Origin of the sequence: Paraburkholderia unamae, assembly GCF_003268775.1 — a bacterium.
Lineage (GTDB): Bacteria > Pseudomonadota > Gammaproteobacteria > Burkholderiales > Burkholderiaceae > Paraburkholderia > Paraburkholderia unamae.
In genome coordinates, this window is sequence record NZ_QLSU01000001.1 from 518,118 (window position 1) to 575,788 (window position 57,671).

Consider the following 57,671-nt stretch of genomic DNA (forward strand, 5'->3'; position numbering starts at 1 on the left):
CGTCAATGGTTTTCAGCAAGTCGTACATCGTCGTTCCATTGTAGGAAAACTGGCGCACCCGCACTTGTTCTGCACATTACTCACGTTTCATGCGCGTGGGCGGGTTGCGCGGTCAGCTCACCCGGTTCACCACCAGGTCAGCGAGTTCGGCAAGGCGCTGCGCGCGTGCGCCGAACGGTTCGAGCGCCGCGTGGGCGTCGGCGCGCAGCTGCTGCGCCAAAGCACGCGAGGCGTCAAGACCGATGATCGACACGTAGGTCGGCTTGCCGTCCTTCGCGTCCTTGCCCGCGGTCTTGCCGAGCGTCGCCGAGTCGGCGGTGACGTCGAGAATGTCGTCCACCACCTGGAAGGCGAGGCCCACGGCCGCCGCGTACTTGTCCAGCGCGGCGAGCGTGTCTGCGGAGGGCGTTTCGCCCGCCAGCGCACCCATGCGGACCGAGGCGCGCAGGAGCGCGCCGGTCTTCAGGCGGTGCATCGTTTCGAGTTGCTCGCGCGTGAGCGAATGGCCCACGCTTGCCAGGTCGATGGCCTGGCCGCCGGCCATGCCGACCGAGCCGCTCGCCAGCGCGAGTTCGCGCACGAGCGGCGCCTGGCGCACGGCTTCGAGAGCATCGGACGTCAGCGTGACGAAAGCCTGCGATTGGAGCGCATCGCCGACCAGCAGCGCCGTCGGTTCGTCATATTTGACGTGTACGGTGGGCTTGCCGCGACGCATGTCGTCGTCGTCCATGCAAGGCATGTCGTCGTGCACGAGCGAGTACACGTGGATCATCTCCAGTGCACAGGCCGCCGCGTCGAGCGCTTCGGGGGTGGCGTTCGTGAGTTCGCCCGCCGCGTGGCACAGGAGCGGCCGCACGCGCTTGCCGCCGCCGAGCACGGCATAACGCATGGCGTCATGCAGCGGCGCCGGCAGCACGTTGGCAGCCGGCAAATAGTGATCGAGCGCGCTTTCGACCCGGTCGAGCACCTGCCGGGTCCATTGGTCAAATGTCATAGATCGTCGTCTCCGCCCGCTGCGGAGTCTGTCGTATTGAGGGGCACGGGCCGCAGCGTCTCGCCGTCGAGCACGCGCACCTGTTGTTCAACCTTTTCGAGCTGCTGCTGGCAAAAGCGCACCAGCGCCGCGCCGCGGCGATAAGCCGCGAGCGACTCTTCGAGACTCAGGCTGCCGCCTTCCATGCGCGCGACCAGCCCGTCGAGTTCCGCGAGCGCCGCCTCGTAGCTCTCAGGCAGGGCTTCGCCCCCTGCCGGGTTGCCCGCGTTTTCGTCCGCGCCAGCGCGGTCTTTCGTTGCGGATTTCGCCATGAGTCGTCGCCAGAATGAAACAAGGCGGACATTCTACGGCAAAAGCACCCTTTTCGACCCGCTCGCCGGCTCGTGTGCCCTCTCGACCACACAGCAGAGGCCAACGAGAATCGGTTCCAGAACGCTTGCGCGGGGCTCGCACAGGGCCCGCACCTCTCCCGTGCTTATCCCGATTACCCGGCCATTTGTCTCATATTTCTGCGCTTCCCGCCGTCTAGCCGGTGTAATTTTGGCAAAAATCAGTCACTTAGCTACCCCACGACGGGGTAACCGGGTATAATCGCCGGCTCCCTAAATCGAATCTTCGATGGTTGGGTTGTTCACTGCTTTCACGTCTTCATCGGGAGTGGGAATGTCCAATCTGAGCAATGCATTGCAGCTGAAGTCCGTCCATAGCCAGCTGCCAGTCACCGCTTATTTTGACGAAGCGCTACTCAAGCGCGAAATCGACACGCTTTTCCAGAAAGGTCCTCGCTACGTCGGCCACGAGCTCATGGTGCCCGAGGCGGGGAATTATTTTGCGCTGCCTGGCGAGAAAGAGGGCCGCGTGCTCGTTCGCAACAAGAGCGACGAGATCGAACTGCTCTCGAACGTCTGCCGCCACCGCCAGGCCATCATGCTAAACGGTCGCGGCACGGCAGACAACATTGTATGTCCGCTGCATCGCTGGACCTACGACCTCAAGGGCGAACTGCTCGGCGCGCCGCATTTCGCGGACAAGCCCTGCCTGAACCTCAACAACTCGCCGCTGCAAAAGTGGAACGGCCTGCTGTTCGAGTCGGCGGGCCGCGACGTCGCGCGCGATCTCGCACGCCTTGGGCCGGCCAAACACCTCGACTTTACGGACTATATGTTCGATCACGTCGAGGTTCACGAGTGCAACTACAACTGGAAGACCTTCATCGAGGTCTATCTGGAAGACTATCACGTCGTGCCGTTCCACCCTGGCCTCGGCAACTTCGTGTCGTGCGACGACCTCCAGTGGGAGTTCGGCGAGTGGTACAGCGTGCAGACGGTCGGCGTGCACAATCACCTCGGCAAGCCGGGTAGCCCGACCTACCGCAAGTGGCACGACGAGGTCTTGCGCTTCCGTAACGGCGTGCCGCCCGAGTTCGGCGCGATCTGGATGGTGTACTACCCGAATCTCATGATCGAGTGGTATCCGCACGTGCTCGTGGTGTCCTGGCTCATTCCGCAGGGCACGCAGAAGACGACGAACATCGTCGAGTTCTATTACCCCGAGGAAATCACGCTGTTCGAGCGCGAGTTCGTCGAGGCCGAACGCGCCGCCTATATGGAAACGGCCGTCGAAGACGACGAGATCGCCGAGCGCATGGACGCCGGCCGTCGCGCCCTCTTCGAGCGCGGCGTTTCGGAAGTCGGCCCGTACCAGAGCCCGATGGAAGACGGCATGCAGCACTTCCACGAGTTCCTGCGCCGCGAGCTGGGACCGATCTGACGCCCGGCTGGCGCGAGCCAGGGGCCATGCGAACGCATCACGGAAAGACGGGCTTAGGCCCGTCTTTTTGTTTAGACTGACGGCATCGGGCCGCAGCGCATGCACATGCCGGCCTCGCACGATCCAAGGAGCCGTCATGCCTCACACGCACTACACCACGCTGATCTCCGCCGCCAATCTGCACGAACGCCTGAGCGCCGCTCCCGGCAGCGTGCTCGTGTTCGACTGCCGCTTCGATCTCGGCAACCCCGCCGCAGGCGAAAACGCCTACGCGGCCGGACATTTGCCCGGCGCCCAATACCTGCATCTGGATCGCGACCTCTCCGGGCCGAAGACGGGCAAGAACGGCCGCCATCCTCTGCCCGACCGCGCCGCGCTCGTCGCCACGCTCTCGTTGCGCGGGCTCAACGAAGGCCAGCAGGTCGTGACCTACGACGCGCAAGGCGGCGCGTACGCCGCGCGCCTGTGGTGGCTGCTGCGCTGGCTCGGCCACGACTCGGTGGCGGTGCTCGACGGCGGCCTGCAAGCCTGGGAGGCGGCCGGCTTCCCGCTCGTGCGCGACGTGCCCGCGCCCGCGCGCGGCACCTTCAAGGCCGGTGCGCCGTTGCAGGTGACCGTGGATGCGCAGGCGCTCGTGCGCAATCTCACCACGCACGATCTCACGGTCGTCGACGCACGCGCCGCCGACCGCTATCGCGGCGAAAACGAAACGATCGATCCGGTGGGCGGCCACATTCCGGGCGCGCGCAACCGCTTCTATCAGGACAACCTCACGCCGGACGGCCGCTTCAAGTCGGCGCACACGCTGCGCGAAGACTTCACGGCCGTGCTGCCGGGCACAACGCCCGAGCACGTGGTTCTGCAATGCGGCTCGGGCGTGACCGCCTGCCACAACGCACTCGCGATGGAGATTGCCGGCCTGCACGGCGCGGCGCTGTATCCCGGCTCGTGGAGCGAATGGTGCGCCGACCCGTCGCGGCCGGTCGCCACGGGCCCGAATCCTTAAGGCGCAGGCCGGAGCACGGCGTCACGCGACGCCGTGCTCCTTGAACCACGCAATCGCGCGCTTCCAGCCGTCTTGCGCGTCGGCCTTGCGGTAGCTCCGCCGGTAGTCCGCAAAGAATGCGTGCCCCGCATCGTCGTACACGACGATCTGCGAGCCGCGCCCGCCTTGCGGAGCTTGCGCGATGGCGGCTTTCATCTGCGCGAGCGTGTCCTGCGGGATGCTCTGGTCCTGCAAGCCGTACATCGCGAGCACGGGCACCTGCAAGGTGTTCGCTAGATCGAGCGGATTGCTCGGCGCGTTCGCCGTGTGCTCGCCCGCCACGCGCCCATACCACACCACGGCCGCCTTGATATGCGGGTTGTGCTCCGCGTAGAGCCACGCATAGCGCCCGCCCCAGCAAAACCCGTTGACGCCCACGCGCTTCGTGTCGCCGCCGTGCTCGCCCGCCCACGCGATGGCCGCGTCGAGGTCGCCCATCACCTGGGCGTCGGGCACCTTGCTCGCGATGTTCTCGTTGATCTGCTGGATCGTCGGGTACACCGAGGCGTCGCCCTGGCGCACGAAGAAGTCCGGCGCGATGGCCAGATAGCCGAGCTTCGCAAAGCGGCGGCACACGTCGGCGATATGCTCGTGCACGCCGAAAATCTCGTGAATCACGATGATGACCGGCAAGTGCGTCTTGCCGCGCGGCTGCGCGCGATACGCCGGGATGAGCGTGCCGCCCGACTGGAAGCCGATCTCGCCGGCTTCGAGACCTTCGCTATCGGTGTGGATGGTTTGCGCGGAGACCGGCAGCACGGCAGCGGCGAATCCGCTGCCGAGCGCGGCCTTGATGAACGTGCGCCGGTTGAACGGCACGTGCGGGACGAGGCTATCGACTTCGGGTTTCAGCATGCAGCGCTCCTCAAACGTCAAACAGCGGAAACAGGCAGCATAGCGCCGCGCCCCTGGGCGCAAGCGCCGCTCAATGCGGCCGCTAGTGCAGCTTCACACGTGGCAGCGTCGTGCGGCGCAGCCAGTGCGCGAAGGTGTCGAGCACCATGCGCGCGTAGCCATGCAGCGCCGCGATGTGCAGCCGGTACAGCGACATGTACATGAAACGGGCAAACAGTCCTTCGATCAGCATATTCCCGCCGATCAGCCCGCCCATCAGATTGCCGACCGCGCTGAAGTGGCCGAGCGACACCAGCGAGCCGAAGTCGCGATAGGTGAACTCCTCCAGCGGCTTGCCCGCAAGCAGATTGCCGAGCGACTTGAACAGGAAAGTGGCCTGCTGATGCGCGGCCTGCGCGCGCGGCGGCACACCGCGCTCGTGGCCCGGCCATTCGCAGGCCGCGCAATCGCCGAGCGCGAAGATGTTGTCGTCGACTTCCGTTTGCAGCGTGCGGCGCACGATCAACTGGCCGAGCTTGTTGACGGTGAGGCCGTCGAGCCGCGCCAGCACGGCGGGCGCGGTGATGCCCGCGGCCCACACGGTGAGGTCCGCGCGCAGGTTCTTGCCGCTCGCGGTACGCACGACGCCAGGCGCCACTTCGGTCACGCGTTCGCTCGTCAGCAGCTTCACGCCGAGCTTCTGAAGCAGCTCGCCCGTTGCCGAAGAAACACGCTCGGGCAACGCAGGCAGAATGCGCGGGCCCGCCTCGATCAGCACGATGCCCACGTCATGCCGCGGATCGAGCTTGTGCAGTCCATAGGCCGACAGCACCTGCGCGGTGTTGCGCAGTTCAGCGGAAAGCTCGACGCCCGTCGCGCCTGCGCCGATGATCGCCACCTGCACGCGCGGCTCAGCGCCGGCGTTCATGGCCGGCGCGAGGTCGTCTGCCGTCACCTCCGCCGCGACTCTTTCGGGTGCCTGATGTTCGGCACGTATGCACGCGGCAATCAGGCGCTTGCGAAAGCGCTCGGCCTGCTCGACGGTATCGAGCGCGATGGAATTCTCAGCCGCGCCCGGCACGCCGAAAAAGTGCGTCGTGCTGCCGATCGCGAGCACGAGCGTGTCGTATTCGAGCACGCGCTCGGGCAACATTTCCGCACCGTCGTCGTCGAGCACGCGCCCGAGCGTGATGCGCTTCGCCGTGCGATCGAGACCGGTCAGTTCGCCCTGCTGAAACTCGAAGCCGTGCCAGCGCGCCTGCGCCGGATACTCGAGCTGATGCGTGAACGGGTCCATGCTGCCCGCCGCGACTTCGTGCAGGAGCGGTTTCCAGATATGCGTCGGGTAGCGGTCGACCAGCGTGACCGATGCCGCTTGCGGCTTACCCCGCTTCGCGCGCGCTTCGCCGTAACGGTCGCCGAGCCGTGTCGCCAGCTCCAGCCCGCCTGCGCCTCCTCCCACAACGATAAAGCGATGCATAGACTCTCCGTGCATGTCGAAAGGCGATGGAAAGGCCGATGCATCGACAACATCCCGTGCGATGCACCGGCCCTCGATTCATTGTCGGCTGACGGAGCGCGCGGCGGCAACCCTCGCGGCGCGCATTCGCGACATCTCGCACGCGAGGCTTGCCTAATGTCGCGCGCGCAGTTACGGCTTTGCTACGGCAAGGCGCATTCAGTATGTGCTTAGTAGAGCTTCGTTGCGCGAAACCGGAACGTCAGTGGGCTTCTTCCCAGTTCTCGCCCACGCCCACTTCGGCCACGAGCGGCACCTTGAGCTGCGCCACCGAACACATCAGTTCGGGCAGGCGCTTGCGCACTTCGGCAAGCTCGGCGTCGGGCACTTCGAGCACCAGTTCATCGTGCACCTGCATGATCATCTTCGTGCCGATCTTGCGTTCGTCGAGCCACGTCTGCACCGCGATCATCGAAAGCTTGATGAGATCCGCGGCCGTGCCCTGCATCGGCGCGTTGATGGCGGCACGCTCGGCCGCCTGGCGGCGCGGGCCGTTGCCGCCGTTGATCTCGGGCAGCCACAGGCGGCGGCCAAACACGGTCTCGACATAGCCGCGCGACTTCGCGTCCATGCGCGTTTCGTCCATGTAGCGCGCCACGCCCGGATAACGCGCGAAATAACGGTCGATATAAAGCTTCGCCGCGTCGCGCGTGATGCCGAGATTCGACGCGAGCCCAAACGCGCTCATGCCGTAAATCAGGCCGAAGTTGATGACCTTCGCGATGCGGCGCTGGTCGTTGCTCACTTCGAGCGCCGTCACGCCGAACACCTCGGCGGCCGTGGCACGGTGGATGTCGTCGCCGCGCGCGAACGCCGCGAGCAGCGATTCGTCGCCCGAGATATGCGCCATGATGCGCAGTTCGATCTGCGAATAATCGGCCGAGACGAGCTTGTGACCCGCCGGCGCGATAAAGGCCTCGCGAATGCGCCGGCCTTCGCCCGTGCGCACGGGAATGTTCTGGAGATTCGGATCGTTCGACGCAAGACGCCCCGTGACCGCCACGGCCTGCGCGTAGTTCGTGTGCACGCGGCCCGTTTGCGCGTTGACCATGCGCGGCAGCTTGTCCGTGTACGTGGACTTGAGCTTGGCAAGGCCGCGATGTTCGAGCAGGAGCTTCGGCAACGGATAGTCTTCGGCGAGCTTTTGCAGCACCTCTTCGTCGGTGGAAGGCGCGCCGCTCGGCGTTTTCTTCACCACCGGCAGTTGCAGCTTCTCGAAGAAGATCTGGCCAATCTGCTTGGGCGAGCCGAGATTGAACTCGCCGCCCGCGAGCGCATACGCGCCCTGTTCGAGTTCGACCAGGCGCACCGCGATCTCGGCGCTTTGCTTCTCGAGCCGCTCCGTGTCGATCAGCACGCCGTTGCGCTCCATCTTGCGCAGCACACGCGAGGTCGGCAGCTCGATGCTGCGATATACGTAGTCGAGGCCCTTCTCCGGCGCGATCTGCGGATAGAGCGCGCGATGCAGTTGCAGCGTGACGTCGGCGTCTTCGGCTGCGTATTCGGCGGCCTTGTCGAGCGCGACCTGGTCGAAGCCGATCTGCTGCGCGCCCTTGCCCGCCACCTCTTCGTACTTGATCGTCTTGATGCCGAGATGGCGCAGCGCGAGACTGTCCATGTCGTGACTGCGATGCGATTCGAGCACATACGATTCGAGCATCGTGTCGTGCTCCACGCCGTTCAGCTCGATGCCGTAGTTCGCGAGCACCTGCTCGTCGTACTTCATGTGCTGGCCGACCTTCTTGTGCTGCTCGCTTTCGAGCCACGGCTTCAGGCGCGCGAGCACGTCGTCGAGCGGCAACTGGTCGGGCGCGTCAGGCCCGCGATGCGCGAGCGGCAAATACGCGGCCACGCCCGGCTCCGTCGAAAACGACATGCCGACGAGCCTTGCGACCATCGGGTCGAGCGCCGTGGTCTCGGTGTCGAACGCGGTGAGTTCGGCGGCTTCGATCTTCTTGAGCCACGCGTCGAACTGCTCCCACGTCTGGATGGTTTCGTAGTGGCGCGGCGCGTCGACGAACAGCGCGGGCTGCACGTTCGCGTCTTGCTCGGGCGCATTGCCGGCAGTCGTTGCGGGCACGGTCTCGCTCTGCTGCGCCGCCTCGTTGACTTCACGCAGCCAGGTCTTGAAGCCGTGGCGCGCGAAGATATCGCGCAGTTCTTCGCGCGCTTCCGGGCGCGTCGCGAGCGACGCCCCGATCGATTCGATATGCGGCGCGAGATCGCACGCGGTCTCGACCGTCACGAGCTTTCTGGCCATCGGCAGGAAGTCGAGCGCGTCGCGCAGGTAACCGCCCACGGCGCCCTTGATCTCGTCCGCATGCGCGATCACGCCGTCGAGCGAATCGTATTGCGTGAGCCACTTCACCGCCGTCTTCGGGCCGCACTTGTTCACGCCCGGCACGTTGTCGACGGTGTCGCCGATGAGCGAGAGATAATCGATGATGCGCTCCGGCGGCACGCCGAACTTCGCGATCACGCCTTCGCGATCGAGCGTTTCATTCGTCATCGTGTTGATGAGCGTGACGTGGTCGGTCACGAGCTGCGCGAGGTCCTTGTCGCCCGTGGAAACGATGACCTTCATGCCGCGCTTCCCGGCCTCGCGCGCGAGCGTGCCGATCACGTCGTCGGCCTCCACGCCTTCGATCATCAGGAGCGGCCAGCCGAGCGCGCGCACGGCCACGTGGATGGGCTCGATTTGCGCCGCCAGCGGCTCGGGCATGGAAGGCCGGTTCGCCTTGTACTCGGGATACCAGTCGTCACGAAACGTCTTGCCCTTTGCATCGAACACGCACGCGCTATACTCTGCCGTAACGTCCTTGCGCATGCGACGCAGCATGTTGATGATGCCGTATAGCGCGCCAGTCGGTTCGCCGTCGGGACCGCGCAAATCCGGCATCGCATGGAAGGCACGATAGAGATAGCTAGAACCGTCGACCAGCAACAGGGTCTTACCTTCCAGCTCATTTTGTTGCTGTAGCTTTGTATCCACGCGTAGGTCTTCAGGCATTATGGACAAGAGAAAAGTGATTCCGAGTCTGCGTTCACTCGCAGATCAAGAGCGCGCAACGGCCAAGAAGGCGCGCGCATCGTGGCAGATGTTCACGATTATGGCAGAGTTTATCGAGGCGACCGAGTACCTGTCCGAGATCCGGCCGGCGGTCAGCATCTATGGCTCCGCACGCCTGAAACCGGAGTCGGAGTATTACCAGCTCGCCACCACGATCGCTCGAAAAGTGTCGGACGCGGGCTTCGCCGTGATCTCCGGCGGCGGTCCCGGCATCATGGAGGCCGCGAACCAGGGCGCGCATGCGGGCAAGTCGCCTTCGGTGGGCCTGAACATCGAGTTGCCGCACGAGCAGTCGGGCAACCAGTGGCAGGACATCTCTCTGCGCTTCCGCCATTTCTTCACGCGCAAGGTCACGTTCGTGAAGAACTCGGACGCCGTGATCGTCATGCCCGGCGGCTTCGGCACGCTCGACGAGCTGGCAGAAGTGCTCACGCTCATCCAGACCAAGAAGTCGCGTCACGTGCCCATTATTCTCGTGGGCTCCGTATTCTGGAAGGGCCTGCTCGACTGGTTCCGCTCGGCGCTCGTGCCCATGGGTCTCATCAATCCCGAAGACATGGACTTGATGCAGGTGATCGACGACCCGGACCAGGTGCTCGAAGCCGTCCTCAAGTTCTACGAAGATGCGGACGCAGGCGAGGAATCCACCAAGGAGCATCCGGCGCGACGCGACCGCGACGCGGACTCCGACGACGACCGGATGTTCTACCTCTGACGTTCGGCTCGGGGCACGTTAGCCCAGGGCGCGGCGTCTGCGCAGGCCTTTTGCACCGGCCTACGTAGCACCTGCGCCCGCCCCCGTCTTCCTCACGCTTTCTCCAGGCTTGCAGGCACGCCAGGTGCGCCGGGCGCACCGTGCCGCGGCCGCCCTTTCGCCTGCTCCTCAAGCCAGCGGCAAAACTGCGCGACGAGCGGCGCCTGCGCCACTTCGCGGCGCGCCACCCACCAGTAGCCACGCGCATCGAGATGCGGCCCCGCGAGCGGCGCGACGAGGCGCCCCGACGCAAGTTCGTCGTCGAGCAGCGGCAGCGGGCCGAGCGCTACGCCAAGACCATCCACGGCGGCCTGCAAGGCCAGATAGAAGTGGTCGAACGACTGCTTCTTCCGGCATTTGGCCTTCACGCCCGCGGCCGCGAGCCAGGTGCGCCACGCATCGGGCCGCGTATCGGAATGCAGCAGCACGTGGCGCGCAAGATCGCTTGCCTGCTGGATCGGCGCGCGCTTGAGGAGCGCCGGGCTGCACACCGGCAATTCCGTCTCGTCGAGAAAGTGCCCCGCCTCGCAATCGGGCCAGTGCGCCGGACCGCGCCGCACGGCCACGTCGAAGCCTTCCAGCCGCTCGACGGGCGCATTCGAGGTGGCCAGCCGCAGCTCCACGTTCGGCGCCAGCCGCTGAAACTGCGAGAGCCGCGGCAGCAGCCACTTCATCGCAAACGTGGGAAGCGCGTTCACGCGCAGCACATGAACCACGCCCGTGTCGCGCAGTTGTTCCGTTGCGCGCGCGATGTCGTCGAACGCCGACTGCACGGCGGCAAGGTAGCGCCGCCCGTCCTCGGTCAGCGCAACCCGCTTGCCATGCCGGTGAAACACCTGCACGCCGACCCACGCTTCGAGTGCCGCCACCTGGCGGCTGATGGCACCGTGAGTCACATTGAGCTCGCCCGCCGCAGCGGAGAAGCTGTTGTACCGCGCGGCGGCTTCGAACGCGCGCAGCGCGGGAAAGGGAGGAAGAGTACGTGCCATGCTTGTGAGTGTAGATCACAAGAGGCCGCCTTAAAAATCGTTTTGCCGCACGCGCGTTTGCGCTTACCCTCGGAGCTTGCCTCAGAGGTCCCCATTCCAATGAAACACGTCACTTCCCCGCCCGTTGCCGCCGAATCCGGCGCGCACGCCGACCTCATCACGCCCAGCGTACGCGATCTCTTCTTCGGTTTTCTCGGTCTCGGCTTCACCTCGTTCGGCGGCGCGCTCCCATTGGCGCGGCGCACCATCGTCGAACAGCGGCGCTGGCTTTCCGCCGGCGAATTCACCGATCTGCTCGGTTTGTGCCAGTTTTTGCCCGGCGGCAACGTCATCAATCTTTCGGTTGCGCTCGGCATGCGCTTTCAGGGCTGGCGCGGTGCGCTCGCGGGCATCCTCGGCCTGATCGCGGGTCCGTCGCTCGTCGTGATCGGGCTTGGCGTGCTGTACGAGCGCACGCAGAACGATCCACACGTCCAGCATCTGTTCGTCGGGCTTGCCGCGGCGGCCGCCGGCCTGCTCGTTTCGATGGCCGTGAAGATCGTGCTGCCGCTGCGGCGCGACCCGGCGGCGCTGGTTGTCGCCGCACTGGGCTTCGTGGCGATCGCCGTGTTGCGCACGCCGCTTCTGACGACCATGCTCGTGCTCACGCCCATTGGCATCGCGCTTGCGGCTCACGCCGCGCGCAAGGAAGGAGCCGCCCGATGAACGACACGCTCATTGCGCTCGCTTCGATCTTCAGCCAGCTCTCGCTGCTCGCGTTCGGCGGCGGCAATACGATCCTGCCCGAGATGCAGCGCCAGGTGGTCGAAGTGCACCACTGGATGCCCGCGAGCGAGTTCAGCGCCCTCTTCGCGCTCGCCCAGGCCGCGCCTGGCCCGAACATGATGATCGTGACGCTGGTGGGCTGGCACGTGGCCGGCTGGGCGGGCATGCTCGTCACGTCGATCGCGAAGTTCGGGCCTTCGTCGCTCGTGACGATCGCCGCGCTGCATGCGTGGGATCGCTTCAAGGACCGCCCGTGGCGGCGCATCGCGCAGAAGGGGCTCGTCCCGGTGACCGCGGGCCTCGTGGCCGCGAGCGCCGTGCTGATCGCGAAGGCTTCCGATCCTTCGTGGATCGCGTGGGCGATTACTGGCGTATGCGCCGTGCTCGCGTTTCGCACGAAGATTCACCCGCTATGGCTGCTTGGCGCGGGAAGTCTGATTGGATTGACGGGGTTCGGGCAATAGGTCGACGAGAGGCGTGGCTACGCCTCTTCGATGCTCGCCATCCACGCCGCGCGCCGGCCGCGAAACGCAATCAGCGCGACGCCGATCACGGCCATACCCAGAGTGAGTATGAGAATGACGTGGGCCGCCCCAAGGCGAGTCGCGAACAGCCCGACAACGAGACCGGCAAGCGGCTGAGTCAAATTGTTCAGTAGTGCGATCAGACCGACCGTCTTGCCGAAATCCTCGGCGGGAATGAGCCGCTGCCGCGCACCGCGCATGAATACGCTGAACATCTTGTCGAAGCCGATGACGGCGACAAAGCCCGCGACATAAACAAAAGGCCACGAGACCCACCCCGTCAACAGCCCGCCGAGCACGATCAGCAAATAGGAAGCCGCGCCCGACACTCTTGCGGGCAGCTTCACATGGGCAACGAACATCAGCACGACGACCGTCGCGATCGAGCCCGCGACTTGCAGCAGCGCATAAGACGAAGCCGTCTGGGCATACACGCCCGTGAACATGGCCGCCGATGTCGCAAGCGTAACGCCAACGACCAGATTCACGCCCGCCGCAAGACAGACCAATTCCAGGAGGCCCGGTATCGCGACGATATGCGCGAAGGCAATGCGATAAGGTTCGAGCCCGAGCTTGCCGCCCGGCGCCTGTGTGGAAACGGAGTCGGGCAGCGTTTGCGCGCGCGTCCAGCGCGAAAACGCCACCTCGGACACGATGAAGATCGCGGCGGCGGCCAGCACCACGTACTCCCAGCGCGAGATATCGAGCAGGCCGGCGGCGGCGAGCGGTCCGAGCACGGTGCCCAGTTGATCGGCGATCTGCGTGTACGAGAGGCTCTTGCGGTAGCTATCGCCGTGGAAGATGTGCGGCAGCATGGCCTCGCGGGCCATGCTGCCTTGCGTCGTGAGCACGCCCGCCGCCGCCGAAATGACGATGAGCCAGGCGAGGCTGCCGTGCAGGGCATAACCGGCCACGCCGCCCACGCAAACAAACGAACGCCAATGCTGGCTCCAGCGAATCAGCTTGAGCGTGGAAACGCGATCGCAAAGCGCCCCGCAAACCGGAAACGCGGCGAAGCGCGGCAGCGCCTCACAAAAGAACGCGATGCCCGACCAGGCCGCGCTCCCGGAAAGCTTGAACACCACGAGCGGCACGGTGAACAGCAGGACCTGATCCGCGAAGCGCGTGAGCAGCAGCGAAAGGTAAAGGAGTCGATGGTGCCCGCGCACGCCGGCATTCCTTGAAGGTGGACGACGACGGCAAGGACAACGGGCGAGCCGCCCGCACCTGGCCGCCCGTTTTTCGAGCCGCGACTACTGGAACGCCACCTCCGCGAAGCTACGCAGTTTCCGGCTATGCAGCTTGTGCAGGCCGTTGGTGCGCAGAATCTCCATGGCCTTCACGCCGATCTGCAAATGCTGGTCGACCTGCGCGCGATAGAACGAATCGGCCATGCCCGGCAACTTGAGTTCGCCGTGCAGCGGCTTGTCGGACACGCACAGCAAGGTGCCGTACGGCACGCGAAAGCGGAATCCGTTCGCGGCGATGGTCGCGCTTTCCATGTCGAGCGCGATCGCGCGGCTTTGCGAAAGACGCAGCACCGGCTCGCGGTGATCGCGCAGCTCCCAGTTGCGGTTATCGACGCTCGCCACCGTCCCCGTGCGCATCACGCGCTTGAGCTCCACGCCGTCGAGCTTCGTGACGTCCGCCACCGCGCGCTCGAGCGCGAGCTGCACCTCGGCAAGCGCCGGAATCGGCACCCACAGCGGCAAGTCGGCGTCGAGCACGTGATCCTCGCGCACATAGCCGTGCGCGAGCACGTAGTCGCCCAGGCGCTGCGTGTTGCGCAGGCCCGCGCAGTGTCCCAGCATGATCCACGCATGCGGGCGCAACACGGCGATGTGGTCGGTGATCGTTTTGGCGTTCGACGGCCCCACGCCGATGTTGATCATCGTGATGCCGCTGCCGTCGGCGCGCTTGAGGTGATACGCCGGCATCTGCGGCAGGCGCGCGGGCGCCGTGCCTTCGTCGCCCTGCTCGCCGAGGTTCGCGTTGTACGTGACCACGTCGCCAGGCTCGACGAACGAGGTGTATTCGCTGCGGTAGTTGCGCAGGTCGGCGTCGTCGGTGTGCGCCATCATCGCGCGGCCGAGCTTCACGAACTCGTCGATATAGAACTGGTAGTTCGTGTAGAGCACGTAGTTCTGCACGTGCGTGGGCGAGGTGGCCGTGTAGTGCTTGAGCCGGTGCAGCGAGAAGTCCACGCGCGGGGCGGTAAAGAGCGCGAGCGGATGCGGCTCGCCGGGCTGCGGCTCGTAGGTGCCGTTGACGATGCGGTCGTCGAGCTGCGCGAGATCGGGTGTATCGAACACGTCGCGCATGGCGACGAGCCGCTCGCGGTCGAGATCGCCTTCGAGGTGAATGCCTTCGGCGAACGCGAAGTGCACCGGAATCGGCTGATCCGACACGCCCACTTCGATGCCTACGTGATGGTTCTTCGCCAGCAAACGCAACTGTTCGCGGTAGTAATCGCCGAACAGGTCGGGCCGCGTGACGGTGGTCTCGAACACGCCGGGGCCCGCCACGAAACCGTACGAGCGGCGCGAGTCGATATGCGTGTTGACGTTGGTGCGGATGCGCACGTACGGGTAGCAGGCGCGCACGCGCCGGTCGAAAGACTCGCCGCGGCGATAGCGCGCAAAGGCGTCGCGCAGGAAAGACGTGTTCGCTTCGTAAATGCTCGAGAGGCGCGCCACGGCGTCGGCGGCGTCGGCGAAAGATTCGTCCGGGAAATCGTGCGCCGGCATCATGAGGGGCCGCAGGTAGCTATCGTTGTTCATCTTCGTTCGCCTCTCCGTTTGATGGAACCACATTACCACGGAAGATGCGTCTTTCAGATGGCGGCCCCCGCCGCGCCCAGGGCTTTTGCGGGCCCCGGCGCGCAAGCGCCGCGAGCGCCGCGCACCGCCCGCCCGGCGCGGGCCTCAGCGCTTGCGCGACATGGGGCGCAGCGGCCGGATTTGTTAGAATCGAAGCATCCCAGCTTCGTATGTGACCCGAGTCAGGGCTGAACCCCCACTCCGGTCGACAGGAGAATCATCATGAAGTCGCACCTTCTTGCCGCCGTCGCGGCGACGCTCGCTTTCAGCGGGCTCGCCATGGCCGCCCCAGCCGACGACGCCAGGACCGCCGTCGAGGCGCAGTCCGCGCAGTCCGAGAACGAACGCGCCGGCCTGCCCGATCTGGCCGCGATCAACAACAAGCCGGCGGCGCACGTCACCTCGAAGGTCGACATCAACGACGTGCCGCGCAAGCCGAGCTTTCACGAAGTGAGCCCGAACGGCACCGAAATCACCGAATACCGTGACAAGGGCAAGCCGGTCGAGATCAACGTGCATTCGAACTTCGGCACCCGTTATTCGATGAGCGCGAACCCCGACACCTCGCCGCAAGTGCGTCAGAACGGCCAGGCCAGCACACGCCTGCCGTCGATCAACCTGCATTACTGATCCATCCGGGCGCGCGCCTGCCTTGACCGGGCAGGCGCGCGCTCACGCCATGCGCGCCGCCTCCGCAACGAGGGCCGACGCCATTGCGCCCGAACCGGCCGCGCTCGCGAGACCTGAGAGCAGCACAAGCAGCACGAAGCCGCGCTTGCCGCCCGACTATTACAAATCAACCGACCTTCTTGCATGGCCGTCTTCACCGCTGTCACCGACAACCAGCTTGCCCAATGGCTGCGCGACTACGATCTCGGCGATGTCGTCGAATTTCGCGGCATCCAGTCCGGCATTGAAAACAGCAATTTCTTCCTGACGACGACGCGCGGCGAATACGTCCTCACGATCTTCGAAAAGCTCACGGCCGAACAACTGCCGTTCTATCTGGACCTGATGCGCCACCTGGCCGCGCACCGCGTGCCGGTGCCCGACCCCATGCCGCGCAAGGACGGCGCGCTGTTCGGCCTGCTCCAGGGCAAGCCCGCGGCGGTCGTCACGAAGCTCGAAGGCGCACCCGAACTCGCGCCCGGCGTGGAGCACTGCGCGGAAGTGGGCCAGATGCTCGCGCGCATGCATCTTGCGGGGCGCGACTACCGCGGCGACCAGCCGAACCTGCGCAGCCTCTCCTGGTGGGAAGAAACGGTGCCGACGGTGCTGCCCTTTCTCGACGAGGCGCAACGCACGCTGCTCGCGGGCGAGCTCGATCACCAGCGCGCGTTCTTCGGCTCGGCCGACTACGCGGCGCTGCCGGGCGGCCCGTGCCATTGCGACCTGTTCCGCGACAACGCGATGTTCGCGCACTCGCATCCGGCCCCGGGCCACGAAGTGCGGCTGGGCGGCTTCTTCGACTTCTATTTCGCCGGCTGCGACAAGTGGCTGTTCGACGTGGCCGTGACGGTGAACGACTGGTGCGTCGACCTGCCCACGGGCAAGCTCGACACGGCGCGCGCCGACGCGCTCCTGCGCGCCTACCAGACCGTGCGCCCCTTCGCGCCCGAGGAAACGCGCCACTGGATCGACATGCTGCGTGCAGGCGCCTACCGCTTCTGGGTCTCGCGCCTGTATGATTTCCACCTGCCGCGCTCGGCCGAACTGCTCAAGCCCCACGATCCCGGCCATTTCGAGCGCATCCTGCGCGAGCGCATTGCCGACAGCGCCTCGGGCTCCCATCACGCCTTGCCCCATCGCCCATGCAACTAATTGAAGTCCCCGCGAAGGCGGGCTACGTCTGGTTCCGCCAGGGCATCTGGCTGTTCCGCCGCAATCCGCTCGCGTTTCTCACGCTGTTTTTCGCCTATTTGCTGGCGATGACACTGATTTCCGCCATTCCCGTGATCGGCGGCGTGCTGCCGCTCCTGTTCGTGCCCGGCGTGGCCGTCGGCTTCATGGCGGCATGCCGCGACACGATCGCGGGCAAGCCGGTGTTCCCGACCATCCTGATCGACGGTTTTCGCTCGTACGGCAGCGGCGTGGCCAAACACCTCCTCGCGCTTGGCGCGATCTACGTGGTGGCCATGCTGCTGGTGCTCGCCGCGTCGGCGTTCGTGGACGGCGGCGCGCTGCTGCGCCTGATGACCCTGGGCGGCACGCTCGACACCGATTCGCTCGAAAACACCAACGTGCCGCTCGCGGTGCTCGCCTCGCTGCTCTGCTACGTGCCCGTTTCGATGCTGTTCTGGTTCGCGCCCGTGCTCACGGCGTGGCACGACGTGCCGCCGGTGAAGGCCATGTTCTTCAGCGTCGTGAGCTGCTGGCGCAACAAGGGCGCGTTCGTGGTGTACGGCGCGCTGTGGTTCGCAGTGTCGACCGTCGTGTCGATCGGCTTTACGACGCTCCTGCACGCGCTCGGCGCCGGCGACTATACGGTGGCGATCCTGATGCCCGCGCTCATCATCGTGACGACGATGCTCTACTGCTCGTTCTACGCGACTTATCGCGGCTGCTACGGCGTGCAGGAGAAGCAGGCCGCCGAAATGCCGGGATCGGGCTCGGGTTCGGGCCGCTGAGCGGCGCGTTCAACGGCACGCAACGCGTGCGTAAACGCAAAAACGGCGCCTTTTGGGCGCCGTTTTCTTTTCGTACCCCGATCAGGGCACGGGCTTCCTGCTTAGCCGTAGTGATTCATCCACGACGGATGACGCGTGGCCTTCTCGCGATCGAGCTTGCGCATACGGAATTCGAGATCGTAGATATCGACCGATTCCGACAGATACGCTTCTTCGCGCTGCTGGCGGCGGGTCTCGGCGGTTTCGGAGAGGAACAGGAAAAGACGGCTGAGCAGGTACATGATTTGGCCCTTCTAGACGGGCACGCGCCCGCGAAACGAATGACCTCATTATAGGGTAAACCCTATTACGGGTAAACCCCATAATTTGCCTGCGGACGCGCTTAGCCTGCGTCCTGCGTCAATTCGTCGTCGTGCAGCTCGTCCACGGCTTCGCGATGATGCGGCTCAAAAAAGTCCCAGATCATCGCGCTGGCATCCGGCCCCGTCGAGGAGTGGAACGGCACGGTGTCGTCGCCGCCGCTCCAGGCGTGGTCGAGGTCCGCCACGCGGCACAACCGCACGACGCTCGCGCCGTCGAGTTCGTAATCCTGCTCGCGATAGCCCTCCTTGAAGATCTCGCGCGAGACGACGCCCTGGCGCACGCCACGCTCGTCCGCGAGCCCATTGAGGCGCAGCAGTTGCAGCGCGAGCTGTTCGGCGTTCACGGGCGCGACCACGGCGTCGGCATCGCCCTGCACGACAATCGCCGGCATGCCGGGGTGCAGGCGCGCACCCAACAGGCTATCCACCAGCGCCACGGGATCGTGGTGCACGCCGCGCCGCATCACGTCGAGCGCCGAGATGCCCGAGCGCGCCTCGCCGAAAGCGGGGCCGGAGTGCAACGCCACGGCAGCGAAGCGGCTGGGCGAACCCACGGCCAACATCATCGCGAGCCCCGCCCCGGCGGACAAGCCCGCCAGATAGACACGCGAGTGGTCGAAGCCATGCTCCTCAACGAGCGCGTCGACGAGCGAGACGACCGCGGCCGCCTCGCCGCCGCCGGCCGTGTCGCGCGCGTCGTACCAATGCCAGCACTGATGCGGGTGCGCGCGCTCCGACTGCTCGGGATAGACCACCGCGAAACCGTGGCGGTCGGCGAGCAGATTCATGCGCGTGCCCTCGGCGAACGAATCCATGGTTTGCTGGCAGCCGTGCAACATCACGACGAGCGGCATGCCCGCCGTGGGCCGCCCCTGCGGCAGGTAAAGGCCGTAGGGCAGCGTGCGCCCGGCATGCTGGGCACCGGCCGGCGCGACATGCTCCGCGCGGCGCCACTCGCCCTCGGCCCACGCGGCCGCGCGCGGCCCCACGCGGGACTCGCGCACCGGTGCGCCGTTGTTCGGGCGCGCGGCCGGCGCGGCTTGCTGCGCCGCCTGCTCGGCCGCGGCCTGGGCGGCGCGCCAGATAGCCTGGGGCTGCGGCGCGTCGATTCCCGCGCTCTTGAGGGCGTCGCGGGCTGCCCGATGCTGGATGGCGAGCAGACGTCGCATGCCACCTGCCCATAGCTTCGTCAGATTTTTCGTCATCTATGGCCTCGTAAAAGGGTCTGACACATCGTGGCGATTTGCCGCGATCTGTCGTTGTGCAACGCACAATAACACCAATTGGTCGAGGTTGCAGATCGGACGGGTCCGAGATTGGTCCGGCTGCGCCTTGCGTTCGAACGACGCATGGCGCTTGCTTCGATGCGGCACGGCTATACTGGAAACATGCTCGATGCGCTTGTCGGCCAGCCGGCCCGGTCGCGCGTTACTTATATGGGGTGGCTGGTTAGCGGCAACCCTTGCATCCTTATCAAACACGCCCGGCGGCGCGGACTCATGCCAGATTTACCCATTCATCTGTGGTACTCGATTACCAACCTCGGCGGCGCGGGCCTCACCTTGCCGCTCGCGCTGGCGATCGCGCTATGGCTCGTCGCGGGCTATTCGTGGCGCATGGCGGCAAGCTGGGTCTTTCTGCTCGGCGTGGCGATCGGCCTCGTGACGCTGACCAAGATTGCCTTTCTCGGCTGGGGCGTGGGCGTGCGCGAAGTCGACTTCACGGGCATCAGCGGGCACGCCATGCTCTCCACGGCCGTGTATCCCGTTGCGTTCTTTCTGATGCTGCAAGGCGTGCCGTCCGTGGTGCGGGCGGCGGGCGTCGTCATGGGCGTGGGCGTGGGGCTCGCCGTGGCGCTCTCGCGCGTGGTGCTCGACGCGCATTCGCCCTCCGAAGCGGTCACCGGCTGCATTGTCGGCGCGCTCACGGCGCTCGTGTTCGCGCGCTACTGGTGGCATGCAAAGGCACAACGCATTTCGGCGGCCGTCGTCGCGTTGAGCCTCGCGGCGCTGACTGTCGCACTGCACAACGTGCACGTGCCCACGCATCGCTGGGTCACGAACATCGCGCTGACCGTTTCGGGCCACGACCGGCCCTACGTGCGCGCCAAATGGAAGGCTGGCCGCACCAACCGCGCGCCCGACGCCCCGATCTCGCAGACCCGCAACGGCCTCACGCCGCCCCCGCAGCGCCACGCAGCCTGACGGCGCCCAGCGGGCCGCGCCCCGGCCCGCTACGCTCGAGCCGGCCGCACCTCAGCCAGCCACTCCCAGCAACACGCTTGAGGCCTTGAACACAGCGGTCGCCGCTTCTCCCGGAGCGAGGCCGAGCGCATCCACGCTCGCGTCGGTCACGATCGCCGCGATCACGACGCCGCCCGGCAAGGCCAGCGTCACCTCCGCGTTCACGGCGCCACGCCGCACGACCTCGACGACGCCGCTCAGCCGGTTGCGCGCCGACAGTCGCGCCGCGTCGTCCGCGCCCGAGACCAGCACAATCGACGTCGCCTTCACCAGTGCCACCACCTGCGCGCCAGTCTGAAGCCCGAGCGCCTGGGCGCTCTCGTGCGTGATCGTGGCGACGAGCATGTCTCCACCCGGCAGCGTGATCGAGACTTCGTCGTTCACGGCGCCTTGAGCGACGCGCGCCACCGTGCCGAAAAGCTGATTGCGCGCGCTCGTGCGCATCGCGAGGCGGCCAAGCACGGCCAGATCGCGTTCGAAACCGCCGCCCTCCTGAGCGCCTGCGCCCAGCGCCTGGACCGCGCGTTCGAGAAAACGCCGATGCTCGCGCTCGATGGCGCGAAACGTTTCGACAAGACGCAGCGCACGCGGCGTGAGCGTCGTGCCGCCGCCGCCCTTGCCGCCCGCCGCGCGCTGCACGAGCGGCTCGCCCGCGAGATTGTTCATGGCGTCGACGGCGTCCCACGCGCCCTTGTAGCTCATGCCCACCGCCTTCGCCGCGCCCGTGATCGAGCCGGTCGTGCGGATCGCTTCGAGCAGCGCGATGCGCGCCGCGCCGCCGAGCATCTGCTGCCCGGACTGAAACCAGACCGAACCGCCAAGGCGCAGTTCGGCGTTGGCATCGGCTTGAGGGTCGGCGTGGCCGGACCCGGCGGGCGGGGGATTCGAGGCGGAGGAATTCATCATGCGCATCATGCGCAAAGCGAAAAATGGACAAGACGACAGGAGCCGGAACACCGGCCCGGTCTCACAAACCCGCCAGTGATTATAGAGATGCGCCTCACGCCCCGCGCGCCACCTTCGGCTCGCCCAGCTCGCGCAGCAGGCGCTCGCCCTCCTTCGCGGTATAGCGCTTGACGGCCTCGCACCAGCCCCGCGCAAAACCAAGCTGATAAGGCTCGGCGTCCATGCGTTCGAGGTAGCGCAGGGCCACGGCGGCATCGTTGCCGTCGCCCAGCACACTCTGGAGCCGCGCAAGCGTGCGCGCCACCTCCATGCGCGTGCGGCGCGACGTGAGCGCGGCGAAAAATTCGATCGTGTAGCGCAGATACTTCGCGTTGATGCGCGCGCGATGACGGCTCGCCTCGTCGATGGCGGTGAGCTTTTGCGTGCCCGCCAGCTCCTCGTAATAGCGCCGCACGCGCCGCTTGGCGTGGCGGTGCAGCGAACGCCCGGCCGCGCCCGCGTCGCGTGCGCGGCGCGCCAGTTCGTCGAGCCATTGCAGCCACGCGAGCGCCACCCGCGCATAACGCGGCGAGGCCAGCGCCTCGCGCAGCCGTGCGCGGGCGGCAAGACGCTGGGCGTTCGCCTCGTCGCGAATCGCGTCCCAGCGGCCGGGTTCGATATCGGCGGCGGCGAGCGCCGGGAGCGTGGACTCCACGAATACGTCACGGTCGCGCGCATCGCCCAGCAAGCCGCCGAGCCATTTGAGATCCGGCTCGATGCGCGTGGTCCATGTGTCGTCGCGCCAGCGCGAGAAAATGCGCATTGCCGTACGCAAACGCCGCTGCGCCACCCGCATCTGATGGATGAATTCGCCGTCGGTGCTGTCGCGCACGCCGCCGTCATTGCCGAACCACTGCGCGCTGATGTTGCGGCCGATCGCGACGAGCGCGGCCTCGGCCGTGACGGCGCCCGCGAGATCCACGGCTTGCGCCTTGACGGCCTCGGCGTCGCCGGTCACGCAGCCGGATGCGGCGCGCTCGAGCGCGTCGGTCAGGCGCACGAACGCGGGCACCGCTCCGACCAGTTCACCGGCGCAGGCGAAAAGCGCTGCGACGATCGGCGCATCGTCCTCGCCTTCGGGCCAGGGTGCGCTCAAGCGCAGTTCGTGCAGGTCGGGGGGCGACGCAACGGCGGCGCCGGTGTCGCCTTCACCTTCGGTCTCCTGCGGCGGGACCGACGCCTCGCGCACATATTCGTCGAAGGTGAGCTGCACCTCCACGCCCTCGCGCGGCCACTGCCAGCGGCTGCGTGTGAACACGAGCGTGGCCGAGGGCTTGAGCTCGTCCGCGGCGCCCAGCGCCTCGCGAAACGGCTCAGGGGCGGCGTCGAACAGCGCATTGGCGATGCCGCTTGCGTCGAGCGGCGCCTCGAAGATCGGCGCGATGGCGCTCACACCCGGCGTGTGCGCGGACCGGCTCGACACGACGACGCATTGCGCCTCGCCGTGCGACTCCACCGCCACCCGCCAACCGGACCGCGCCAGGGTACCGGCGCGGTCGAAGGCCACCGTGGTCACGCGCTCGCGCACCTGCGCCAGCGCCACGAGCGAGGGCAAGGCGGCGCACAGGCCGGCGGCCAGCGCCGAAGGCGTCGAGTCGCCAGGCGCATCGGTCGCCGCGGCGGCTTCGGCGTACCTTTTATCCAGCGCTGCCGGGATCACGACATCCAGCACGACTTCGAGAACGCGATCCATGAACGCTCCAGGTTCTGTGATTGGGCGCGAAGGGCTAGAACGGTGCAAGCGGTGGGAGAGCCACGAACGGTGTCGCCGCGGGACCGATGGTACACGCGACCCGGCGCCAACGCCCCAGGGAACGTCCCTGACCGGCCGCCGTCATTGCCCGGATCTCATTGGCGGAACCCCTGGCGTCGCCCCCGACTCAGCCGGCATCTGATGATGGTCAAGACTGCCATGACGAGACAGTGGAAAAATGATTACGTTTCAATTTCCCTCATTTTGCACATCTGTCAGGAGTATTGAGTGTTCCCAGAGTACAGAGATTTGATTTCGCGCCTGAAGATTCACGACGACCACTTCGCCCGCATCTTCCATCGCCATAACGAACTGGACCAGCAGATCAAGAACATGGAAGCCGGTGTCGTGGCTTCGCACGGCATGGAAATCGAGCAGCTCAAAAAAGAAAAGCTCCAGCTCAAGGACTCGCTGTACGTGATCCTGAGGAAAGCGGCAAACGCCTGAGCAAGGCAGCGTCCCGCGCCCGACCGACCGTGCAGCGGCACGCGTCGGCGGTGGCCGGGTTTGCCTTCGTGCCGCACCGGCAGGTACACACGGCAACATTCCCTGCGTCGCATTGCCGCACTCACGCCGTGACTTCCGCGCCGTCGCCTCCCGCCGTCGCCTCCGTTTGCCGGACCCCGCCCTGCCGGCCCCGGCTTCACCCGCCGTTCTCTTCCTGCAAATACATCGAAACCATGCCTAAATACGCTCCCCAGCCCATCGAAAGCGACACCGGCTCTGCCACGCGGCCGCCGCTCGTCACGCCCCACAGCGCCGAGCTGCGCGCCGTCGACAGCGCCGTCGAATCGGCGAGCCAGGCGATCGCCGGCGCCGTTCACGATCTCCTCAGGCCTACGCACGTGCAGCAGAACCCGCCCGGCACACTGCTGGAGTCGATCGCAGCGTTGATGCAGGGTATGTCACCCGACGAAGCCGCCCAGTTGCGCAGCATGCTCCTCGAAGGCAACCCGGCCGACTGGCGCAATTCGCGCACGCGCCACCCCGACGAAGAACTCGCGTCCGGATGGCGCGAAGGCGCGTATCCGTATCGCAACCTGATGTCGCGCCGCAACTACGAGCGCGAGAAGTACCGCTTGCAGGTGGAACTGCTCAAGCTCCAGGCCTGGGTACGGGAAAGCGGGCAGCGCGTGGTGATTCTCTTCGAGGGGCGCGACGCGGCCGGCAAGGGCGGTGCGATCAAGCGCTTCATGGAGCACCTGAACCCGCGCGGCGCGCGCGTGGTGGCGCTCGAAAAGCCCACCGAGCTGGAGCGCAGCCAGTGGTATTTCCAGCGCTATGTGCAACATCTGCCGTCGGCGGGCGAGATCGTGCTGTTCGATCGCTCCTGGTATAACCGCGCGGGTGTCGAGCATGTCATGGGGTTCTGCTCGACGGAGCAATATACGGATTTCATGCAGCAGGCGCCTGAATTCGAGCGCCAGTTGATTCGCAGCGGCATTCACCTCATCAAGTTCTGGTTTTCGGTGAGCCGGGCGGAACAGCGCCGCCGCTTCAAGGAGCGAAAGGTGCATCCGCTCAAGCAATGGAAGCTGAGCCCGGTCGATCTCGCGTCGCTCGACAAGTGGGACGAGTACACGCACGCGAAGGAAACAATGTTTTCGCAAACGGATACGGCCGATGCACCCTGGACCGTTGTTCGCTCCGATTGCAAGAAGCGCGCACGGCTGAACGCCATGCGGTTCGTGCTGCACAAGCTGCCTTATGCGAGCCGGGAGACGGACGCTATTGGGGTGGTGGACCCGTTGCTGGTTAGCCGGGCCTTGTAAGCGGCGGTCGGCGAATGGCCGCCCTACCCGCTCGCCACGGTGGCGATAGCTAACGCAGCGTGAATCTCAAAGAACAGCGCGAGCATGAACGACATGACGAGGCGAAAAGGGCGTGGGTACATCCACGCCCGGGACGCGATAACCGCATACTTCCGGATTCTGTGGTACCTGCGCAGTATTCTGGCAGGCCTTCTCGTCGCCTTCTTCGCGCTGTCGATGGCAATGTATTACTTGGGCGGCGCCGTTCAAACCGGTACGCGCGCCCCTTCTTCGCCGGGCGAGGTGCTTTACTTTTGTGCCGTGACCGCGCTGACCATCGGGTACGGCGACATCGTCGCGACGACCGCAACCGGCCGGATTATCGCTGTATCTCTTGGGCTGCTCGGCGTGTTGATCACGGGCGTAACGACTGCCGTCGGCGTCTACGCCATACAGGAAGCCGCCCAACGGATCGGTCTGCCTTCGCACGAGAACCGCGCAACGGCCATCAATGAATAAGCGAGCCAGGATAACCATCGCCTCGCCGTCGCGCCTCGTTGAAACGCAACACCCCAAACAGGGTTTCCCTCATCGGGCGCTAGTCTCCGGTTGTGGCGGCGTGCCCAGGCGCCAATGACTCAAGCAGAAATTGCTGCAACGTCGCCGTCGCGGCAGTCTGGTCTTCCCTGCGCGTATACAACCCAAAACTCGCGTCCGGCGGCACCGGCAGGCCAAATTCACCCGCGTTGAGCGCACGCATCGTGTCGCGCCGAATGGTCCAGTCGAGCAGGACTCCAATGCCCAGTCCCGCCTGCACGGCCGACTGGATGGCCGACAGGCTCGCGCTCGTACAGACCACCTTCCACTCAATCCCCGCATCGCGCAGGGACGCAAACAGCGCGTCCTGCCAGGGGCATTGGCCCGCGAACGCGACGATGGGAACAGGCCCATCGTCGAACGACACGACACCGGTGTTCGTCGCGGCCCAACGCAACGGATGCCGCCACGTCACATCCGGGCTCAAGTGAATGAGCGAGGGATCTCCGATCACAATATCGAGCTGCCCTTTGACAAGCGCGGTCCCCAAGGTTGCGCTGCCGTCGATCACGATCTCTAGCGCAACGTTCTCAAAGGATGTCGCAAACTGCTTTAGCGCATGCGGCAGATGCCCTACCGCGATGTCTTCGAGCATCCCCAATCTGACCGTGCCGGCAATCTCGCCGGTATTGAGCGCGGCCCGCGCGGCCAGGCCCGCGTTGAGCAGCGTGCAGGCATACGGCAGCAGCACATTGCCCGCCGCCGTGGGTTTCACGCCACGCGGCGAGCGTTGCAGCAGGCGCTGGCCGACATCCTCTTCCAGCCGACGCAACGCCATGCTGATGGCGGCCTGGGTTCGATGCAGCACGACAGCGGCATCGCTGATATTGCCAGTCTCAACCACGGTGACGAACGTGCGCAAGAGCGTACTGTCGAGATCGCGGGGCATAAATTTTCCTGATGCGGAGATAAAAAGTTCGAGCTTATGGGCTAGCAATCGGTCCCGTTACCATCGGGTGCAGATAAACCGACGAGTCTCTGCAATGCCCGACAAAGCGAGTATGACCCGGCCCCCGGCAATGACGGGATTTTCTCCTCGGTGGCCAAGGGTCATTGCGCCGCTGTTCTGCGTGGTTTCGATGTCCAGTATCCAGTTGGGCGGCGCGCTATCCCGGCCGATCTCCGCCGAATACGGTACCGCCAGCACCACATGGTTACGCCTTTGCATCGCGGCCCTGCTGCTCGCCGTCGTCACCCGGCCGAAGTGGCGCACCTTCACGCGCGACCACTGGCTCGCCGCTTTCGTGCTGGGAAGCGCGATGGCCGGCATGACGTTGTGCTATTTCGAATCGGTCAATCGCGTGCCGTTGGGCCTCGCCGTGGCGATTGGCTTTCTTGGCCCGCTTGCCGTCGCGACGGCGGGCGTGCGCCGGATCGGCATGCTCGCGTGGCCCTTGCTTGCCGCGCTGGGCGTGTGGCTACTCGCGCGCCATAACGGAGCGTGGGTCGTGGACAGACCGTGGATGCTGCTTTTTCCGGTGGGTACGGCGACATGCTGGGCCGCCTACATCGTGCTGATGAAGCATATCGGGCAACGATTCGAGGGGCTTGAAGGGCTCGCCACCTCGTTGATCGTCGCCGCTGCCGTGATGACGCCACTCGGGCTCGCCCAGACGCATGGGCGCATCTCCAGCGCACAAGTGCTGGATGCGGCATGGCTCGCCCTGCTTGTGCCCTTGTTGCCCTATGTGCTCGAACTCAGTGCGCTGCGTCGCATGACTTCGTCATCGTTTGGAATCCTGATGAGTGCGGAGCCTGCCATTGCAGCGGCGATTGGTTTCGTAGCACTCGCGCAGCCACTCACTCTGCTCCAGTTCGTGGGCATTCTGTGCGTCGTGGGCGCGAGTGTCGGCTCTATCGTGCAAAACAAGCCGCGATGAGCGCTGGCGATATTTCAGAACACCCTGCTCGCACGGCATCTGCCGCTATGCGCCACAGAGTGAGATGACGGGGAGACATGGCGCATGAAGCCGCAACTGATTTTGATCGCGGGCCATCCTGGGCATGGCCCTTTGGCGCCATCACGCGGCAGACGGGCCCGTTGACCGGATGGCAATACGCCGGTGGTGGACAGCCAGCGCCGCCTCGCCGCCGCTCGTGGCGTGAAAGAGTCCAAGCTGCTCGAACTCCTCTTCCTTCAGCGGCGTGATGGCGATATCCGTGTAGGCGTAACGGTCCGGTGCCTTCATGACTGCCCTGAGGGTCGTCTCTGTCTTGAGATAGAAGCGCAGATATTTTGTCATCTTGACAATGGTCTCACACCAGTAGCGCGGATAGAAACGAAGCCGCGATTCGACCGGCATCCCCCAGCGACGGTCACGGCGGCGTTTCATTCGCAGGGCGCCCCCTTCGAGCGGATGCACACCCTCGTGTTCGATCATCAGTCTGAACCAGGCAATGGTGCGCATGATCGTCTTCGGCCGGCCGTTCGGGATCTGCGCTGCCCGCTTGACGATCGTGCGGATGTGGTCGTACGAGTAAAACGTGCTCCAGGCGCACCGATACGCCTCTTCCCATTCGGCGTCCGACATTTTCGGGTGGTGCGTGACCCGGTGGTTGGTGTCGTATTTGTTGATGTCCGGGTCCATCCATTCCCCGTTCCTTACCATCGTCTGATGATCCTCGGAACCGGGGAGCGGGGTGAGCATGAAGAATTCGAGAATGTCGATTGGCAATTCACGCTTGATGATCTCGATGTCGCGCAGGATCGATTCTTTCGTGTCCGCCGGGAATCCGATGATGTAGCCAGCATAGGTAATCGCGCCGTGCGCGCGCCACTGTTGCAGCATGGCGCGGTATTCGGTGATCTTGTTCTGCCGCTTCTTGGCCGCGATCAGATTCTCGGGATTGATATTCTCAAGCCCGATGAACACGCGACGCACACCCGCGCGCGTTGCCTTCTCGATGAAGTTCGGAATCTTGTGACAGAGCGTGTCGACCTGGATCGTGAAGCCGCAGTGAATGCCTTCCTTTTCCCGAAGTTCGATGACTCGGTCGAGCAGGATTTCCCAGTCGTGGTTGCGGGCGAAATTATCGTCCGTGACGAAGAAACGGTCGATGCCCTGCTTTGCGTTCTCGCGGATGATCTTTTCCAGATCGTCGGGAGTGCGAAAGCGACTCTTATGCCCCTGCACGTTGATGATGGTACAAAACGAGCACTGATACGGGCAGCCACGACCGAGGTCCACCGAGGTATAGGTCCCCGCCGTTCTTTCAATATGCTTGCGCGGCAAGAAGGGCTGGGGCGCCCCTTCGAGCGTGGGTAAATCGTCCATGAAGTTATACAGGGGCTTCATTGCACCATTCCACGCGTCGAGAAGGATCTCGTCGAAACGCCGCTCCTCGGCCTCGCCAGCGAAGAGCGCCACCCCCATTGCCTGCGCTTGCGTAAGCTCAGCGGGCATCTCGGGCAGCATGGAGATGCAGCCAGAAACGTGGAAGCCACCAATCGCAACGGGCAAGCCTGCGGCACGGAACTGGCGGGCGAGGTCGAGGGCGCGCGGGTACTGGTTCGACTGGACACCGACCAGACCAATCATCGCTCTCCCGCCCTTTGCCTTCAGGTCGCGAATGATGCGCTCCGGCCACACCCGCTGGTTGGTTTCATCGCATGTTTCGATCTCGATCTGGACGTCCGCGCCCAGCAGATTTCGCTTGCGCGCGTCATCAGCAAGCGCATACATACACGCCAGTGTATTGGAAGGCATGACCGAGCGGAGCCACTGGATCGGGTAGCCGTCGTCGTCGTAATGGGTCGGCTTGATGAGGACGAGAGAGAATCGGATACCGTCGGAAATCGAGTGGATCGTGTCCATGGCCTGCTCTGTAGTCCTGTCTGGAAGTCACAAAACCGTGAAGGTCGTCCGTCTTCCGAAGATTGAAGAGGGATCGTGAACTGGCGTGCAGTACAACAACGCGCATCCTACCTGTCTGGCCCTCTGCTGTGTTTACATTGGGATCCGGTTGGGGTTAACAGGGACGATGACACGGCGGCCGTGGCGGGGGCTTGGCGATTGACGGTGGCAAGACGTGCTGGTGCGGATTCGTCAAGCGATGTGTCGCGGCCGCGAACGGGTCGAGCAGTGGTTCCTTCTGATGCAGGCGGCATGCAACCTCGCGCGCATGCATACACCGGCGGGCAGAGCGCCCTAAATGCGCAGATCGGCGAGATGCCAGAGTTCGTCCGACAGCCAGAGACGTTGAATGCCGCTATTACCGGCTTGTCGCGCCGCGTGAGCGAGAAGCGGCGTTTGCGCACTAGCCAGATACGCCACGCTGAGTTCGACGCCCTCGTCGGCGAAGCGTGCCGCGAGCGCTGAAAAATGAACCGGCGGCGCAACCGATAGTAGACGAACGCGCGACACCGCACTTGCGCTCGCGCGCAACGAATCGAGCACGGCGGTCGCGACGTCCACAACCGGAACAGGCAGTGCGGGAAGCAATGCGGCGGCGATGTCATGACAGGCGACCTCCGGGATCACGATCGTCCGCATGCCGGCCGCGATCGCCCGTCCGGCGGCGCGCAGGAAGCTCAATTGCCCGTCGAACGCGTCGGCCGATGAGGGCGCCGCAGATCCGGCTTCGTACACGACGACATTCGGTGCCGAACTCGCCTCTGCCAGACGGGCGATTTGCGCTTCGAGCGCGCTTGCGAAGTCGAGCATGGCAGGGGTCGCGCACTTGCTCACGACGGCTGCCAGGCCGGAGGGGAAAGCGTCCACGTCGAGTCTCTCGGCGAGTTGGAGTCGCCTGATTCTGAGCCGTGCAAGACGTGTCGAGGTGCGCGTTTGGCAAAAGGCGATGCGCGTTTGGAATGGATGTGCGTCCGACCGACAAGCGCGAATCGTGGCGAACGCGAACGTTCCTGATGAATCGGTTGCAGTCCTTAGCGATAGTGCTTTAGCCCTCTCGTCCTGGCGAGGGTTGCTCACGTCGCGTACTGCGCCACCCCGTTGCCAAACGACCAGTTCTCCCGCGCGACATCCACGAGATTGACGAACACGTCCTCGCGCCTCACCCCCGGATCGCGCGCGAGGTTGTCGGCAATCTGCGCAAACAGCGCCTTCTTCTGATCCTGTCCGCGCGTATTGCTCACGGCAATCTGGATCATTATCAGATCGTCGCTGCGCTCGATGCCCAGGTAATGCCGCCCGAACACAAAGTTATCGGCGTCGTGCTCGGTCACGATCATGAACTGATCGTCCTCGGGCGCCTTGAACACTTCCATCAACGCAAGGTGAACGCCTTGCATGAGCGCTTTGCGATAGGCAGCGGGCTTGCCTGCGCGAACCGCGATTCGGGTGAATGGCATGTCGTGCTCCTTCGGTGGGTTTGACATGACAGAAGACTAGGCGCGATCTATCATAATGAAAATACATCAATAGATATTTCATCTATTTTCAATTGAAATGAAACCGCTCGATCTCGATGCCGTGCGCGCCTTCGTGCTCGTCGCGGAACTGCGCAGCTTCACGCGCGCCGCCGACGCTCTCGACACCACGCAATCGGCCGTGAGCCTCAAGCTCAAGCGCCTCGAAGCGCATCTGGGCAAGCAGTTGCTCGAACGCACGCCGCGCGTGGTGCGGCTCTCGCCCGACGGCCTCACGTTCCTCGCCGCCGCGCGCGACCTGCTCGGCGCCCATGAACGGGCGCTCGAATCCCTCTCGGGCAACGAGCGCCGCCTCGTGCTAGGCCTGAGCGAGCACGTCGCCGATGCGAACCTCGCCCGCCAGCTCGCCCAGTTGCGTATTCACGATCCGGGGCTCGTGGTCGAGCTCCATCTGGGACTCTCGGCGCAATTGCTCGCGCAGTTCGACGAACGGCGGCTCGACGCGGTCATCGTGCGTCAGGAGGAAGAGGAAGCGCCGCGTGGCGACGCGAAGCGGCTCTTTGCGGAGCCGCTCGTCTGGCTCGCCGCGCCGCAATGGCAGTGGCAGCCCGGCACGGCGCTGCCGCTCGCGCTGCTCGCCGCGCCCTGCGCGGTGCGCTCGGCGGCGATCCGCGCGCTGGACGCCGCAGGCGTCGCGTGGACCGAGGTGTTCGTGGGCGGCGGCGTAGCCGCCGTGGGGGCGGCACTGGCAGCGGGTCTTGCGGTTTCGCCGCTGGCGCGCCGGGTCGCGCCGCGCGAGCTGATCGACGTCGGCGCGCGGCTCGGCTTGCCGGCGCTACCGGCCTCGCACGTCATGCTCCATACGCGGGTGCGCGAGCCGAGAACCGCGGCAACGCTGCAATTGCTGGCCTCGGGGCTCGGGGCGGGCTGAGCGAGCGAAAGCGCCACCGGGAGGCGCCCAGGCGAGGCAGCCGATCAGCTCAGGATCGGCGGCAAATCGTGCGGCTGGGGTATCGCGCGCGGCACGCGCGGCGGCGGCGCATCCACCACGAGCTTGTGGCGAGGCGCGGGACGCACGGCGGCGGCTTTTGGCGCGGGGCGCTTCTGCGTGGCGCCCCGGGTCGCGGCCGGCTCATGCGGTCGCGCCGCCGTGTGAGCCTCGCCGTGCGTATGCCGTTGCGTCCCAGCATGCCCCGCTGCGTGCCGGGACTTCGTCTTTGGCGCGGCATGCGCGCCCTTCGCATGACCGGCGTGCTCCTGCGCATGCGACTGCGCAAGCCCGCGCGAACCATGAGCGCCACGCGATTTGCCCGCATGGCCGGCCTGAGAACCCTGAGAGCCCTGAGAACCGTGAGTGCCATGCGAACCATGAGAGCCCTGAGCGGGCTGTCCCGCCGACCACGCCGGCATTGAAAACATCATCGCCGCGACCATCCATACGCCTGCCCGCACTCCGTCTCCTCCTCGAATGCCGTCTTTGTCCGGAAATGTTCCGGCGAGGATTATACCGAGTCAAAACTTGCAATAATCCATATATGGACTAATATCTACTAAAAGTTCAAATCAGGACTCGACCACCATGCCACATGCCGCAGCTTCCACCTCGCCGGCGCGACGACCCGGCGCCGAGCCTTCGTTGACCGAGATGTCGGCGGCGGGCCTGAGGGCCTTCTTCCGGATTGCGGGCGACTGGGACCTGAGCGCCGAGGAGCAAATCGTGCTGCTCGGTTCTCCCGGCCGATCCACCTTCTTCAAGTGGAAGCAGTCGCCGCAAAGCGCCCGCCTCGGCCGCGACACCCTGGAGCGGCTTTCGCTCCTCCTCGGCATTTACAAGGCGCTGCAAATCCTCCTGCCGCAACCCGCCGCCGCCGACACCTGGATCAAGCGTCCCAACAGCGCCCCGCCGTTCGGCGGCCGGCGCGCGCTGGACCGCATGCTGGCCGGCAACGTCAGCGACCTCGTGGCCGTGCGCCAGTATCTCGACGCAATGCGAGGCGGCTGGGCGTGACGCAAACACACTGGCAAGACCGCTGGCGCAGCGCGCAACTCACCTGGTCACCCGCGTTCCGCGTGATCCCCACCCGTTTTCCGGCCGTGAACCTGTTCGACCGCGTGGCGTCGGCGGACGACTTCGACGCGCTTTACGCGCTCGAGGCGCTGACCAACGACCGTCTGCGCACGGAAACCGGCGACCTCGACCTCGTGCCGCGCGAAGAGCGCCGCTTCGGTCCGGGCTATGGGCCGATCATGGCCGCGTTCACGCATTTGAATCCGCAGGGCAGCCGCTTTTCCGATGGCACCTACGGCGTGTTTTATTGCGCGCGCTCGCGCACCACGGCCGTGGCGGAAACGCGCTATCACTCGGCGCTCTTTCTCGCGGCCACCAGCGAGCCGCCTATCCGCCAGCAAATGCGGCTCTATACGGTGATCGCGCACGGCGAGGTGATCGACCTGCGCGACGACCCCGCGCTCGATCCCGGCGTGCTCTCGCCCGACGACTACACCGCGGGCCAGGTGCTGGGACGCGCGGCGCGCGTTGCGCGCGCGCCAGGCATTGCCTATCCGTCCGTGCGCGACGATGGCGGCGAATGTCTCGCCGCGCTCAGCACGACGCTGCTGCGCGCGTGCCATCACGCGGCGTATCTGGAATACAACTGGAACGGGCACACCATCGACATGGTGTTCGAGTTGAATCGCATCGTGTAGATGCGAGCGGCTTCAGGGCAGAACGATCGCCGCCGCGCCATGCGCCAGCGCTTCGACCGTCGAAGCCGACCACACGCGCGACGTGAGCGCCTCGACAATAGTCAGGCGTCCTTCAGTAATGAACGCGCCCGTGTCGATGAACACCTGCGAGCCGATCTGGCGCACTTCGCGCACGGGCGTATGCCCGCAGAACGTGAGCGAGAGTGCGAAATGCGGCGGCTCGCCCGCGCCGAGCACGAGATCGCGCCCCCATAACAGACGCTCGCGCACGTCCGGTTCGAACTGGCCGCTGTCGAGTGCGGCGTCGTCGCCGAAAAATTCCGCGTGGATGATATTGAAGCGCTTGGGGCCCTCGCCCACCACGCGCACGAGCGGCAATTGGCGCAGTCGTTGCGCATAACGCACGAGCACGTCGTCGGGCACGCTCTGCGCCCAGCCGCCGCCAATGCCATACCAGCGGTGGCGCGGCATGCGCCCTTCGGCGACGGCGCAAAGCGCGTCTTCGTGATTACCGAGCACGGCATGGAACCACGGCTTGTCGAGAAGCGCGAGCGCCTGCTCGCACTGTTCGCGGTCGCCGCGATCGACGAGATCGCCCACCGAAAACAGCCGGTCGTGCGCGGTGTCGAAGTCGACCTCGCGCAGCAAATAGCGCAAGGCCTCCACGCAACCATGCAAATCGCCTACAACAAAATCGCGACCTGCAAGGTTGGCGGCGTGGTGCTGCACGAGGGCGTCGGATGTGTGCGTCATTACGTCATCATAGCGCTGTGTGAATGGGCCGTATGCGCGCCAAACATCGTATCGAATGCGATTTCGATGCGCGCTGCACGGAGGCGATCAATGCGAGCAAGCAGCGTGCCTGATCCGCGCAGGCACGCTTCGATTCGCCGGCGCGGCGTGTAAGCGCAATGCATAACCCGCGCATTACTGCGGTTGCGCGCGCAACGCCGCCACCTGATCGGGCGTGAGCGTCGCCTGCGGATTGCCGAACTGTTTCGTCACGTAGTTCGAAATCGCCGCGACCTGGTCGTTGCTCAACTCGTCGCCGAACGCCGGCATCAGCACGTCGGCGTCTTTCGTTTTGCGCGCCACGCCGTGCAGGATCACCATCGCCAGATTGTTCGCACTGGCCGCGCCCGCCACGCTGTTATGAATGAGTGACGGATACGCCCCCGGCGCGCTCGCCCCCACGCCCTCGCCGGTCCAGTTGTGGCAGCTCGCGCAGTTCGCCACGAACAGTTGCAGGCCATTCACGCTCGTGATCGCGGTGCCGCGCAGCGAGGTGATGTCGTTCGCGGCCGGCTTGCCCCACGTATCGCGCGAGCGCGCCACGCCGCCCGAAACCGGCTGCTGCGCACGCAGGTAGGCCACCACCGAGCGCAAGTCCTCACGCGTCAGATATTGCGTCGAGTTCAACACCACATCGGCCATCGGCCCTGCCGCATTCGCATGGCCCGGCGCAACGCCCGTCGACAGATACGAAATCAACACCTCGTCGCTCCAGTTGCCAATGCCGCTCGTGCGGTCCGGCGTGATGTTGTACGCATCCCAGCCCGCTTGCGTCGCGCCCGAGAATCGCCCGGTCGTCTTCAGGCCCTGCATGAAGTTGCGCGGCGTGTGGCACTCCTCGCAATGCGCAAGGCCTTTCACGAGATACGCGCCGCGGTTGTATTCGGCGCTTTGCTTCGGGTCGGGCACGAAGCGGCCTTCATTGAAGTTGAAGAGATTCCAGAACAGCATCAGCCAGCGCTGATTGAACGGGAAGCGCAGTGCGTTCGCGGGCGGCCTGTAATGCACGGGCGCAACGGTGTTCAGATACGCGCGGATCGCGAGCACGTCCTGCTCCGTCACGCGCGTGAATTCGACATACGGAAACGCGGGATAAAGCCGCTCGCCACTTTTGCCGATGCCTTCATGCATCGCGCGCACGAAGTCGGTGTCGCTCCACTGGCCGATGCCGGTATCGGGGTCTGGCGTGATGTTCGGCGTGTAGATCTTGCCAAACGGTGTATTGATGGCAAGGCCTCCCGCAAACGGCCTGCCCGGATCGGCGGTATGGCAGGCGGCGCAGTCGCCCACGCGCGTGAGGTATTCGCCGCGTTTGACGAGGTCGGGCTTGTTCGCGCCCACGGCGGGAGACGAGGTGTCGTCGCCGCGCGCGGAAGACATCGGCAGTTCGTCGACGGGACGCGTTTGCGATTCATGCGCAGCGTGCCACGCGATATACAGTGCGAAGGCGCTAAAGAGCGCGGCCGCAAGCGCGGCGCGCGCACGCTTCTGTCGCTCGGTGCTCACGGCTGAAGACTTCGTTGCTTTCATCGTCTGTCTCGCGTTTGCATCAAAGCTCGTGGCGCAGCTTGTCGGCCAGCTTCAGCGACAACGCGGCGATCGTGAGCGTGCAGTTCACCGAGGCGGCGGTCGGCATCACCGCGCTGCTGGCAATGAACAGGTTCGAATGATCGTGCGTGCGGCAGTCCGCATCGACGACCGAATCGGCGGCGTTCGCCCCCATGATCGTCGTGCCCATGATGTGGTTGTTGGGCGCGAACGTGTCGTCGAAGGTGATCTCCGTGCCGCCGAAAAGCTGCGCGATCTGCGCATAGTGTTCATGCGTGTTGGCGGCGCTTTTCTTCACGTAGTCGTTGATCGAGTAGTAGATCTCGGGCTGCGCGATGCCGAGCCCGTCCTTGTGCTCGCCCGAAGGCAGCACGCGGTTCTGCGGCTCGGGCAGGTGCTCGTGGAAGCTGTTGATGTTGAGCGTGCGCGAGGCGCGCTCGCGGATCTGCCGGTCGAGTTCCGCGCCCGTCAAGCCGTTCTTGATGAGCGCGGCGGCAATGGCCATGGTGGGGACGCCGTTCGAGAGATGCAGCTTCTTCGCCGCATAGTCGGAGCGGAACGCGCCGTCGCGGAAATTCACGACCGACGTCATTTCCATGGGCCCGCGCCCCGGCCACAGCGGCTCGTTGGCGAGGAACGTGACGCCCGTGCCCGGATGATCCATGAGATTGCGGCCCACCTGGTCGGAGCTGTTGCCAATGCCGTGCGGGAACGCGTCGCTCGTCGACATCAGCATGAGCTTGGGCGTTTCGATGCCGTTCGCCGCGAGCACGAAGAGCTTGCCCGTCACGCGCGTGCTGCTGCCGTTCGGGTCCTTGTAGTGCAGCGCGGTGATGAGGCCTTTGTTATCGGCTTCGATGCGATACACCACCGCTTGCGGCACGAGCTTCGCGCCCGCGCGCTCGGCCTTGTCCGCATGCATCACGCCGTTGTACATCGCGCCGATCGGACAGATGGGCATGCAATTGTTGTTGCCGCAGCAAGTGGGCCGCGCATCGTAGGGGCGGCTGTTGCGCGCAACCGGTTCGGGCACCACGTGAAAGCCATTCGCATTCAACACATCGGAGAAGCGCTGATCCATGTATGAGAGCGGCAGCATGCTCATTGGGTAAGGCTTCGAGCGCGGCGAGCCGAGATCGTGCGTAGTGCCCGGGCCCGACACGCCGAGCTCCACCTCGGCGAGCTGATACCACGGTTCGAGCGTTTCATACGGATACGGCCAGTCGCGGCCCACGCCGTACTGTGTGTTCAAACGAAAGTCCGAGGGCAGCAGGCGCCATGCCGCAGCGGCCCAGTGCCAGGTGGTGCCGCCCACGAGCCGCAGATACTGCGAGTTGTACGGATAGTCGCCCTTCTGCACGAGGTAGTCGTTGGGCGGCGAGTATTCGGGATGCGGTGCGAAGCTGGTAGAAGGATAAGGCGTGGCGAAGTCGGCTTTCGCGGGCGAATTGCGGAAGTTCTCCACGATCTGCCAGCGCGCGAGGCGCGGTCCCGCTTCGAGCAGGATCACGGAGGCGCCGGACTGGGCCATCTGGTGCGCCACCAGACTGCCGGCCACGCCAGAGCCGACGACGACTACGTCGGCGGAATGTTCTATCGCCATTATCGACCTCTTTCTTTTGGCTTTCGTTGTGGGGACCCGGCGCGGCCTGTTATGTATGCCGATGCATCGCGAAGGCGACGCGCCGGCAGCTGTGCGAGAGGCAGCCGCTGCGAGGTCTTCCGGCCGCGCATGGCGCCGCCGGCAACTGCGTGTTGCGTTATTCCGTCATTGGCGTCACCCGCCTGCGGGTTTCAGCGTCCAGTAGAACGGCACGTCACGGCAATACGAGGGAATCGTCAGCACGTCGCTGACCGGATCGAACATCAGCGCCTTTTCATAGGCCACCACCTGCACATGCGGCATCTCGCCCACGAGCCCGAGATACCACGCGCGCATGATGTCGCCCACGGTCGAGGCGAGTTCGGGCTGATCGGTCTTGAGCGCGGCGGTCACCGTGTCGGAGGGCACGCCGCCGTGGCCTTGCAGCCAGGTGCCGAGCGAGGCGACGTTCGCCTCGAACTGGCTGCTCGCGCGGGCGAGCGCGGCATAGACGCGCTGGCCGAGCACCGTGTCGAAGCCGGTGCGGCCGGTGAGGTGTTGCGAGAGCTTGATGAAGGCGTCGTAGCCGCTGTCCGCGCCTGAAGCGGCAGCAGGCGTGGCCGCGAGCGCGCGGCCCATGCCAAAGGGTGCGCCGGAGCGCCCGGCGGCCGCGAAAGCAAGCAGCGCCGCCGCGCACGCACCGGTTACGAAGCGGCGGCGGCCAGGGCGGCCGGGCGCGGCGGGAAGGTCGTACGGCGCCTGGGACGTCCCGTGTTGTGTCGCATCTGTCATCAGCACTCCAGATGAGGTCGATCCCCGCGAGCGATCCCGCATGGGGGCGAAACACGCTTGCCGCCGGCGCGGGCGGCGCAATTCACGTATAACGTTCGCAATCGTCGTGCTGCGTGCATGGTCCAGGCGCGTGTGCCAGATGCGCTTCGGGCCTGCGCCGCGCCTGCGATGAAAGGAACGTTGCCGCGTTGCGCAAGCAATATAGCCTCTTCCGCCCCTCCAAGACAAACCGAAAGGTTCGATGCCCGGTATAACGGCGCGTCGCAGCGGCACTTTCATGCAAGGTAGAATCGCCGCAACATTACGCCACCAGCGCCACCACGCGCCACCGCGCGCCACGCCATACGCCATGAACCTCTATCCGCAGGTGCTACGCAACCGGCCGCATCTGATGATCGCCATCGCCGTGGGCATCGTGCTCGGCGCGCTCGTGCCGGCCGCGATCCGCCCTTCCGCGCGCATCCTCATGGGCTGGGACGCGGCGATCTGGACCTACCTCGTGCTGATCTGGATTCACATGGCGTTCGCAAACGAAGAGAGCGTGCGCCAGAACGCCCAGCGCGAAGACGAAAACGCGGGCACGGTGCTGTTCCTCATCTGCACGGCGACGGTGGCGAGCATCGTCGCGATCGTGCTCGAACTGGGCACCACGAAAGACCTCGGCACGGCCTCGAAAGTGCTGCATTCGCTGCTCACTGGCCTCACGCTGATCGGCGCGTGGTTTCTCATTCCCACCATCTTCACGCTGCATTACGCACGTCTTTATTACGGCTCCGATCCCGCAGCGCCCGCGCTCGCGTTTCCCGACGAAAAGCTCACGCCGAATTACTGGGACTTCCTGTACTTTTCGTTCACCATCGCCTGCGCCTCGCAAACGGCCGACGTCGGCCTGCGCGGGCGCAACGCGCGGCGCGGTGTGCTTGCGCAATCCATTCTGTCGTTCTATTTCAATGTTTCTGTGCTAGGACTGTGCGTGAACATCGCAGCCAGCATGGTGGGCGGCTGACCCGCACGGCCGGGCACTGCAACGGATACCGGCAAGGGTTGCCGGTGATGTCCCTTCGTGGTGCACGCACGCTTTGCACGGGCGGCTGGCGGGCCATTCAAGAGCCATTCGTGAGACATTCGTGAGCCACGCGCGCGCTCCGCGTTTGGGCATGTGCCTTGCTGCCTTCGTTCGCAAGTCGCCGCGCGGCGCACGCGGTTTGGTTCCGGCCTGCTCTTGCACTACATTGAACAGCATGTGCCTGTCCACCACGCGCAGCGCGGCACGCTCCGGCAGCCCACGGGCGGCGTGATCGCATTCCGGCTAACGCCGTTTTGCATCCCCGTCGCCTGACGTACCTGGAATACGACCGATGGAACCTCCCCACGCCTATGCGCCGCGGATCTACTTCGTCCATTCCGTCCTTGTCGGGCCGCTCGACGCCTGGCCGGCGCAGTTCGAACGCGCCGCGTCACTGGGCTTCGACCACGTCCTGATCGGCGCGCTGTTCGCGCCGGGGGCTTCGGGCGACGACCGCATCGTCGCCGATCACGCGCGTCTGCACCCTGCCTTCGGCACATCGCAATCCGCCGACGACGCCCTGCGCGAACTCGCCCTCGCGGCGCAGGCGTGCGGCGTCACGCTGCTCGCGGACCTCGTGCTCGACCGCAGCGCCGCCGACGGCGCGCTCTACGCGGCTCACCCCGAATGGTTCCATCCGTTCGAGCCCGAGGACGCGCGACTCGATCCGCGCCACGGCCACCATGAAGCCAACGTCGCCTACTCAGACTTCGAGCGTGCGGGCGCGCAGCTCGCCGCCTGGTGGACCGCGCGCGCCATCGCGCTCGTCGAGGCGGGCATAGGCGGCTTTCGCATCGACTCGCCGCATCGCACGCCGCCGCAGGTGCTGCGCGCGATCTTCGACGCCGTGCGCGCGCGCTTTCCCCAAACGCGCTGGCTCGCCGCCACGCCGGGCCTGCCGCGCGAGGCGCTCATGCACCTCGAAAGCGCGGGCTTCGACGCGGCTTTCTCCTCGCTACGCTGGTGGGACTTCTCCTCCAGCTGGATGGTCGAGGAACACGCCGCGTTGCGCCGCGTGGGCTCGCCGATAACGTTTCCAGAGCCGCCCTATGGCGCGCGCTATGCACACGACCAGGAAGGCGCCGCCGACGCCCGCGCTGTGGAGCGCGCCTACCGCCGCATGCTGCGCGCGGCGGCCGCGCTCGGCACCGGCTGGCTCATGCCGATGGGATTCGAATACGGCGTGGACGAAGCGACCGCGCACAGCGGCAACCACGCGCAAGCATGGGAGGCGGCCAGGGCGCGCGCGCCCTTCGATCTGAGCGCCGACGTCGCGCACGCCAACGCGCTGCAACGCGAAACGTGGACGTTGCAAACCAATGGCGAGCTGCGTGCCCTCAACGGTCCCGGCGCGAGCGTCGCCGCCCTGTTGCGCGGCGACCGCGCGGACCTGCGCGAGGCGGGCGACGCGCTCCTCACGCTCATCAATCCCGCGCTCGCCGCGCCGGTGCGTGTGGACATGACGCGCTTGCTCGACGGCGTGCCGGGCGGCTTCACGCGCTTCGCGCCGCTCGACGCGCAAACCCTGCGCGGCGCGCGCACGCCCGAACGGCGCGATGCGAGCGCGATACCCGACACCTTCACGCTGCCCGCCGGCGCATGCTGGATCTTCCGCGCGCTCGCGAGCCCGCCCGTCGCGCTCGCGCCGCCCGAGGATCGCGGCAAGTCGGAAACGAGCGGGCACAAGAGCGTGATGGAGGCGATCGCCGCGTCGCGCATCGCGATCGAGAGCGCGACGCCCTCGGTCGATCACGGCCGCTTCGTCGCGAAGCGCACCGTGGGCGAGCGCTGCGAAGTGCGCGCGGCGATCTTCGCCGAAGGCCACGATCGCATCGACGCCGCCGTGCTCTGGCGCGCCGCCGACGAAACCGCGTGGCACGAGTCGCCCATGACGCCCGTGCCGCCCGCGGGCACCGACCTGTGGGCTGGCCATTTCCCGCTGGAGCGCGTGGGACGCTACGAGTATGTGGTGATCGCATGGCGCGACGACTACGCCTCGCTCGCCGACCATCTCCAGAAAAAGCGCGCCGCGAATCAGCCCGTGAATCTGGAGCTGGAGGAAGCGAGCCGCCTGCTCGCGCTCGTGCTCGCCACCGCCGAGACCTCGGACGCGGACGGCGAAGCCCGCAAGCACACCGCCGCCGAACTCGACGCCATCGTCAAGCGCTTCATGGGTGCGGACACCGAAACACGTTGCGCGATCATCGCCGCGCCCGCCACGGCCGCCGCCGTGCGCGCCGCGCGCCACCGCCCGTTCCTCTCGCGCGACACCATCGTGAATCGCGTGGACGCCGAGCGCAGCGCCGCGCGCTTTGCGAGCTGGTACGAAATCTTTCCGCGCTCGATGAGCGACGACGAGTCGCGCCACGGCACGTTCGACGACGTGATCGCGAAGATGCCGCGCATCCGCGCCATGGGCTTCGACGTGCTGTACTTCCCGCCGATCCACCCCATCGGCCTCGCGAACCGCAAGGGGCGCAACAACTCGCTCACGGCGCAGCCCGGCGACGTGGGCAGCCCCTATGCGATCGGCGCGGCCGAAGGCGGGCACACCGCCGTGCATCCTCAACTGGGCACGCTGGAGGACTTCTGCCGCATGCAGGCTGCGGCGCACGAACAAGGCCTCGAAATCGCGCTCGACTTCGCGATTCAATGCTCGCCGGATCACCCGTGGCTGAAGGCGCATCCGACCTGGTTCGCGTGGCGGCCCGACGGCACGTTGCGCTACGCCGAGAATCCGCCGAAGAAGTATCAGGACATCGTGAACCCCGAGTTCTACGCGCCCGATTCGAAGCCCGATTTGTGGCTCGCGCTGCGCGACGCGATTCTGTTCTGGGTCGACACGGGCGTGCGCATTTTCCGCGTGGACAACCCGCACACGAAGCCGCTGCCGTTCTGGGAATGGATGATCGGTGACGTGCGCGCGCGCCACCCCGACGTGATCTTTCTCTCCGAAGCGTTCACGCGGCCGCGCCTCATGTACCGGCTCGCCAAGATCGGCTTCTCGCAGTCGTACACGTATTTCACGTGGCGCGAATCGAAACGCGATTTCACCGAGTACCTCACGGAACTCACGCAAACCGAGGTGCGCGACTTCTACCGTCCCAACTTCTTCGTCAACACGCCCGACATCAATCCGCGCCATCTGCAAACCGGCGCGCGTTCGAGCTTCCTGATTCGCGCCGCGCTGGCCGCGACGCTTGCGGGGCTCTGGGGCGTGTATTGCGGCTTCGAGCTGTGCGAAGGACGCGCACTGCCCAATTCGGAGGAATATCTGGACTCCGAAAAGTATCAGTTGCGCGCATGGGACTGGCATCGCCCCGGCAACATCGTGGACGAGATCGCCGCGCTCAACCGCATACGCCGCGCCAACCCGGCGCTGCACACGCATCTCGGCATCACCTTCCTCGACGCGCGCAACGACTCGCTGCTCTGCTTCGAGAAGGCCACGCCCGCTCGCGACAACGTGATCGTGGTGGCGATCAATCTCGACGCCTTCAACGAACAGGGCGCCGACTTCGACCTGTCGTGGACGACGTTCCAGCGCTGGCACCTCGACGACCACGCCACGCTCAACGTCGTCGATGAAATGACGGGCGAGCGTTTCGAATGGCATGGCCGCTGGCAGCACGTGCGGCTCGACCCGCATACGCGCCCCTTCGCGATCTGGCGCATCGAGCCGGTGAACGGCTTGCCGCGCGAGGCGCCGACCGACCACGCAGATGAACACATCGAGGGTCATCCCGAACTCGATGCCGACTTCCCGCCCGGAGGAGCGACATGAAACGCGACCCCGCAACGCACGAGCCCGTGGCAACCAACGTGCAGACCGTCACGCGCGACCCGACCGTTCCCGACACGCATCAGCGCGATGAGCGCGCCACGCAACGGCGCGGCAAGGCTTCGCTGCTCACCGACGACCCGCTCTGGTACAAGGACGCGGTGATCTACCAGGTGCACGTGAAATCGTTCTACGACTCGAACAACGACGGCGTGGGCGACTTCCCCGGCCTGCTCGCCAAGCTCGACTACATCGCAGGCCTGGGCGTGACCGCCATCTGGCTGCTGCCCTTCTACCCCTCGCCGCGGCGCGACGACGGCTACGACATCGCCGACTATCGCAACGTGCATCCCGACTACGGCCAGTTGGCCGACGTGCGCCGCTTCATTCAGGAGGCGCACGCGCGCGGCATTCGCGTGATCACCGAACTCGTCATCAACCACACCTCCGACCAGCACCCGTGGTTCCAGCGCGCACGCCGCGCGAAGCCGGGCTCGAATCATCGCAACTACTACGTGTGGTCCGATACCGACCAGAAGTACCAGGGCACGCGCATCATCTTCATCGACACGGAGCCGTCGAACTGGACGCACGACCCCATTGCGGGCGCGTACTACTGGCACCGGTTCTACTCGCACCAGCCCGACCTGAACTTCGACAACCCGGCCGTGCTGCGCGAAGTGTTGCATGTCATGCGCTTCTGGCTCGACATGGGCATAGACGGGCTGCGCCTCGACGCCGTGCCCTATCTCGTGGAACGCGAAGGCACGAACAACGAAAACCTGCCCGAGACGCACGCCATTCTCAAGCAGATTCGCGCGACCATCGACAAGCATTACCCGAACCGCATGCTGCTGGCCGAAGCGAACCAGTGGCCCGAAGACGTGCAGGAGTATTTCGGCAACGAAGACGAATGCCACATGGCGTTCCACTTCCCGCTGATGCCGCGCCTGTACATGGCGATCGCAAGCGAGGACCGCTTTCCGATCATCGACATCATGAAGCAGACGCCCGACTTGCTGGAAAGCTGCCAGTGGGCGATTTTCCTGCGCAATCATGACGAGCTGACGCTGGAGATGGTTACGGACTCCGAACGAGACTATCTCTGGACCACCTATGCGAGCGACCGCCGCGCGCGCCTGAATCTCGGCATTCGCCGCCGCCTCGCGCCGCTCATGGAACGCGACCGCCGCCGCATCGAGCTGATCAATTCGCTGCTGCTCTCGATGCCGGGCACGCCCGTGATCTATTACGGCGACGAGCTCGGCATGGGCGACAACATCCACCTGGGCGACCGCGACGGCGTGCGCACGCCTATGCAGTGGTCGTCGGACCGCAACGGCGGCTTCTCGCGCGCCGACCCCGAACAGCTCGTGCTGCCGCCGCTCATGGGCTCGCTCTACGGCTACGACGCGATCAACGTGGAAGCGCAAAGCCGCGACCCGCATTCGCTGCTCAACTGGACGCGCCGCATGCTCGCCACGCGCCGCGCGAAGCAGGCGTTCGGGCGCGGCTCGATTCGCTTCCTGCGGCCCGCCAATCGCAAGATCCTCGCGTACCTGCGCGAAATGCCCGGCGAAGCGTCCATTCTGTGCGTGGCGAATCTGTCGCGCGCGCCGCAGGCCGTCGAGCTCGACCTGTCCGAATTCGCGGGCACCGCCCCCGTCGAAATGACGGCGGATTCCGTGTTCCCGCCCATCGGTCAACTGCCTTATCTGCTGACCTTCCCGCCGTACGGCTTTCTGTGGTTCCTCCTGTGCCCCGGCAACCAGCGACCTTCGTGGAGCCAGCCGACCTCGGAGCAACTGCCCGAATTCGTGACCGTGGTGATACGCGAAGGGCAAACCGGCGCGACACCCGAAAACGTGCGGCTGCTCGAATCGGAAGTGCTGCCTTCGTGGCTCTCGCGGCGGCGCTGGTTCGCCTCGAAAGACAAACCGCTGCGCGCGGTGCGCCTTGCCGCGCTCACGACGATCCACGGCGCGGGCTTCGCGTTCACGGAGATCGAGGCCGAGCTTGCGGACGGCACGAGCGAGCGCTACGTGCTGCCCATCGCGATCACATGGGGCACCGACACCACCACGCCGCTGCATATCCAGCTCGCGCTTTCGCGCGTGCGGCGCGGCCGCACGGTGGGCTACCTCACCGACGCCTTCTCGCTGCCCTGGTTCGCCTACGGCGTGCTGCGCAAGCTGCGCGAGCGCGCCGCCGTGCCCACGGTGCAGCAGAGCACGATCCGTTTCGAGCCCACCGCGCGGCTCGACGAACTCGACCTGGGCGACGCGCCCGAGGTGCGCTGGCTCGCCGCCGAGCAGAGCAACAGTTCGCTCGTGATCGCGGAAACGCTCGTGCTCAAGATCGTGCGCCGCCTCATGGCGGGCGTGCACCCCGAAGCGGAAATGAGCCGCTATCTCACGAAGCTCGGCTACGCGAACACCGCGCCGCTCTATGGCGAGGTGGTGCGCGTCGACCCCGCGGGCGTGCCGCATACGCTCATCATCATGCAGGGCTACATCGACAACCAGGGCAACGCGTGGGACTGGGCGCTCGATTACCTGCGCCGCACGATCGACGAACTCGCACTCGCCGTGGACGACGACACGAGCGTCGATCAGGCGCACGAAGACGAAGCCGTGCAGGGCTACTGCGCGGTGATCGGCGCGATCGGCAAGCGCCTTGGCGAACTGCACGCCGCGCTCGCCTCGCCCACCGACGACGAGGCGTTCGCGCCCGTCCCCGCCACGCCCGACGACGTGCGTGCATGGGTCGCCGACACGCAGTCGATGCTCGCCGAAGCGCTCGACATCGTCGCGCGCCACACCGGCGAAGACGATCACACGCTCGACGACGATGCCCGCGAACTCGCACGCGGCCTGATCGAGCGCCGCAAGGCGCTGGTTGCGAAAGTCGACGCACTCGTACCGCTCGATGCCAAGGCGTCGCGCATCCGTATTCACGGCGACTTCCACCTGGGCCAGGTGCTGCTCGCGCAAGGCGACGCGTATCTGATCGACTTCGAAGGCGAGCCCGCGCGGGCGCTCGACTACCGGCGCGCCAAAGCTTCGCCACTGCGCGACGTGGCGGGCCTGCTGCGCTCGCTCTCGTATGCGGGCGCGGCCGCGCAATCGACCATCGAAAACGCGCCGATGCCCGTGGTCGATCGCAAACGCGCGCTGTTCGAGCGCTTCCGCGGCTTTGCGGCTGAGGCCTTCCTCAGCCAGTACCGCGCGGCCGTGGGCGAAGCGCCGCTCATGCTCGTCGGCGCATCGCACGAGCAGCCGCTGCTCGACCTGTTCCTGATCGAGAAGGCCGCCTACGAGATCCGCTACGAGGCCGCCAACCGTCCCACGTGGCTCGCCTTGCCGATCCGCGGACTCGCGGCGCTCGCCGCACGTCTGCTCGAACCCCCGCCCGTGCACACCCCGCACGCGCATTCCGGCGGAGGCGGCCATGGCTGAACGCACGCCGCACGCCGGCCTGAATCCGCACGATGCCGAAGCGCTGGCGAGCGCTCGCCACGTCGATCCCTTCGCCGTGCTCGGGCTGCACTGGGTGGACGGCACGCCCTATGTGCGCGCGTGGCTGCCCAACGCGGCAGGCGCGAGTGTCGTGGCGCGCGACCGCGCCCACACGCTGGGCGAGCTTACGCTCGTGCATCCCGCGGGCCTCTTTGCCGGACCACTCGCCGAGGCGGTACCGTATCGCCTCGTGATCGACTGGCAAGGCGTCAGCCAGGAAATAGAGGATACCTACTCATTCGGCGCGCAGCTTTCGCATGAAGCACTCGTGCGTCTCGCCGACGGCGACCCGTATGCCGTGCTCGAATGCCTCGGCGCGCGCGCCACGCTCTGCGACGGCGTGCCCGGCACGCGCTTCGCCGTGTGGGCACCGAACGCGAAACGCGTCTCCGTGGTGGGCGACTTCAATGCGTGGGACGGGCGGCGTCACCCCATGCGGCTGCGCCACGAGGCGGGCGTGTGGGAGCTGTTCATTCCGCGCGTGGCGCCGGGCGCGCGCTACAAGTACGAGATCCTCGGCGCGCGCGACGTGGTGCTGCCGCTCAAGGCCGACCCGTGCGCGCTGCAAACGGAATGCCCGCCGGGCACGGCGTCGATCGTCGCGCCCGTCGACGCGCTCGACCACTACGCGTGGCGCGACCAGGAGTGGCTGCAAACGCGTGGCGAACGCCAGAACGCACGCTCAGCGATGTCGGTGTACGAAGTGCACGCGCCTTCGTGGCTGCCCACCCAGGGCGCCGATGCGCCCGCGCCCGACTGGGGCGCGCTCGCCGAGCGCCTGATTCCCTACGCGCAAGGCATGGGCTTCACGCACCTCGAATTAATGCCCGTGGCGGAACATCCGTTCGGCGGGTCGTGGGGCTATCAGCCGCTTGCGCAGTTCGCGCCCACCGCGCGCCTCGGCTCGCCCGTCGACTTCGCGGCCTTCGTCGATCGCGCGCATGAGGCGGGTCTCGGCGTGATTCTCGACTGGGTGCCCGCGCACTTTCCGAACGACGCGCACGGCCTGATCGATTTCGACGGCACCGCGCTCTACGAGCACGCCGATCCGCGCGAAGGCTATCACCCCGACTGGAACACGATGATCTACAACCTCGGCCGTCGCGAGGTGAGCGCGTTCCTGATCGCCTCGGGCCTCGCGTGGCTCATGCGCTATCACGTGGACGGCCTGCGCGTGGACGCCGTCGCCTCCATGCTCTATCGCGACTACTCTCGCGCGCAAGGCGAATGGGTGCCCAACATGTACGGCGGCCGCGAGAATCTCGAATCGATCGCATTTCTCAAGCGCCTCAACCACGAAACGCAGTATGTGCCGCAGCGCCCCGGCGTCATCACCATTGCCGAGGAATCCACGGCGTGGCCCGGCGTCACGGCGCGCCCCGAGGACGGCGGCCTCGGCTTCCAGTTCAAGTGGAACATGGGCTGGATGCACGACACGCTGCACTACATGCACGAAGACCCGGTGTACCGGCGTTATCACCATCACATGATGACGTTCGCGATGGTCTACGCATGGTCGGAGCGCTTCGTGCTGCCGCTGTCGCACGACGAAGTGGTGCACGGCAAGGGCTCGCTGCTCGGCAAGATGCCGGGCGACCGCTGGCAGAAGTTCGCGAACCTGCGCGCGTATTTCGGCTTCATGTGGGCGCACCCTGGCAAGAAGCTGCTCTTCATGGGCGGCGAGTTCGGGCAGATGGCCGAGTTCGATCACGACGGCACGCCGCACTGGAACCTGCTCGACGACCCGCTGCACCGCGGCGTGCAAACGCTCGTGCGCGACCTGAACCACCTCTATGCCGGCGAGCCCGCGCTCTACACGCTCGACGCGGAGCCGGGCGGCTTCGAATGGATCGTTGGAGACGACAGCGAAAACAGCGTGCTCGCGTGGCGCCGCGTGGACGGCACGGGCCGTGAAGTCGTGGCCATCTGCAACTTCACGCCGGTGCCGCGCCACGGCTACCGAATCGGCATGCCGCAGCCCGGCCAGTGGGAAGAGGTGCTCAACACCGACGCCGAAGTCTACGGCGGCTCGAACACAGGCAACGGGGGCCTCGTCAGCACCGAGGGCGTGGCGAGCCATGGCAAGCCGCAGTCGGCCGCACTCGTGCTGCCGCCGCTCGGCACGCTGGTGTTGCGCCTGCGCCGCTAGACACGGGCGGCCGCGCCGCGACGTATGTTAATCAGGAACCCGATGCATCACGAAGAACAACACACGGAGCATCGTCATGGCAAATGGTCCACCTGAGCGCCTGCTGCCGGGCTCGCCGTGGCCGCTCGGCGCAACGTGGGACGGGCTCGGCACCAACTTCGCCGTGTTCTCGGCGCACGCGTGGCGCATCGAGCTATGCCTGTTCGACCCCACCGGCCGCAAGGAACGCACGCGCTACACCTTGCCCGAATGCACCGACGAAGTGTGGCATGGCTATCTGCCCGGCGCGCATCCGGGCACGGTCTACGGCCTGCGCGCGCACGGCCCGTATCAGCCTCATCTCGGGCATCGCTTCAATCCCCACAAGCTGCTGATCGACCCCTACGCAAGGCAACTCATCGGCCAGTTCCGCTGGTCCGACACGCTTTACGGCTATCGCGCGCATTCGAACCGCGTGGACCTTTCGATCGACCGGCGCGACTCGGCGCCGGCCATGCCCAAGTGCGTGGTCGTCAACGACAACTTCGACTGGTCGCGCGACCGGCGCCCCGACACGCCCTGGGGCGAAACGGTGATTTACGAAGCGCATCTGCGCGGGCTCTCCATGCAGCGCCACGAAATGCGCACGCACATGCGCGGCACCTTCGCCGGGCTCGCCGCGCCGCGCTTCATCGACCATCTGCACAAGCTTGGCGTGACGGCCGTCGAACTCTTGCCGGTCCATACCTTTCTCACGGAGCGCTTTCTCATCGATCGTGGACTGCGCAACTATTGGGGCTACAACCCGGCCGCGTTCTTCGCGCCCGAGCCGAGCTACCTCGTGGGCTACGACACCGACGAAATGCGTATTGCCGTGCGGCAACTCCATGCGGCGGGCATCGAGGTGTTTCTCGACGTGGTCTATAACCACACCTGCGAAGGCGGCGAAATGGGCCCCACGGTTTCGTGGCGAGGTCTCGACAACGCGAGCTACTACCGCTGCGTGCCCGGCGACGAGCGCCACTTCATCAACGACACGGGCTGCGGCAACACGCTCAATCTTTCGCATCCCCGCGTGCTGCAAATGGTCGCCGATTCGCTGCGCCACTGGGCCACCTCGTACGGTATCGACGGCTTTCGCTTCGACCTTGGCGTGACGCTCGGGCGCGAGCCCTCGGGCTTCGACCCGAACGGCGGCTTCTTCGACGTGCTGCGCCAGGACCCCGTGCTGTCGCGCTGCAAACTCATTTCCGAGCCGTGGGACGTGGGCCCCGGCGGCTACCAACTCGGCAACCATCCACCGGGCTTCTCCGAATGGAACGACCGCTTTCGTGACAGCGTGCGCCGCTACTGGCGCGGCGCGCCGGGCCAGCGCGCCGACCTCGCCGCGCGCTTGACCGGCAGCGCCGATCTGTTCGACAAACGAAAGCGCCGCCCCTGGGCATCGGTCAATTTCATCACTTCGCACGACGGCTTCACGCTCGCCGACCTCGTTTCGTATGACCGAAAGCACAACGAAGCCAACGGCGAAGAAAACCGCGACGGCCACAACGAGAACTGGAGTGCGAACTGGGGCGAAGAAGGCCCGACCGACGACCCGGCCATTCTCGCCACGCGCGCGCGCGTGGCGCGCTCGATGCTCGCCACGCTTTTCGTGGCGATCGGCACGCCCATGCTGCTGGCCGGCGACGAAGCCGGGCGCACGCAGCGCGGCAACAACAACGCCTACTGCCAGGACAACGACATCTCGTGGTTCGACTGGGCGCTCGCCGAAACACCCCAGGGCAAGGCGATGATGCGTTTCGCCGCGCGCGTGATCGCGTTGCGCCGCGACCATCCCTTGCTGCGCGAAACGCGTTTCCTGTTTGGCGAGCGCGAGTTACTGCCCGGCGTGCACGACATCGACTGGTTCGACGAACGCGGCGAGCCGCTCTCGCCCGAGGCATGGCAAGACCCCGAGGCGCTCGCCTTCACGATGCGGCGCGCCGGAGCGGGACGCGAGGGCGAAATGGAAGTATTGTTGATGATGCTGAACGCTTCGCAGGGGGCGGTGACGTTCGTCGCGCCGGCGCCGCGCATGGCATGGGAGGTGCTGATCGACACCGCGCGCCCCGATGCCGTGCCCTACGCGCTGCCCGACACGACGTACGAACTGGCCGCGCGCGCGCTCGTGGTGCTGTGCGCGCGGCCGGCGCGCCAGGACACACGCCGGCCGCACGACACGCGCAAGGGCGCGCCCGCGCCGGACCCGCGCCGCGCACCGGATGCGTCCGGCCCGGGCCCCGACGCAACGCCCGCCGGATAAGTACAGGAAGCCATCAGGAAGCCAACATGTCCCCGCTTTCGCAAGATCCGCACGACCGTCACTACATGCATTGCCTGCCGTTCGGCGCGCAGTTGATCGGCGCCGCGCACGCACAGCCACACACGCGCTTTCGCTTCTGGGCGCCTTCGTGTCAAACGGTGCAGATCGTGTTCGAAAACGTTGGTGACACGCCGCCGCTCGACATGACGGCGAGCGGCAACGGCTGGTTCGAAGCGCAGGCGCCCTGCGGGCCCGGCACGCTCTATCGCTATTGCATAGACGGCCGGCAACGCGTACCCGACCCCGCTTCGCGCTTCCAGCCACAAGGCGTGCACGGCCCGAGCGAAGTGCTCGACCCGCGCGCCTATGCGTGGCAGCACGCACACTGGCAAGGCCGGCCGTGGGAAGAAACCGTGCTCTACGAACTGCACGTGGGCGCCCTGGGCGGCTACCAGGGCGTGATGAAACGCCTGCCCGCGCTCGCGGCGCTGGGCGTCACAGCCGTCGAACTCATGCCGCTCAACGACTATCCGGGCGAGCGAGGCTGGGGCTATGACGTCGTGCTCCCCTACGCGCCGCACGCGGCCTACGGCAGTCCTGACGAACTCAAAGCGCTGGTGGATACCGCGCACGGCCTCGGCCTGCAAATGTTCATCGACGTCGTGTACAACCACTTCGGCCCGGACGGCAACTGGCTCGGCCTCTATGCCAAGCCGTTTTTCCGCCAGGACGTGAAAACGCCGTGGGGCGAAGCACTCGACTTCGAGCGCTTCGAAGTGCGCGACTTCTATTGCGACAATGCGCTTTACTGGCTCACCGAATATCGCTTCGACGGCCTGCGCATCGACGCCGCGCATGCGATCGGCAACACCAACTGGTTGCGCGAGCTGGCCGACCACGTGAAGGCGCGCGTGGAGCCCGGCCGCCAGGTGCACCTGGTGCTGGAAAACGAGCACAACGAAGCTAATCTGCTCGAATCGCACTTCAGCGCGCAATGGAACGACGACGCGCACCACTGCTTTCACGTGCTGCTGACCGGCGAATCGGAGGGCTACTATCGCGCCTTCAGCGACTCGCCCATCACGCAGCTTGCGCGCGTGCTCGGCGAAGGTTTCGCGTATCAGGGCGACCCGTCGCCCGTGCATGCGGGCCAGCCGCGCGGCGAGCCAAGCGCGCATTTGCCGCCCACGGCCTTCGTCGCGTTTCTGCAAAATCACGACCAGATCGGCAATCGCGCGCTAGGCGATCGCCTGCGCGCGCTCGCCGACGACGACGCCTTGCGCGCCGCCACCGCCATGCTCCTGCTTTCGCCGCAAATTCCGCTGATCTTCATGGAAGAGGAATATGGCTCGACGCAGCCATTCCAGTTCTTCACCGCCTTCACCGGCACGCTCGCCGATGCGGTGCGCGAAGGCCGCCGCCGCGAATTCAAGGCGTTCAGCGCATTCAACGACGACGCGAGCCGCGCGCGCATTCCCGATCCGAACGACCTGCAAACCTTCGTGAATTCGTCGCCGCCCGCCGATGCGCCGCTCGACGGCGAGCGGCTCGAATGGATGCACTTCTACAAGTCGGCGCTCTGCGTGCGCGCGCATCTGCTCATGCCGCGCCTGCGCCACGCGCGCGCGCTCGGCGCAACGGTGCTCGCCGACGACGCCGCCAACGGGCTCGCCGCGCTCGTGGCGCGCTGGCGACTCGACGACGGCGAAACGCTCACGATCGCGCTGAACCTGGGTCGCGACGGCGTGCGGCTCGACCCGCACCCCGAAGGCATGGTGATCTTCGAAACACCGGGGCGCGCACGCGATTACGCCGACAACGGCGTGCTGCCGGAAAGCGCATGCATTGCGTGGCTCACCGGCGACGTGCCCGCGTATTCGAGCGAGCACGATGCGCGTGTGGTGCATCGCGAGGAGCCGCACGCATGAGCACGGCGCGCCGCAGCGACACGCTCGCGACCCTCGCCGCGCGCGCGGGCTTCGAGGTCGAATGGACCGACGCCCACGGCGCGGTGCAGCGCGTGCCCGACAGCACGCTGGCAACGCTGCTCGAATGCGCGGGCCTGCCCTGCGCGAACGCCGCGCAAATCCGGCAAAGCACGTCCGCGCTCAATGCGGAGCAATCGGCGCGACGCCTGCCGCCGCTCATCACCGCCGAATACGAAAGCGCGATCGAATTGCCGCCCTCGGCCGTGCGCGCGGGCAGCCACTATCGCATCGACCTGGAAGGCGGCGAGCATATCGAGGGGCGCTTCACCTCGCCGCGCGGCGAGCCCGCCTTGCTCGCGCCGTTGAGCGAGCCCGGCTATCACACGCTCACGGTCAACGACCATCGCCTCACCATCGCGGTCGCGCCGCCCCGCTGCCATACGGTCGCCGACGCCTGGCGAGCGCGCCATGGCGACAGCGGCAGCGTGCCGCCGCTTTGGGGACTCGCCGCACAATTGTATGGACTCCGACGCAAAGGCGACGGCGGCATCGGCGACTACACCGCGCTGGCCACGCTCGCCGCCGAAAGCGCGCGGCGCGGCGCCCAGGCGCTCGCCGTGAGCCCGACGCACGCGATGTTCAGCGCCGAGCCCGGGCACTTCAGCCCTTACTCGCCCTCGTCGCGCCTCTGGGTCAATGTCGCGCACATCGATCCGGCCGCGCTGTTCGGCGCCAGGGCCGCGCACGACGCGAGCGTGGCCGCGAACGCGGGCGACGCCTGGCGCGAACTCGAAGACGCGCCGCTCGTCGACTGGCAGCGTGCACTGCCGCTCAAGCTCAAGGTGCTGCGCGCGCTGTTCGACCGCTTCGAGCGCGACGAGCTCGCGAACGGCTCGCCGCGCGCGGCCGCCTTCCAGGCGTTCCGTGCACAGGGCGGAGAGGCGCTCGAAGACCACGCGCGCTTCGAAGCGCTCCAGGAAGCGATGCTCTCGGGGCCGGGCGCCGCGCGCCACTGGCGCGACTGGCCCGAGCCGCTGCGCGACCCGCGCAGCGCCGACGTGGCGACATTCGCGCAGGAGCACCGGCGCGAAGTGGACTTTCACTGCTTCCTGCAATGGCTCGCGGCAGAGGGGCTTTCGGGCGCGCAGCGCAGCGCGCGCGAGGCCGGCATGGCAATCGGCCTCGTCGCCGATCTCGCGGTGGGTTGCGACGGCGCCGGCTCGCATGCATGGTCGCTCCCGCAGGACATGTTGCAACGCGTTTCGGTGGGCGCGCCGCCCGACATCTTCAATCAGGCCGGGCAAAGCTGGGGCCTCACCACGTTCTCGCCGCGCGCGATGCACAACAACGGCTTTCGCGCGTTCATCGACATGCTGCGCGCCGCGTTTGCTCACGCGGGCGGCGTGCGTATCGACCATATCCTGGGCTTGAGGCGCCTCTGGCTCGTGCCCGAAGGCGAAAGCGCGCGCCACGGCGCATACCTGCGCTATCCGTTCGACGACCTCGTGCGGCTCATCGCGCTCGAATCGTGGCGGCATCGCGCGATCGTGATCGGCGAGGACCTCGGCACCGTGCCGCCCGGCCTGCGCGAGCGGCTCGCCGCGCACGGCCTGTACGGTATTCGCGTGCTGTGGTTCGAGCACGACGGCAAGGGCTTTCTCGCGCCCTCGCGCTGGGACCCGCACGGCGTCGCGACGACGACCACACACGACCTGCCGACGGTCGCGGGCTGGTGGCGCGGCGCCGATATCGACTGGCGCAACCGTATTGGCCAGACGCTGCCGCGCACGGACGGGCAAGATCCCGTCGCGCTCGACCACGCGCGCCGCGCCACCGATCGCGCCGCGCTCTGGCTTGCCTTGCAGCAAAGCGGCTTCGCGCCGCGCGGCGCCGGTGCGCCGCCGCTGGACGACCCGCCCGTCGAAGCCGCGCTGGGCTATGTCGCGGCGACCACGAGCCCGCTCGTCACCTGCCCGCTCGAAGACCTGCTGGCGCTGCCCGACCAGCCAAATCTGCCCGGCTCGATCGACGAACATCCGAACTGGCGCCGGCGATTGCCGCTCGCCGTGGAGTCGATCTTCACCGATCCGGCCGTCGCCGCGCGCATTGAAACCGTCGTTCGCGCCCGCGAGGCCGTCGCACGCGCGCAGGCCGACTCCGGTGCGAGCGGCGCTGAGGTCAACCCATCCGCCAGCGGCGCGCCCCGCGCGCCCGATACGAAGCCGACGCCATGACACACCCTCGCGCGACGCTGCGCTTGCAGCTCCATCACGGCTTCACATTCGACGACGCGCTCGCGCAGCTCGACTATTTCGCCGCGCTCGGCGTGAGCCATCTCTACCTCTCGCCCGTTACCACGGCGCAACCGGGCTCGATGCACGGCTACGACACGGTCGACTACGGCGCGGTGAGCGCCGAGCTGGGCGGCGAAGGCGCGCTGCGCCGTCTCGCTGCGAAGGTGCACGAGCGCGGCATGGGCCTGATCGCCGACTTCGTGCCGAATCACATGGGCGTGGGCGGCGCGCACAATGCGTGGTGGCTCGACATTCTCGAATGGGGCCGCCACAGCGCCTACGCGCGCCACTTCGACGTGGACTGGCATTCGGCCGACCCCGCGCTGCGCGGCAAGGTGCTGATGCCCTTTCTCGGCGCGCAATATGGCGAAGAACTCGCGGCGGGCCGCATCGAACTGAAGTTCGACCCCATTGCCGCGCGCTTTTACGTGCAGTACGGCCCGCACGTGTGCCCGATTTGCCCGACCGAGTATGCAACGCTGTTGCAGTCCGCGAACCGCGCCGATCTCAACACGCTCGCCGGGCCGTTCCAGGGCGTCACCACGCAGCCCGAGGACCAGGCCCGCGCCGCTGCCGGGCGCGACGCGCTGCGCGCGTTCGTCGAGCGCGCCGGCGTCGAGCCGATCGAATTCGTTCTGCAATCCTATGCAAGCGCCGACCCCGTGACACGCGACCGGCTGCACCGCCTGCTGGAGCGCCAGCACTTTCGCCTCGCCTGGTGGCGCACCGCCACCGACGAGGTGAACTGGCGGCGCTTCTTCGACGTCACCGCGCTCGCGGGCGTGCGCGTTGAGCGCCACGACGTGTTCGAGGCCGTCCACAAGCTCGTGTTCCGCCTTTATGCCGACGGCGTGATCGACGGCCTGCGCATCGACCATATCGACGGCCTCGCCGATCCGCGCGAATATTGCGAGCGCTTGCGGCAACGCCTCACTTCGCTGCGCGCCACGCCGCCCTTCATCGTCGTCGAAAAGATTCTCGCGCACGGCGAATGGCTGCGCGAGGACTGGCCCGTGCAAGGCACGACGGGCTACGACTTCATGAACGACGTGGGCGCCTTGCTGCACGATCCTGCGGGCGCCGCGCCGCTGGCCGAAACGTGGGCCGCCATTGCCGGCGACGACCGCCCGTTCGCGAGCTACGCACTCCAGGCGCGACGCGAGATGCTGGCCGCCTACCTCTGCGCCGAACTCGACCACGTGACGCGCGCGTTGCATCGCATCGCGCGCGAGCAACCGGGCACGCGCGACACGACGTATGCGTCCGTGCATCGCGTGGTGGCTCACCTCGCGATGCATTTCCCGGTATATCGGATCTATCCGTCGAACGGCCTGCGCGGTCCGCTCGACAACCGCTTCTTCGACGTGGCGCTCGAAGCCTCACGACGCGCGTTGCCGCGCGCAAGCCTCGCGGCGCTCGCGCTCGTGGATGGCTGGCTCGGAGGACGCGCGCCCGAACCGGCCGCGTGCAGCGGCAACGGCGGTGGCGGCGCGAACAACAGCGTCAAGCCGGCGCGCGCCGCACCGGCGGGCGCGAGCGCAAGCAACAGTGCCCCGCCGAACGCGCCGCTCAGCCACGCGCTCATCGCGCAACGCACGGCCCTCGCGTTGTTCTCGCAGCTCACCGCACCGCTCGCGGCCAAGGCCACCGAGGACACCGCGCTCTATCGCTACGGCCGCCTGCTCTCGCGCAACGAAGTGGGCGCGGACCCCGACGATTTCACGCGCACGCAACCGGACTTCCACGCGGCGAACCGGCTGCGCCAAAAGCGTCCGCTCGGCCTGCTGGCCACGGCCACCCACGACCACAAGCGCGGCGAAGACGTCCGCGCGCGGCTCGCCGTGCTGAGCGAACTGGCGGGAGAATGGAGCGCCACGTTGCGTGCGTGGTCCACGCTGAACCAGACGCACCGCCGCAACGACAACACGGCGGGCGCGGCGTGGTCGCCCGGCCCCACCGCCGAGGCCATGCTCTACCAGACGCTCGTGGGCTGCTGGCCACCCGAACTCGACCCCGGCGACGAAGCGGGCGTGCGCGCCCTGGCCGAGCGCGTCTCGCAATGGCAGTTGAAGGCGCTGCGCGAAGCGAAGCTGCGCACGAACTGGCTGGCTCCCGACGAAACCTATGAATCGGAGTGCCAGGCATTCCTCTTCGATATTCTCGCCCCGCAGCGGCGCGACGGCTTCCTGCAAGCGCTGGCCGGGTTCGTTGCACGCGTGGCGAGCGCGGGCGCGCTCAATACGCTGCTGCAAACGGTCTTGCGGATGACGTCCCCCGGCATTCCCGATCTTTATCAGGGCACCGAACTATGGGATTTCAGCCTCGTCGATCCGGATAACCGGCGGCCGGTCGACTATGCGCTCCGCAAGGCCGCGCTCGACGATGAAGCGCCCGCTGCGAAACTCAAGGACTGGCGCAATGCACACGTGAAGCTCGCCACCGTGCGCCGCCTGCTTGCACTGCGCGCACGCGCGCCGGAATTGCTGCGCGAAGGCGAATATGCGCCGCTCGCCGTGAGTGGCGCGCAGGCCGGCCATGTGA

General features: G+C 66.4%; 45 protein-coding genes (2 of these 45 cut by a window edge). 24 read left to right on the forward strand and 21 right to left on the reverse strand.

Going from position 1 to position 57,671, the window contains the following annotated elements; all coding sequences use genetic code 11:
- The 3 genes from dxs to C7401_RS02200 form a co-directional block, all read right to left on the reverse strand.
- Positions 1-28, reverse strand: the start of a protein-coding gene (gene dxs, locus C7401_RS02190; RefSeq protein ID WP_112169684.1) for a 1-deoxy-D-xylulose-5-phosphate synthase. Its footprint begins 1,880 nt before the window's first position; 28 of the gene's 1,908 nt are visible here — the first part of the coding sequence; its start codon is at positions 26-28; the stop codon falls past the left edge of the window.
- 84 nt (positions 29-112) lie between these two features.
- Positions 113-994 (reverse strand): polyprenyl synthetase family protein, encoded by an 882-nt coding sequence (locus tag C7401_RS02195; protein ID WP_112169685.1) that lies wholly within the window; start codon positions 992-994, stop codon positions 113-115.
- Entirely contained in the window at positions 991-1,305 is a 315-nt protein-coding gene (locus C7401_RS02200; protein WP_112169686.1) for an exodeoxyribonuclease VII small subunit, read from the reverse strand. Before C7401_RS02200 ends, C7401_RS02195 begins: the two co-directional genes overlap by 4 nt.
- A 352-nt stretch (positions 1,306-1,657) precedes the next feature.
- Between C7401_RS02200 and C7401_RS02205 the strand changes: the two genes are divergently transcribed.
- Both C7401_RS02205 and C7401_RS02210 read left to right on the forward strand, forming a co-directional pair.
- Positions 1,658-2,764 (forward strand): aromatic ring-hydroxylating oxygenase subunit alpha, encoded by a 1,107-nt coding sequence (locus tag C7401_RS02205; protein WP_112169687.1) that lies wholly within the window; start codon positions 1,658-1,660, stop codon positions 2,762-2,764.
- 136 nt (positions 2,765-2,900) lie between these two features.
- Entirely contained in the window at positions 2,901-3,770 is an 870-nt protein-coding gene (locus tag C7401_RS02210) for a sulfurtransferase (RefSeq protein ID WP_112169688.1), read from the forward strand.
- A gap of 21 nt (positions 3,771-3,791) precedes the next feature.
- Here the strand turns inward: C7401_RS02210 and C7401_RS02215 are convergent, their stop codons facing one another.
- The 3 genes from C7401_RS02215 to polA form a co-directional block, all read right to left on the reverse strand.
- A complete protein-coding gene (locus C7401_RS02215) occupies positions 3,792-4,664 on the reverse strand; it encodes a dienelactone hydrolase family protein (RefSeq protein WP_112169689.1) in 873 nt (290 codons plus the stop codon).
- A gap of 82 nt (positions 4,665-4,746) precedes the next feature.
- Positions 4,747-6,123 (reverse strand): NAD(P)/FAD-dependent oxidoreductase, encoded by a 1,377-nt coding sequence (locus C7401_RS02220; protein WP_112169690.1) that lies wholly within the window; start codon positions 6,121-6,123, stop codon positions 4,747-4,749.
- Positions 6,124-6,364: 241 nt separating this feature from the next.
- Complete coding sequence (gene polA / locus C7401_RS02225; protein ID WP_309251982.1) at positions 6,365-9,061, reverse strand: DNA polymerase I; 2,697 nt, start codon at positions 9,059-9,061, stop codon at positions 6,365-6,367.
- Between the two features lie 112 nt (positions 9,062-9,173).
- On the opposite strand from polA, the gene C7401_RS02230 reads away from it, so the two are divergent.
- Positions 9,174-9,947, forward strand: coding sequence for an LOG family protein (locus C7401_RS02230; RefSeq protein WP_112169692.1), 774 nt, complete (start codon positions 9,174-9,176; stop codon positions 9,945-9,947).
- A gap of 92 nt (positions 9,948-10,039) precedes the next feature.
- Here C7401_RS02230 and C7401_RS02235 read toward each other — a convergent pair whose 3' ends face one another.
- Complete coding sequence (locus C7401_RS02235; RefSeq protein WP_112169693.1) at positions 10,040-10,975, reverse strand: transcriptional regulator GcvA; 936 nt, start codon at positions 10,973-10,975, stop codon at positions 10,040-10,042.
- A gap of 99 nt (positions 10,976-11,074) precedes the next feature.
- On the opposite strand from C7401_RS02235, the gene C7401_RS02240 reads away from it, so the two are divergent.
- Both C7401_RS02240 and C7401_RS02245 read left to right on the forward strand, forming a co-directional pair.
- The gene (locus tag C7401_RS02240) at positions 11,075-11,680 is read left to right on the forward strand and encodes a chromate transporter (protein WP_112169694.1); all 606 of its coding nucleotides are present in this window, start codon (positions 11,075-11,077) and stop codon (positions 11,678-11,680) included.
- Complete coding sequence (locus C7401_RS02245; protein ID WP_112169695.1) at positions 11,677-12,204, forward strand: chromate transporter; 528 nt, start codon at positions 11,677-11,679, stop codon at positions 12,202-12,204. The genes C7401_RS02240 and C7401_RS02245 overlap by 4 nt, the downstream gene beginning before the upstream one ends.
- Positions 12,205-12,221: 17 nt before the next feature.
- Here the strand turns inward: C7401_RS02245 and C7401_RS02250 are convergent, their stop codons facing one another.
- Both C7401_RS02250 and C7401_RS02255 read right to left on the reverse strand, forming a co-directional pair.
- Positions 12,222-13,433 (reverse strand): MFS transporter, encoded by a 1,212-nt coding sequence (locus tag C7401_RS02250; RefSeq protein WP_112169696.1) that lies wholly within the window; start codon positions 13,431-13,433, stop codon positions 12,222-12,224.
- Positions 13,434-13,517: 84 nt separating this feature from the next.
- On the reverse strand, positions 13,518-15,014 hold the full coding sequence (locus C7401_RS02255) for an AMP nucleosidase (RefSeq protein ID WP_372460314.1): 1,497 nt from the start codon (positions 15,012-15,014) through the stop codon (positions 13,518-13,520).
- Positions 15,015-15,305: 291 nt separating this feature from the next.
- On the opposite strand from C7401_RS02255, the gene C7401_RS02260 reads away from it, so the two are divergent.
- From C7401_RS02260 to C7401_RS02270, 3 genes are all read left to right on the forward strand, one after another.
- The gene (locus C7401_RS02260; protein WP_112169698.1) at positions 15,306-15,713 is read left to right on the forward strand and encodes a hypothetical protein; all 408 of its coding nucleotides are present in this window, start codon (positions 15,306-15,308) and stop codon (positions 15,711-15,713) included.
- Between the two features lie 183 nt (positions 15,714-15,896).
- Positions 15,897-16,904 (forward strand): homoserine kinase, encoded by a 1,008-nt coding sequence (locus C7401_RS02265; protein ID WP_112169699.1) that lies wholly within the window; start codon positions 15,897-15,899, stop codon positions 16,902-16,904.
- Positions 16,895-17,710 carry a BPSS1780 family membrane protein gene (locus C7401_RS02270; protein ID WP_112169700.1) on the forward strand — a complete coding sequence of 272 codons (816 nt, stop codon included), beginning with the start codon at positions 16,895-16,897 and terminating at the stop codon, positions 17,708-17,710. The genes C7401_RS02265 and C7401_RS02270 overlap by 10 nt, the downstream gene beginning before the upstream one ends.
- Positions 17,711-17,811: 101 nt before the next feature.
- On the opposite strand, the gene C7401_RS02275 is transcribed toward C7401_RS02270, so the two are convergent.
- Positions 17,812-17,991, reverse strand: a complete 180-nt coding sequence (locus C7401_RS02275; RefSeq protein WP_112169701.1) for a DUF3563 family protein — start codon at positions 17,989-17,991, stop codon at positions 17,812-17,814.
- A 101-nt stretch (positions 17,992-18,092) separates the two neighbouring features.
- Positions 18,093-19,277, reverse strand: coding sequence for an extracellular catalytic domain type 1 short-chain-length polyhydroxyalkanoate depolymerase (locus C7401_RS02280; protein ID WP_112169702.1), 1,185 nt, complete (start codon positions 19,275-19,277; stop codon positions 18,093-18,095).
- Between the two features lie 294 nt (positions 19,278-19,571).
- Here C7401_RS02280 and C7401_RS02285 point away from each other — a divergent pair, with 294 nt between their 5' ends.
- Entirely contained in the window at positions 19,572-20,276 is a 705-nt protein-coding gene (locus C7401_RS02285) for a phosphatase PAP2 family protein (RefSeq protein WP_112169703.1), read from the forward strand.
- Positions 20,277-20,327: 51 nt separating this feature from the next.
- Here C7401_RS02285 and C7401_RS02290 read toward each other — a convergent pair whose 3' ends face one another.
- Together C7401_RS02290 and C7401_RS02295 are read right to left on the reverse strand one after the other, a co-directional pair.
- Positions 20,328-21,221, reverse strand: a complete 894-nt coding sequence (locus C7401_RS02290) for a TOBE domain-containing protein (protein ID WP_112169802.1) — start codon at positions 21,219-21,221, stop codon at positions 20,328-20,330.
- Between the two features lie 94 nt (positions 21,222-21,315).
- The gene (locus C7401_RS02295; protein WP_112169704.1) at positions 21,316-22,953 is read right to left on the reverse strand and encodes a CHAD domain-containing protein; all 1,638 of its coding nucleotides are present in this window, start codon (positions 22,951-22,953) and stop codon (positions 21,316-21,318) included.
- Between the two features lie 288 nt (positions 22,954-23,241).
- On the opposite strand from C7401_RS02295, the gene C7401_RS02300 reads away from it, so the two are divergent.
- The 3 genes from C7401_RS02300 to C7401_RS02310 all read left to right on the forward strand — a co-directional run bounded on the left by C7401_RS02300 (position 23,242) and on the right by C7401_RS02310 (position 25,283).
- A complete protein-coding gene (locus C7401_RS02300; RefSeq protein ID WP_112169705.1) occupies positions 23,242-23,460 on the forward strand; it encodes an HP1242/YdcH family protein in 219 nt (72 codons plus the stop codon).
- Between the two features lie 233 nt (positions 23,461-23,693).
- Positions 23,694-24,785, forward strand: a complete 1,092-nt coding sequence (gene ppk2 / locus C7401_RS02305; protein WP_112169706.1) for a polyphosphate kinase 2 — start codon at positions 23,694-23,696, stop codon at positions 24,783-24,785.
- Between the two features lie 84 nt (positions 24,786-24,869).
- Positions 24,870-25,283: a potassium channel family protein gene (locus tag C7401_RS02310; RefSeq protein WP_112169707.1), complete on the forward strand. Its 414-nt coding sequence runs from the start codon at positions 24,870-24,872 to the stop codon at positions 25,281-25,283.
- Positions 25,284-25,362: 79 nt separating this feature from the next.
- On the opposite strand, the gene C7401_RS02315 is transcribed toward C7401_RS02310, so the two are convergent.
- Positions 25,363-26,250, reverse strand: a complete 888-nt coding sequence (locus tag C7401_RS02315; protein WP_112169708.1) for a LysR family transcriptional regulator — start codon at positions 26,248-26,250, stop codon at positions 25,363-25,365.
- A 94-nt stretch (positions 26,251-26,344) separates the two neighbouring features.
- Here C7401_RS02315 and C7401_RS02320 point away from each other — a divergent pair, with 94 nt between their 5' ends.
- Positions 26,345-27,241 carry an EamA family transporter gene (locus tag C7401_RS02320; protein ID WP_112169709.1) on the forward strand — a complete coding sequence of 299 codons (897 nt, stop codon included), beginning with the start codon at positions 26,345-26,347 and terminating at the stop codon, positions 27,239-27,241.
- Between the two features lie 141 nt (positions 27,242-27,382).
- Here C7401_RS02320 and C7401_RS02325 read toward each other — a convergent pair whose 3' ends face one another.
- The 3 genes from C7401_RS02325 to C7401_RS02335 all read right to left on the reverse strand — a co-directional run bounded on the left by C7401_RS02325 (position 27,383) and on the right by C7401_RS02335 (position 30,672).
- Positions 27,383-29,176: a B12-binding domain-containing radical SAM protein gene (locus C7401_RS02325; protein WP_112169710.1), complete on the reverse strand. Its 1,794-nt coding sequence runs from the start codon at positions 29,174-29,176 to the stop codon at positions 27,383-27,385.
- 333 nt (positions 29,177-29,509) lie between these two features.
- The gene (locus C7401_RS02330) at positions 29,510-30,292 is read right to left on the reverse strand and encodes a hypothetical protein (protein WP_146757873.1); all 783 of its coding nucleotides are present in this window, start codon (positions 30,290-30,292) and stop codon (positions 29,510-29,512) included.
- Positions 30,289-30,672, reverse strand: coding sequence for a tautomerase family protein (locus tag C7401_RS02335; RefSeq protein ID WP_112169712.1), 384 nt, complete (start codon positions 30,670-30,672; stop codon positions 30,289-30,291). The genes C7401_RS02330 and C7401_RS02335 overlap by 4 nt, the downstream gene beginning before the upstream one ends.
- A gap of 97 nt (positions 30,673-30,769) precedes the next feature.
- Between C7401_RS02335 and C7401_RS02340 the strand changes: the two genes are divergently transcribed.
- The 3 genes from C7401_RS02340 to C7401_RS02350 all read left to right on the forward strand — a co-directional run bounded on the left by C7401_RS02340 (position 30,770) and on the right by C7401_RS02350 (position 33,396).
- Complete coding sequence (locus C7401_RS02340; protein ID WP_112169713.1) at positions 30,770-31,621, forward strand: LysR family transcriptional regulator; 852 nt, start codon at positions 30,770-30,772, stop codon at positions 31,619-31,621.
- A gap of 648 nt (positions 31,622-32,269) precedes the next feature.
- Positions 32,270-32,698 (forward strand): MbcA/ParS/Xre antitoxin family protein, encoded by a 429-nt coding sequence (locus tag C7401_RS02345; protein ID WP_112169714.1) that lies wholly within the window; start codon positions 32,270-32,272, stop codon positions 32,696-32,698.
- A complete protein-coding gene (locus tag C7401_RS02350) occupies positions 32,695-33,396 on the forward strand; it encodes an RES family NAD+ phosphorylase (RefSeq protein ID WP_112169715.1) in 702 nt (233 codons plus the stop codon). The genes C7401_RS02345 and C7401_RS02350 overlap by 4 nt, the downstream gene beginning before the upstream one ends.
- Before the next feature lie 12 nt (positions 33,397-33,408).
- Here the strand turns inward: C7401_RS02350 and C7401_RS02355 are convergent, their stop codons facing one another.
- From C7401_RS02355 to C7401_RS02370, 4 genes are all read right to left on the reverse strand, one after another.
- Entirely contained in the window at positions 33,409-34,149 is a 741-nt protein-coding gene (locus tag C7401_RS02355; RefSeq protein WP_112169716.1) for a metallophosphoesterase, read from the reverse strand.
- Positions 34,150-34,323: 174 nt separating this feature from the next.
- Positions 34,324-35,718: a c-type cytochrome gene (locus tag C7401_RS02360; RefSeq protein ID WP_112169717.1), complete on the reverse strand. Its 1,395-nt coding sequence runs from the start codon at positions 35,716-35,718 to the stop codon at positions 34,324-34,326.
- A 19-nt stretch (positions 35,719-35,737) separates the two neighbouring features.
- On the reverse strand, positions 35,738-37,339 hold the full coding sequence (locus C7401_RS02365) for a GMC family oxidoreductase (protein WP_112169718.1): 1,602 nt from the start codon (positions 37,337-37,339) through the stop codon (positions 35,738-35,740).
- A gap of 174 nt (positions 37,340-37,513) precedes the next feature.
- Positions 37,514-38,110, reverse strand: a complete 597-nt coding sequence (locus C7401_RS02370) for a sugar dehydrogenase complex small subunit (protein WP_181565475.1) — start codon at positions 38,108-38,110, stop codon at positions 37,514-37,516.
- 349 nt (positions 38,111-38,459) lie between these two features.
- Between C7401_RS02370 and C7401_RS02375 the strand changes: the two genes are divergently transcribed.
- The 8 genes from C7401_RS02375 to treY form a co-directional block, all read left to right on the forward strand.
- On the forward strand, positions 38,460-39,116 hold the full coding sequence (locus tag C7401_RS02375; protein ID WP_112169720.1) for a DUF1345 domain-containing protein: 657 nt from the start codon (positions 38,460-38,462) through the stop codon (positions 39,114-39,116).
- A gap of 352 nt (positions 39,117-39,468) precedes the next feature.
- The gene (locus C7401_RS02380) at positions 39,469-42,960 is read left to right on the forward strand and encodes a maltotransferase domain-containing protein (protein ID WP_112169721.1); all 3,492 of its coding nucleotides are present in this window, start codon (positions 39,469-39,471) and stop codon (positions 42,958-42,960) included.
- Complete coding sequence (gene treS, locus C7401_RS02385; RefSeq protein WP_112169722.1) at positions 42,957-46,415, forward strand: maltose alpha-D-glucosyltransferase; 3,459 nt, start codon at positions 42,957-42,959, stop codon at positions 46,413-46,415. The genes C7401_RS02380 and treS overlap by 4 nt, the downstream gene beginning before the upstream one ends.
- Positions 46,408-48,624 carry a 1,4-alpha-glucan branching protein GlgB gene (glgB, locus tag C7401_RS02390; protein ID WP_112169723.1) on the forward strand — a complete coding sequence of 739 codons (2,217 nt, stop codon included), beginning with the start codon at positions 46,408-46,410 and terminating at the stop codon, positions 48,622-48,624. Before treS ends, glgB begins: the two co-directional genes overlap by 8 nt.
- Before the next feature lie 76 nt (positions 48,625-48,700).
- A complete protein-coding gene (gene glgX, locus C7401_RS02395) occupies positions 48,701-50,908 on the forward strand; it encodes a glycogen debranching protein GlgX (RefSeq protein WP_112169724.1) in 2,208 nt (735 codons plus the stop codon).
- Positions 50,909-50,934: 26 nt separating this feature from the next.
- Positions 50,935-52,836, forward strand: coding sequence for a malto-oligosyltrehalose trehalohydrolase (gene treZ, locus C7401_RS02400; protein WP_112169725.1), 1,902 nt, complete (start codon positions 50,935-50,937; stop codon positions 52,834-52,836).
- On the forward strand, positions 52,833-55,070 hold the full coding sequence (malQ, locus tag C7401_RS02405) for a 4-alpha-glucanotransferase (protein ID WP_112169726.1): 2,238 nt from the start codon (positions 52,833-52,835) through the stop codon (positions 55,068-55,070). Before treZ ends, malQ begins: the two co-directional genes overlap by 4 nt.
- Positions 55,067-57,671: the 5' portion of a malto-oligosyltrehalose synthase gene (treY, locus tag C7401_RS02410; RefSeq protein ID WP_112169727.1), read on the forward strand. Its footprint extends 269 nt past the window's final position; the window shows 2,605 of its 2,874 coding nt (coding positions 1-2,605); its start codon is at positions 55,067-55,069; the stop codon falls past the right edge of the window. The genes malQ and treY overlap by 4 nt, the downstream gene beginning before the upstream one ends.

Coding starts and splice junctions, on each gene's coding strand:
- C7401_RS02195 (WP_112169685.1), bottom strand. CDS start 994: ATGACATTTGACCAATGGACCCGGCAGGTGCTCGACCGGGTCGAAAGC.
- C7401_RS02200 (WP_112169686.1), bottom strand. CDS start 1,305: ATGGCGAAATCCGCAACGAAAGACCGCGCTGGCGCGGACGAAAACGCG.
- C7401_RS02205 (WP_112169687.1), top strand. CDS start 1,658: ATGTCCAATCTGAGCAATGCATTGCAGCTGAAGTCCGTCCATAGCCAG.
- C7401_RS02210 (WP_112169688.1), top strand. CDS start 2,901: ATGCCTCACACGCACTACACCACGCTGATCTCCGCCGCCAATCTGCAC.
- C7401_RS02215 (WP_112169689.1), bottom strand. CDS start 4,664: ATGCTGAAACCCGAAGTCGATAGCCTCGTCCCGCACGTGCCGTTCAAC.
- C7401_RS02220 (WP_112169690.1), bottom strand. CDS start 6,123: ATGCATCGCTTTATCGTTGTGGGAGGAGGCGCAGGCGGGCTGGAGCTG.
- polA (WP_309251982.1), bottom strand. CDS start 9,061: ATGCCGGATTTGCGCGGTCCCGACGGCGAACCGACTGGCGCGCTATAC.
- C7401_RS02230 (WP_112169692.1), top strand. CDS start 9,174: ATGGACAAGAGAAAAGTGATTCCGAGTCTGCGTTCACTCGCAGATCAA.
- C7401_RS02235 (WP_112169693.1), bottom strand. CDS start 10,975: ATGGCACGTACTCTTCCTCCCTTTCCCGCGCTGCGCGCGTTCGAAGCC.
- C7401_RS02240 (WP_112169694.1), top strand. CDS start 11,075: ATGAAACACGTCACTTCCCCGCCCGTTGCCGCCGAATCCGGCGCGCAC.
- C7401_RS02245 (WP_112169695.1), top strand. CDS start 11,677: ATGAACGACACGCTCATTGCGCTCGCTTCGATCTTCAGCCAGCTCTCG.
- C7401_RS02255 (WP_372460314.1), bottom strand. CDS start 15,014: ATGATGCCGGCGCACGATTTCCCGGACGAATCTTTCGCCGACGCCGCC.
- C7401_RS02260 (WP_112169698.1), top strand. CDS start 15,306: ATGAAGTCGCACCTTCTTGCCGCCGTCGCGGCGACGCTCGCTTTCAGC.
- C7401_RS02265 (WP_112169699.1), top strand. CDS start 15,897: ATGGCCGTCTTCACCGCTGTCACCGACAACCAGCTTGCCCAATGGCTG.
- C7401_RS02270 (WP_112169700.1), top strand. CDS start 16,895: ATGCAACTAATTGAAGTCCCCGCGAAGGCGGGCTACGTCTGGTTCCGC.
- C7401_RS02275 (WP_112169701.1), bottom strand. CDS start 17,991: ATGTACCTGCTCAGCCGTCTTTTCCTGTTCCTCTCCGAAACCGCCGAG.
- C7401_RS02280 (WP_112169702.1), bottom strand. CDS start 19,277: ATGACGAAAAATCTGACGAAGCTATGGGCAGGTGGCATGCGACGTCTG.
- C7401_RS02285 (WP_112169703.1), top strand. CDS start 19,572: ATGCCAGATTTACCCATTCATCTGTGGTACTCGATTACCAACCTCGGC.
- C7401_RS02290 (WP_112169802.1), bottom strand. CDS start 21,221: ATGATGAATTCCTCCGCCTCGAATCCCCCGCCCGCCGGGTCCGGCCAC.
- C7401_RS02295 (WP_112169704.1), bottom strand. CDS start 22,953: ATGGATCGCGTTCTCGAAGTCGTGCTGGATGTCGTGATCCCGGCAGCG.
- ppk2 (WP_112169706.1), top strand. CDS start 23,694: ATGCCTAAATACGCTCCCCAGCCCATCGAAAGCGACACCGGCTCTGCC.
- C7401_RS02310 (WP_112169707.1), top strand. CDS start 24,870: ATGAACGACATGACGAGGCGAAAAGGGCGTGGGTACATCCACGCCCGG.
- C7401_RS02315 (WP_112169708.1), bottom strand. CDS start 26,250: ATGCCCCGCGATCTCGACAGTACGCTCTTGCGCACGTTCGTCACCGTG.
- C7401_RS02320 (WP_112169709.1), top strand. CDS start 26,345: ATGCCCGACAAAGCGAGTATGACCCGGCCCCCGGCAATGACGGGATTT.
- C7401_RS02325 (WP_112169710.1), bottom strand. CDS start 29,176: ATGGACACGATCCACTCGATTTCCGACGGTATCCGATTCTCTCTCGTC.
- C7401_RS02335 (WP_112169712.1), bottom strand. CDS start 30,672: ATGCCATTCACCCGAATCGCGGTTCGCGCAGGCAAGCCCGCTGCCTAT.
- C7401_RS02340 (WP_112169713.1), top strand. CDS start 30,770: ATGAAACCGCTCGATCTCGATGCCGTGCGCGCCTTCGTGCTCGTCGCG.
- C7401_RS02345 (WP_112169714.1), top strand. CDS start 32,270: ATGCCACATGCCGCAGCTTCCACCTCGCCGGCGCGACGACCCGGCGCC.
- C7401_RS02355 (WP_112169716.1), bottom strand. CDS start 34,149: ATGACGCACACATCCGACGCCCTCGTGCAGCACCACGCCGCCAACCTT.
- C7401_RS02360 (WP_112169717.1), bottom strand. CDS start 35,718: ATGAAAGCAACGAAGTCTTCAGCCGTGAGCACCGAGCGACAGAAGCGT.
- C7401_RS02365 (WP_112169718.1), bottom strand. CDS start 37,339: ATGGCGATAGAACATTCCGCCGACGTAGTCGTCGTCGGCTCTGGCGTG.
- C7401_RS02370 (WP_181565475.1), bottom strand. CDS start 38,110: ATGACAGATGCGACACAACACGGGACGTCCCAGGCGCCGTACGACCTT.
- C7401_RS02375 (WP_112169720.1), top strand. CDS start 38,460: ATGAACCTCTATCCGCAGGTGCTACGCAACCGGCCGCATCTGATGATC.
- C7401_RS02380 (WP_112169721.1), top strand. CDS start 39,469: ATGGAACCTCCCCACGCCTATGCGCCGCGGATCTACTTCGTCCATTCC.
- treS (WP_112169722.1), top strand. CDS start 42,957: ATGAAACGCGACCCCGCAACGCACGAGCCCGTGGCAACCAACGTGCAG.
- glgB (WP_112169723.1), top strand. CDS start 46,408: ATGGCTGAACGCACGCCGCACGCCGGCCTGAATCCGCACGATGCCGAA.
- glgX (WP_112169724.1), top strand. CDS start 48,701: ATGGCAAATGGTCCACCTGAGCGCCTGCTGCCGGGCTCGCCGTGGCCG.
- treZ (WP_112169725.1), top strand. CDS start 50,935: ATGTCCCCGCTTTCGCAAGATCCGCACGACCGTCACTACATGCATTGC.
- malQ (WP_112169726.1), top strand. CDS start 52,833: ATGAGCACGGCGCGCCGCAGCGACACGCTCGCGACCCTCGCCGCGCGC.